This window comes from Nostoc sp. (assembly GCF_036917355.1).
Taxonomy (GTDB): Bacteria; Cyanobacteriota; Cyanobacteriia; order Cyanobacteriales; family Nostocaceae; genus Nostoc.
The window spans coordinates 57,672-102,241 of record NZ_JBALDP010000023.1 but is presented as its reverse complement, the minus strand read 5'-3'; the positions used below and the strand labels follow the sequence as shown (position 1 = coordinate 102,241).

At 42.0% G+C, this 44,570-nt stretch carries 31 protein-coding genes and 1 pseudogene; 13 read left to right on the top strand and 19 right to left on the bottom strand.

The genetic code is table 11. The features are described from left to right. Positions 1–2,906 (bottom strand): sister chromatid cohesion protein PDS5 (locus V7K53_RS06675; RefSeq protein ID WP_335196823.1); only part of this gene is annotated, 2,906 nt, incomplete at its 3' end. Positions 2,907–3,274: 368 nt separating this feature from the next. On the opposite strand from V7K53_RS06675, the gene V7K53_RS06670 reads away from it, so the two are divergent. Continuing rightward, positions 3,275–3,409, top strand: a complete 135-nt coding sequence (locus tag V7K53_RS06670) for a hypothetical protein (RefSeq protein ID WP_335196822.1) — start codon at positions 3,275–3,277, stop codon at positions 3,407–3,409. Here the strand turns inward: V7K53_RS06670 and V7K53_RS06665 are convergent. Continuing rightward, positions 3,377–3,952, bottom strand: a complete 576-nt coding sequence (locus V7K53_RS06665) for a TIGR04376 family protein (RefSeq protein WP_335196821.1) — start codon at positions 3,950–3,952, stop codon at positions 3,377–3,379. The two genes, V7K53_RS06670 and V7K53_RS06665, sit on opposite strands and share 33 nt — an antisense overlap. A gap of 175 nt (positions 3,953–4,127) precedes the next feature. Between V7K53_RS06665 and V7K53_RS06660 the strand changes: the two genes are divergently transcribed. After that, positions 4,128–5,633, top strand: coding sequence for a DUF3131 domain-containing protein (locus tag V7K53_RS06660; protein WP_335196820.1), 1,506 nt, complete (start codon positions 4,128–4,130; stop codon positions 5,631–5,633). Positions 5,634–6,017: 384 nt separating this feature from the next. Here V7K53_RS06660 and V7K53_RS06655 read toward each other — a convergent pair whose 3' ends face one another. Then, on the bottom strand, positions 6,018–8,471 hold the full coding sequence (locus tag V7K53_RS06655; protein ID WP_335196824.1) for an ATP-dependent Clp protease ATP-binding subunit: 2,454 nt from the start codon (positions 8,469–8,471) through the stop codon (positions 6,018–6,020). A 308-nt stretch (positions 8,472–8,779) separates the two neighbouring features. Between V7K53_RS06655 and V7K53_RS06650 the strand changes: the two genes are divergently transcribed. Next, positions 8,780–9,076, top strand: a complete 297-nt coding sequence (locus tag V7K53_RS06650) for a DUF3288 family protein (RefSeq protein ID WP_335196819.1) — start codon at positions 8,780–8,782, stop codon at positions 9,074–9,076. A gap of 242 nt (positions 9,077–9,318) precedes the next feature. Here V7K53_RS06650 and V7K53_RS06645 read toward each other — a convergent pair whose 3' ends face one another. Both V7K53_RS06645 and ypfJ read right to left on the bottom strand, forming a co-directional pair. Then, positions 9,319–9,477 (bottom strand): hypothetical protein, encoded by a 159-nt coding sequence (locus tag V7K53_RS06645; RefSeq protein WP_335196818.1) that lies wholly within the window; start codon positions 9,475–9,477, stop codon positions 9,319–9,321. 99 nt (positions 9,478–9,576) lie between these two features. Then, a complete protein-coding gene (ypfJ, locus tag V7K53_RS06640; RefSeq protein ID WP_335196817.1) occupies positions 9,577–10,434 on the bottom strand; it encodes a KPN_02809 family neutral zinc metallopeptidase in 858 nt (285 codons plus the stop codon). 766 nt (positions 10,435–11,200) lie between these two features. On the opposite strand from ypfJ, the gene V7K53_RS06635 reads away from it, so the two are divergent. Beyond that, on the top strand, positions 11,201–12,163 hold the full coding sequence (locus V7K53_RS06635; RefSeq protein ID WP_335196816.1) for a hypothetical protein: 963 nt from the start codon (positions 11,201–11,203) through the stop codon (positions 12,161–12,163). Positions 12,164–12,353: 190 nt separating this feature from the next. Here the strand turns inward: V7K53_RS06635 and V7K53_RS06630 are convergent, their stop codons facing one another. Next, entirely contained in the window at positions 12,354–13,868 is a 1,515-nt protein-coding gene (locus V7K53_RS06630) for an MlaD family protein (RefSeq protein ID WP_335196814.1), read from the bottom strand. A 94-nt stretch (positions 13,869–13,962) separates the two neighbouring features. Continuing rightward, a complete protein-coding gene (locus tag V7K53_RS06625; protein WP_335196813.1) occupies positions 13,963–14,745 on the bottom strand; it encodes an ABC transporter ATP-binding protein in 783 nt (260 codons plus the stop codon). Between the two features lie 676 nt (positions 14,746–15,421). On the opposite strand from V7K53_RS06625, the gene V7K53_RS06620 reads away from it, so the two are divergent. Next, positions 15,422–16,462 (top strand): threonine aldolase family protein, encoded by a 1,041-nt coding sequence (locus V7K53_RS06620; protein ID WP_335196812.1) that lies wholly within the window; start codon positions 15,422–15,424, stop codon positions 16,460–16,462. Between the two features lie 167 nt (positions 16,463–16,629). On the opposite strand, the gene V7K53_RS06615 is transcribed toward V7K53_RS06620, so the two are convergent. Then, positions 16,630–17,070 carry a thermonuclease family protein gene (locus V7K53_RS06615; RefSeq protein WP_335196811.1) on the bottom strand — a complete coding sequence of 147 codons (441 nt, stop codon included), beginning with the start codon at positions 17,068–17,070 and terminating at the stop codon, positions 16,630–16,632. Positions 17,071–17,397: 327 nt separating this feature from the next. Between V7K53_RS06615 and recJ the strand changes: the two genes are divergently transcribed. Further along, a complete protein-coding gene (recJ, locus tag V7K53_RS06610) occupies positions 17,398–19,785 on the top strand; it encodes a single-stranded-DNA-specific exonuclease RecJ (RefSeq protein WP_335196810.1) in 2,388 nt (795 codons plus the stop codon). A gap of 138 nt (positions 19,786–19,923) precedes the next feature. Here recJ and V7K53_RS06605 read toward each other — a convergent pair whose 3' ends face one another. The 9 genes and pseudogenes from V7K53_RS06605 to V7K53_RS06565 all read right to left on the bottom strand — a co-directional run. Further along, positions 19,924–21,270: an NAD(P)/FAD-dependent oxidoreductase gene (locus V7K53_RS06605; RefSeq protein ID WP_335196809.1), complete on the bottom strand. Its 1,347-nt coding sequence runs from the start codon at positions 21,268–21,270 to the stop codon at positions 19,924–19,926. A 313-nt stretch (positions 21,271–21,583) separates the two neighbouring features. Then, positions 21,584–22,372, bottom strand: coding sequence for an SDR family oxidoreductase (locus tag V7K53_RS06600; RefSeq protein WP_335196808.1), 789 nt, complete (start codon positions 22,370–22,372; stop codon positions 21,584–21,586). Positions 22,373–22,390: 18 nt separating this feature from the next. Next, positions 22,391–23,212: an NADPH-dependent oxidoreductase gene (locus V7K53_RS06595; protein ID WP_335196807.1), complete on the bottom strand. Its 822-nt coding sequence runs from the start codon at positions 23,210–23,212 to the stop codon at positions 22,391–22,393. A 101-nt stretch (positions 23,213–23,313) separates the two neighbouring features. Beyond that, positions 23,314–24,432 (bottom strand): sulfonate ABC transporter substrate-binding protein, encoded by a 1,119-nt coding sequence (locus V7K53_RS06590; protein WP_335196806.1) that lies wholly within the window; start codon positions 24,430–24,432, stop codon positions 23,314–23,316. A gap of 152 nt (positions 24,433–24,584) precedes the next feature. Then, positions 24,585–25,346 (bottom strand): class II aldolase/adducin family protein, encoded by a 762-nt coding sequence (locus V7K53_RS06585; protein ID WP_335007183.1) that lies wholly within the window; start codon positions 25,344–25,346, stop codon positions 24,585–24,587. Then, positions 25,330–26,004: a hypothetical protein gene (locus V7K53_RS06580; RefSeq protein ID WP_335196805.1), complete on the bottom strand. Its 675-nt coding sequence runs from the start codon at positions 26,002–26,004 to the stop codon at positions 25,330–25,332. Before V7K53_RS06580 ends, V7K53_RS06585 begins: the two co-directional genes overlap by 17 nt. Before the next feature lie 181 nt (positions 26,005–26,185). After that, on the bottom strand, positions 26,186–26,392 hold the full coding sequence (locus V7K53_RS06575) for an RRXRR domain-containing protein (RefSeq protein ID WP_322666382.1): 207 nt from the start codon (positions 26,390–26,392) through the stop codon (positions 26,186–26,188). Positions 26,393–26,507: 115 nt separating this feature from the next. Next, on the bottom strand, positions 26,508–27,560 hold the full coding sequence (locus V7K53_RS06570; protein ID WP_335196804.1) for an aliphatic sulfonate ABC transporter substrate-binding protein: 1,053 nt from the start codon (positions 27,558–27,560) through the stop codon (positions 26,508–26,510). A 417-nt stretch (positions 27,561–27,977) separates the two neighbouring features. Continuing rightward, positions 27,978–28,160: pseudogene (locus V7K53_RS06565) on the bottom strand (pseudouridine synthase); the annotation flags it as partial. A 522-nt stretch (positions 28,161–28,682) separates the two neighbouring features. Here V7K53_RS06565 and V7K53_RS06560 point away from each other — a divergent pair. Continuing rightward, positions 28,683–30,182, top strand: a complete 1,500-nt coding sequence (locus V7K53_RS06560) for a multicopper oxidase family protein (protein WP_335196803.1) — start codon at positions 28,683–28,685, stop codon at positions 30,180–30,182. Between the two features lie 145 nt (positions 30,183–30,327). Here the strand turns inward: V7K53_RS06560 and V7K53_RS06555 are convergent, their stop codons facing one another. Together V7K53_RS06555 and V7K53_RS06550 are read right to left on the bottom strand one after the other, a co-directional pair. Further along, a complete protein-coding gene (locus V7K53_RS06555; protein WP_335196802.1) occupies positions 30,328–32,034 on the bottom strand; it encodes an RluA family pseudouridine synthase in 1,707 nt (568 codons plus the stop codon). Between the two features lie 493 nt (positions 32,035–32,527). Next, positions 32,528–32,914 carry a hypothetical protein gene (locus V7K53_RS06550; RefSeq protein ID WP_335196801.1) on the bottom strand — a complete coding sequence of 129 codons (387 nt, stop codon included), beginning with the start codon at positions 32,912–32,914 and terminating at the stop codon, positions 32,528–32,530. A gap of 293 nt (positions 32,915–33,207) precedes the next feature. Between V7K53_RS06550 and V7K53_RS06545 the strand changes: the two genes are divergently transcribed. From V7K53_RS06545 to V7K53_RS06520, 6 genes are all read left to right on the top strand, one after another. Next, on the top strand, positions 33,208–35,061 hold the full coding sequence (locus V7K53_RS06545) for a response regulator (protein WP_335196800.1): 1,854 nt from the start codon (positions 33,208–33,210) through the stop codon (positions 35,059–35,061). Continuing rightward, positions 35,058–37,613 carry a PAS domain-containing protein gene (locus V7K53_RS06540; RefSeq protein ID WP_335196799.1) on the top strand — a complete coding sequence of 852 codons (2,556 nt, stop codon included), beginning with the start codon at positions 35,058–35,060 and terminating at the stop codon, positions 37,611–37,613. Before V7K53_RS06545 ends, V7K53_RS06540 begins: the two co-directional genes overlap by 4 nt. A 70-nt stretch (positions 37,614–37,683) precedes the next feature. Further along, complete coding sequence (locus V7K53_RS06535) at positions 37,684–38,061, top strand: response regulator (RefSeq protein WP_335196798.1); 378 nt, start codon at positions 37,684–37,686, stop codon at positions 38,059–38,061. 117 nt (positions 38,062–38,178) lie between these two features. After that, positions 38,179–38,586 (top strand): response regulator, encoded by a 408-nt coding sequence (locus V7K53_RS06530; protein ID WP_335196797.1) that lies wholly within the window; start codon positions 38,179–38,181, stop codon positions 38,584–38,586. Positions 38,587–38,985: 399 nt separating this feature from the next. After that, positions 38,986–42,702, top strand: a complete 3,717-nt coding sequence (locus tag V7K53_RS06525) for a diguanylate cyclase domain-containing protein (protein ID WP_335196795.1) — start codon at positions 38,986–38,988, stop codon at positions 42,700–42,702. Between the two features lie 1,128 nt (positions 42,703–43,830). Next, a complete protein-coding gene (locus V7K53_RS06520; RefSeq protein WP_335196794.1) occupies positions 43,831–44,553 on the top strand; it encodes a carbonic anhydrase in 723 nt (240 codons plus the stop codon). The last annotated feature ends 17 nt before the right edge of the window (positions 44,554–44,570 follow it).

The window sequence follows — 44,570 nt, the reverse complement described above, 5'->3', positions numbered from 1 at the left end:
AGTGCTTCAAATACCTGTGGCGAGGTGTTGCTCAAGTTGCCCAATGCTTCAGCAGCAGAGTAACGCACTCTCTCATTCTGATCTTTGAGTAAATCTAGCAGTGCTTCAAATACCTGTGGCGAGGTGTTGCTCAAGTTGCCCAATGCTTCAGCAGCAGAGTAACGCACTCTCTCATTCTGATCTTTGAGTAAATCCAGCAGTGCTTCAAGTACCTGTGGCGAGGTGTTGCCCAAGTTGCCCAATGCTTCAGCAGCATAGTAACGCACTCTCCAACTTTCATCTTTGAGTAAATCCAGCAGTGCTTCAACTACTTGTGGCGAGGCGTTGCCCAAGTTGCCCAATGCAAAAGTAGCAGAATCACGCACACTCTCACTCTTATCTTTGAGTAAACCCAGCAGTGCTTCAACTACTTGTGGCGAGGCGTTGCCCAAGTTGCCCAATGCTTGAGCAGCATAGTAACGCACACTCTCATCTTTGAGTAAACCCAGCAGTGCTTTAACTACCTGTGACGAGGCGTTGCCCAAGTTGCCCAATGCTTTAGCAGCATAGTAATGCACACTCTCACTTTCATCTTTGAGTAAACCCAGCAGTGCTTCAACTACCTGTGGCGAGGCGTTGCCCATGTTGCCCAATGCAGAAGCAGCAGAGTAACGCACACTCTCACTTTCATCTTTGAGTAAACCCAGCAGTTCTGCCAATACTTCCTGTTGTTCACCTAAAGCTGCCCGATATTCTCGCAGTCGCTCTTCATGTATCAAATCTGCTGATGCTTTCAACAGTTGTAGTGCTTGAACTTGAAACTGGGTTTCATTTAAATTGCAAAGAATTTGAAAAACTTGTGATTTAACTTTATCACCTACTAAGCGATAATTGCTAACTTCAAGCTCAACTAATCTCTGCAAAATATCTGTAATCAATTTGCCATCAGATAATTTTAAATCTTCTGCTAAACAAGTCCCTGCAAATAAAAGATTGCGGTGCAGCCATTCTTCATAAGGAGTCTCTTGTTGCAGAATTTCATCAATAATTTTTTTCGAGTTCTTTGGATTTTGTTGAGCTATTAACAGCAACAACACCTCTCGCCAGTGGGAATTGTGTAGATAATCTCGAATGTGATTTAGTACTTCGTTAAAGTCTCCTGATTGGCGATCGCGTATTTCTTCACCCGCCAAATATTCCTGAAATGTCTTATGCACAAACGCATATCTATCTTGACCTTGTTCGTTTAATAAACCACAGCGTTCTGTAATATGGTCAACTAAGCGTTTGGCTTCGGCTTCAGCTTGATGTTTCTGAACTTGATAATTACATTCACGAATATATTTGTTTAATTGCGTAATTAGCTCATCTCTATCAATCAGCGTACCACCTTCTTTATCGCCAGTTTCACCTTGAGAGTGAATCCAGTAAGCAAGGTGTTGCATCAATATTTTGATATCGTCTAATTTAATATACTCCAGATTCCAAGACTCAATACCCTTGTTGACATCCCAGTTAATCAATAGCGTATCAACTGCCTGTTTATAGAGTTCATATCGGTATCTCGGTAAACGTGCCTCATAGCGATGAATCAAAGCAATAATTGTCAGTAGTAAAGGATTGCGTGCTAATAATTTGATGCGTTCTTGTGCTGCTAATGCTTTTTTTAAACTTTCTTGAAGCTGTTGTGCTTTGTCTGAGTTGTTTGGCAGCCTGCTGTTGTACCACTGCTGAATAAATAAATCAATTTGACTATCATCAAATTTTTCTAGATGATAATGAGGAAATTCATCTGTACCAAAAAACTCTCGACTATAACCTGCCGGACGCGAAGTTATAATTGCCCGATTTTGAGAATATTGTCCGAGAAAGCTGTGAATTATCTTGACAAATTCATGGCGATCGCTTGGTTTAGCGATTTCATCTAAGCCATCAAGTAAAATTAACGCTCTCCCATCTTCTAACCAATGTTCAAAGAAACCTTTGGGCAATTCTTTAACATGAATACTATTGGCAAAATTGCGTACATATTCTAAAATATTCTTCGTTGGAGCTTTGCCTAAGTCTCTAATTCTAATCAAAATTGGCAGTAACTCTAAGTCTGCTGATAAACCGAGTTTCTCAGTCTGCTGTTCAGCCAGCATCACAGCAAAGTAACTCATCAAAGTTGTTTTACCAATTCCTGGTTCTCCCAACACAACAAATTTATTGCGTGTATTTTCTTTCAACAGTTCTTTAGCTGAGAATTTCTTGCCACTACTTTGTTGTGCCCAAAGTAAATTTTGCTGGGGTTGCTGGTTGGCTGTCTCTTCTAAAGCCAAATCTAGATTCAATTTTAAACCTATGCTTTCTCTAACTTCCACCTGCTCAACTACATTAGGCATCACAAAAATTTGTGGTAGTTTAGCAAATTTTTCTTCTTCTTTTGTTTTTACCTTTATGCCGACAAATTCAACACCATCAAAATAGCGTGACAGTTGTCTAAGATAATCGGATTTAGCAATTTTAAATTTTAAATATGTATTGGTGTGTTCAAAATAAGCATCTGCAAACTTTTTCAGCCAATGCTCAATACTTTCATCGCGAAACTTTAAGTTTGGCTTTTCTGATTTAAGTTTGTGGAATATTTGAATTAAAACTTGTAGATTTGGGGTTGTTTTCTCTGTAAAAGGCTTTTGTAGTTCTTCTTGAACTCCTGTATCTTTGAAAAATTGCTCTAGAAGTTCTCTAGCTTGTTTGTCATCACAATGATAGAATAAATGCTGTTCATAAGGTTGCTTATTATCCCATTCATCAGCAGATTTGACACCTGCTTTCAAAGCTTTTTCTAAGTCTGTAGGATTTAATGCACTATTGATTTTCTTAACAATTTCTGGAGCTACTACTTTTATTACTGGGGCGACAATAGTTAATAACTCTACACTCATATTGCTTGGGATATATAGTTTATATACATACTACACGCCTAGAAGCCTGTCATTGCGTTCGCGTAGCGTCTCGTAGAGAGGAGGAAGGACAAAGCCATCGGAAAAACTACGAGATTATGCGATTACTTCGCTCCGCTCGTAATGACAATTTATTGGGTCTAGAAAGCTTGAAACCCTTGCAGATACGACTTGTGTATACACCGTAGCCTTTTCAAGGGGAGGGTTAGGGTGGGGTAAAACTCAATACAGTTCAGATAAGACCAAAACTACTTGTAGAGACGGCGATTTATCGCGTCTCGAAAACCCAAAATTTTTGCCAGTAGAGCTTAATTGAACCGTATTGGGGCAAAACTGACGCGAAAAACCAAGTGAGTAAGCTATTTCTGGCGATCGCATTTGTTAATTTGGCGATCGCATTTGTTACTTTTGCGATCGCATTTGTTAATTCGGCGTATTTTAGCCAATACGCGCTACTTCTGCATATTCCGCTTCATTTGCTCTAATTCATCCTGAGTTTCCCAGCTACGAAACTTCTCTTCTAAGTCATCAAACCCACCAGAAAAATTGCTAGTTTGATTCGACCAGCCAATGCTTTCCGATCGCTGCTGGGTTTGCGCTTTCGCACGGGCTGTCTGTGCTTCGGCGGCTTTAGCTTGCACTTCCTGTCGCCGTTGTTGAATTTTTTTCAGTAATTCTTGAGATTGGTTAATGCGTTCTTTCAACCCTTGCATGTGTCCCCAGCGCTGATTTCCTTCGCGCAACAGGGCTGCTTCTCGCTCACCCGCAGCCGCCGCCAAATCCTCTCTATTGGCGTTTTTGGCTTTTTGAATGCGGATATGCCAACGCTGAATTTCTTGAGCGGTGGAGAGAATTTCTTCTTCCGATCGCTTCTCTTGTAATCTTAAATCTGCGATTAGCTTTAATGTGTCTTCTTCTTGCTCACGCAGCTGTTCTAGCAGCGCCTCTAACTCCAAATGTGGATTATTACGCAAGAATTCTTCTAAACGGTTTTCTAGAAACCGACTCAAATCATCAAATAAGCCCACTGCTAGAACTCCAGAGATCGGGTGCGTGACTATTTTATTGTAGTGGGCGGAATGTAAATTTTAATAGTTCCCATCGGGTGAACTCTGGGTGTTAGTTAGATTTCAAAGTTGGGAAGAATGTATTTAGTGAAAATACGCAAGTAACACTGACTAACAACATAAGGCTTTAATCAGCATGAGTTCTGACTTTCAACCACCACCTAAGAGCTTGTCCATACTAGCTTCTGTAGGAGGAGTGCTTACTGCTGCGATCGCGATCGCACTTTTAAATGGTTGGTCTAAGCAACTTTCCAATACTTCTATAAAAAAACCTGAAATATCAACATCCCCAATTGCTTTACAACCAGAGAAACCCCAACCTCCTGTCTCTGGTGCAAAAGATGCTGAAATAGTTGCCAGCCTTGATGCTAAATCCGTAGTTTTGCCAGGTCAAGCGATTCCTAAGAACCAATTAACAGTAGCCATAATTCCATACGTTGCTCCTGGAGTTGGAAAACTGACTCCAGAAGAAATGACAACGGCCCGTCAGGCTTGGTCATACTTCCAACGCAACTGGAACGATGAAACTGGCTTGATCAATTCTGTTGATGGCTTTGCCTCGATAAGTATGTGGGATCAGACAGCAGCGATCGCAGCCTTAGTCAGTGCTAAAGAACTGAATATCGTGCCTGCGGCTGAATTTGAAGCCAAAATGAGCAAAATGTTGAATACACTGGCGTCAATGCCCTTGTATAAAGGAGAACTACCCAACAAAGTTTACAATGCGAAAACTCTTGTACCTGTTAATTATGGTCAACTAGAAAAACGGGAAGAAATTGGCTGGTCAGCCATTGATTTGGGAAGAATGGCAATCTGGTTAAAGATTGTTGAGGCAAAGTATCCAGAAATGCGATCGCAAACAGCAGCAGTTTGGAAACACTGGCAAGTCAAGCGTCTGACCACAAACGGTCAAATGTATGGTACTGCTGTCATCAAAGGCAAAGAACAATACAACCAAGAGGGTCGCTTGGGCTATGAGAATTATGCTGCTTATGGTTTGAAGCTTTGGGGTTTGGATGTTAATAAAGCTTTAGATTATCAGTCCCATACTGCCTTTGTCGATCTTTACGGACAGGGAATTCCTTACGACAAACGTGACTATAAAAACTCTGGAGCCAATAACTACGTTCTTAGCGAACCCTATATTTTAGATGGTATCGAAACTGGTTTTCAAGCTTTGCCTAAAGCTTATGCCGATCGGATTTTAGCTGCTCAAGCCGCGCGTTATGAAGCCACAAAACAATTAACTGCTGTCACCGAAGATAACTTAGATCGCGCGCCATACTTTGTTTACAGCAGCCTATTTGTCAACGGAGAACCTTGGGCAACCATCGCAGATACCAGAGAACAGCACAACGATTTGCGATTTCTCAGTGCCAAAGCTGCGATCGGCTGGCACGTGCTTTATAATACTGCTTATACCCGTCAGTTATTTGATTTCGTTCAAGGCAATCTTAAGTCTCAAGATGGCTGGTACAACGGCTTTTATGAGTCTCTGCGTCAGCCGAATAAAACTCTCACCGCTAACAATAATGGTGTAATTATGGAAAGCTTACTGTATAAGCAAGTTGGACAGCCACTTACTGTTTGGGCAGGAGTCAAGAGCCATAAGTCAACCGAGAAGACTATAAAAAGACCGTAAGTTATTTCATATCCGCGATCGTATCCCTCCTCAATCCTCTATTTGCTACAGTAGACTTCTTGCAAAAGTCGGGGTAAAGGGGAAGGTGGGGCCCCCTCTGGGGATAAGGGGCGGGGGAAAAGGGTAAATAAACTTAAAATTCTTTCCCTTTAACCTTTTCCCTAAGTGTGCAAAAATGTCTTTTTGCAAGAGGTCTAGTGTGTAGACAGGTATTGCCCACTCAAAATAAATCGCATAAAAAAACCCCTAGCATTTCTACTAGGGGTGAGAAATAATACCATTTCACTTGATGTTTGTCTGAGATGACCCTGTTTGTGCCTCTGCTCTACGCAAGAGGCTGGAGTGTTTCTCAAATATTACAGTAAAAAGCGATCGGGTATAAAATTAGCCAACATTTGCCAATAGCAATTCTCGTTTTTCTGATTTTTGTACTCTCACTTTAGAGTCATCATCAACATCGATAAGGGCTGTGTCTCCATCTGTAATTTCACCAGACAGCATTGCTTCGGCGAGAGAATCTTCTAGGAGGCGCATAATTGCCCGACGTAATGGCCTAGCGCCGTAGCTGGGGTTATAACCTTCTTGTACCACAAGCTCTTTGAAGCGATCGCTAACTTCTAGGATAATTCCCTTTTCTGTCAAGCGGCTAGCAACATCGCGAAGCATAATTTCGGCGATTTGCTTAACTTCATCCTTGGAAAGCTGGGTGAAGACGATAATCTCATCAAGACGGTTGAGGAACTCAGGACGGAAGTAAGCTTTCAATTCCTCATTTACCAAGGTGCGAATCCGGTTATAACTAGCGTCGGCTTGAGTGTCGAAGTCAAAGCCTAAGCCACTACCACCTTTTTCAATTACCTTGGAACCGATGTTGGAAGTCAATATGATCAGCGTGTTCTTGAAGTCCACTTTCCGACCTTTGGCATCGGTAAGATGACCGTCATCCAAGATTTGCAGCAGCATATTGAATACATCGGGGTGCGCTTTTTCGATTTCGTCGAATAGCAGCACTGTGTAAGGTTTTCGGCGCACGGCTTCTGTTAGTTGTCCGCCTTCGTCGTATCCTACATAACCAGGAGGCGAACCAATTAGCTTGGCGACGGTGTGGCTTTCCATGTATTCGGACATATCTAGCCGAATCATCGAGTCTTCTGCACCGAAGAAGTAAGAAGCTAGTGCTTTCGCCAATTCTGTTTTACCAACTCCAGTCGGCCCAGAGAAGATAAAGCTAGCAATAGGACGATTGGGATTTTTCAAACCGACACGGGCGCGACGGATACCGCGAGATACAGCCGTGACTGCTTGCTCTTGTCCGATGAGGCGCTGATGCAGAGTATCTTCTAGGTGTAAAAGCAACTCTGACTCAGATTCAGTCAGCTTATTAACTGGTACGCCAGTCCAAGAGGCAACGATTTGAGCGATGTCTTCTTCGTCAACTACAGTCGAGTTGACAGGTTGCTCGTTTGGTGTAAAGGTTGCTTGCAGTTGTTCTGCGAGTTTTAACTCTTGGTCGCGCAGTTGTGTCGCTTTGTCAAAATCTTGGACTCTGACTGCTGCTTCTTTTTCTTTGGTAACGCCAGCGAGTTCCCGCTTCAGTTCTTTATTAGGAGAACTTTGGGAGTTCCGCAAACGAACGCGAGAACCAGCTTCATCAATCAAGTCTATTGCCTTATCTGGCAAGAAGCGATCGCTAATATAGCGGTCTGATAATTCTGCTGCTGCCACAAGTGCTGAATCCAAAATTGTGACTTTGTGGTGTTGTTCATAAGCACCGCGCAAGCCGTAGAGAATTTGTACGGTTTCCTCTACCGATGGTTCCCCAACCTGAATCGGTTGGAAACGACGCTCTAGGGCAGCATCACGCTCAATATGCTTACGATACTCATCGAGGGTAGTTGCGCCGATGCACTGGAGTTCACCCCGTGCTAAGGCAGGTTTGAGGATGTTGGCTGCATCCAAGCCACCTTCTGTACCACCAGCGCCAACCAAGGTGTGAATTTCGTCAATCACCAGGATGATATTGCCGACAGTGCGGACTTCTTCCACGACTTTTTTGATACGTTCTTCAAAATCGCCCCGGAAGCGAGTTCCAGCTACCAATGACCCCATATCGAGGCTGATAACTTGCTTGTCTTGCAAACTTTCGGGAACATCCTGATTGATAATCCGTTGAGCTAGACCTTCGGCGATCGCAGTTTTGCCAACTCCTGGTTCCCCAATCAACACTGGGTTATTCTTGGTGCGGCGACCGAGAATTTGGATCGCCCGCTCAATTTCCTTCTGGCGACCAACTACAGGGTCGAGTCTGCCTTCTTGGGCTAACTTGGTCAAATTTCTGCCAAACTCTTCCATTGTTAGCGGTTGGGTGCGCTTTTGATTACCACTACCAGCAAAAGCCGGTGCATTTTCACCCAAACGGCGAACTATGGCACTACGGACACTCTTGAAGTCAACCCCTAGATTTTGCAGTACTTTGGCGGCGACACCTTCACCAGCCTCGGTTAATCCTAAGAGTAAGTGTTCAGTGTTAATGTAATTCTGTCCCAAACTATGAGCTTCTTTAAACGATTGCTCGAAGAGGCTTTTTACTTTAGGAGTAAAAGGAATTTCTGGCGGTACAAAGCCAGAACCCCTACCAATAATTTTTTCTACCTCGCGACGTGCATCTTTGAGGGTAACGCCTAATTCGGCCAGCACTTTAGCAGCAACCCCAGTTCCTTCTCCCATCAAACCCAGGAGAATTTGTTCAGTTCCTACAAAATTGTGTCCCAGGCGACGTGCTTCCTCCTGAGCTAACATAATTACTCTAATGGCTTCGGAAGTGAAGTGTTCAAACATAATGGGTTCTTGCTCCCTCGCTGCTTGGACTTTGGGTGAGATAAAATTCACCCTCATCTAAAGTTTTTTGTATTTTCTTAAGGACTAATGTAACTTTATTTAAAGTTAAGTGGCAGTGGTGAGAGCCGTAAGACATCAGGTGTACTTGCCGTCTACTAGGAGTGCTGAGTGGAGTACGGGGATAGTCAAGAGTTTCAATGTTGACAGTTAAGCTTTCGGTATTTAACAATTTTCTTTTGTTTGTTCTGTTTTCCACTGTCAGCTAAACTTAAAATTCAGGACTTAGCACTCTAAACTCAGGACTGACAATGACTGAAGCAACGGCCGGTAAAGATCAACAACATCCACTTTATAACCGCGATCGCCCCCTTATTGATATTTTACTCGCTCAAGAGGCGACAGACTATAACTTAGCAGAATTGGCTAGACTGCGAATGCGCTATCAAGGGTTTCCAGGGGCGAGAGACATCCAAAAAGACCTAGATAAAGTCTTGCAACAGTGGGGTTTGACTGAATCTGAGCTTTTTGAGAAAACTCGTCAAATTCACGATTTGGGTGGAATTTACAAAAGCCGTGGCAAGAAAGATGAGCAGGATTGGAATTAATTATGGGGAATTGGGCATTGGGCGTTGGGTATTCTTTTCCATTCCTAACTCAGCGCTGGAATCGCGTTGGCAAAGCCCGCCGTAGGCATCGCTAATTCTGTGCCTCTGCCTAATGTCAGATGTCACTGTGAATTGTACACCATGTTTTTCTTTTATAATCTACCCGAAAATGGCTAATTATAAGGGAGTATTTTTACTTACTGGGTTGGTGGTAAATAAATAGCCAAATAGTTTTTGGAATATTAAAATAAACCTTGCTTGCGATCGCTACCTCGTTTCCAGAACGAGATGAGTTTAGACAAGTCTTTTTGGAAATAGTCTAAATCGATTGTGGCGATCGCTTCCTCAATTTCTGCTTTGCGATCGGGAAAGTTTTGCCAATAAAGCTCGATAGTTGCCAAAGAATCGTAAAACTTGAAATACAGCAGATTTCAAGTTTGTTTGCCCAAATATAAAGCGTATTTTACTCCTGAATTCTGGATTCTGGATTCTGCTGTATCTTAGGAATTTGTCTTGGCAAAAGTATTACATTTCTGAGGATCGCCCGTTTGGATACCTTGTTTAAACCAACGAACCCTTTGGGCTGAACTACCATGTGTAAAAGATTCTGGCACAGCATAGCCTTTAGCTTGTTTTTGCAAGCGATCATCTCCAATACTGCTAGCTGCGTTCAATGCTTCTTCAATATCACCTGTTTCCAGAATTTGCCGTGAGCGTTGAGCATGATTTGCCCAAACGCCTGCAAAACAGTCTGCTTGTAATTCTAATCGCACAGAAAGCTGATTTGCTTGTGTCTGACTCACTTGGTTCTGCAAGGTTTGAACTTGCTGCGAAATTCCAAGTAAATTTTGGACATGATGCCCAATTTCATGAGCAATCACGTATGCTTGAGCAAAATCTCCCGGTGCCTGATATCGAGTCTTCAAATCGCGGTAAAAACTCAAGTCAATATACACCTTTTGATCGCGCGGACAATAAAACGGCCCAACTGCTGAACGTGCAAATCCACAAGCAGACTCCACCGCTCCTGAGTAAAGAACTAACTTTGGTTCTACATAAGTTTCTCCGTCTTGCCGAAACTGCTCACTCCATGTATCTTCTGTATCAGCCAGTACAACAGATACAAAATCCGCCATTTGATCTTTAGTTTGAGATCCTGTTGTTTGAGGTGACTCAGCTATCGGGCTATCACTTGGTGAGGAATCTTGTTGCCAAAGGGCACTGGGATCGCCACCCAATAGGAAAACCAGTAGCGATATGAGTGCTGCTCCTACGCCTCCACCCACGACAGGAGCGGAAATCTTCATCCCACGCCGATCTTCAACATTTGTACTCCGACGACCTATTTGCCAACGCATAATTACTGCTTACCAAACTCATAAAAAAATACGGCTTGAACTAGGTAGGATGAAATCTACACAAGCCTTTTAGCTATACAAATGAATATTACTTATTCTATGTATCGATCTCTTCTGCCTACGGACAAACTATAAATAAAGGACAGTCAGCCTTTAGGAAGGTTTTGCAGGTTGTCCATCAAATCACACAGCATTCCCGGACTACTTATAGGGAAAACCACAGTAAGGACAGAAGCGAAATTTCAAACACGTAATTTGCACCCCATGACACAGAAGCGAAATTTCAAACACGTAATTTGCACCCCATGACCAAGCTCTGAGGATTTGGGATATCAACACAAGGGAATGTCGTGATGTCTGCATTGGATATACACATTTTAGTTGAAGCTGTCCCGTGTCACTCAATACGGTTCGGTTAAAGGTGAAAGGGGAAAGGGGAAAGGGGAAAGGTTTTTAATACATCTTTTCCCCTTTACCCCTTACCCTTTCCCCAGACCACACTCGATTGTGAAAAATGCTTATCCGAACCGTATTGCCGTGTTACTCACTAATAATGATTCCCCATCAGTTAGGGATCTTTCCGCCTTGGTTGTATTCACTTTTTAACTTGCACCGTTGAGGCTGTTCCTGCCTACCTTATGAGCGAAAGAATATATTTTATTACTAAGGATAGTTTTGAGTTGAACCAACTCGTATTTAATATAACAAGTACTGAAGAATCAACTTTGTCAGTGATTAATCTTTCCGGTGCGACCAAGGAGTAATAATGGTTTTAATTCAATATCAACGTGCTGTAGGCGTATTTACTCATCGGATAGATGCAGAGCGGGCAATACATGAGTTGAGAGATTCTGGCTTGGCGATGGAGAAAGTATCTATACTTGTACAAAATTCAGATCGCAATCATGAGATTGTCGGTAATGAAGTTAAAGAGGACACTAATGATAAAGCTGACGAAGGTGCAACAGTAGGAGGACTTTCAGGGGGCGCTGTTGGTGGCTTAACTGGTTTATTAGTGGGTCTTGGGACTTTAGCAATCCCTGGAGTTGGCCCAATAATGCTGGCTGGGGCAGCGGCAACTGCTTTGGTTACAACCCTTGTTGGGGCAAGTATTGGTGCTGCCACTGGGACTTTTGCTGGTGCATTAGTTGGTTGGGGAATGTCGTCAGAGCAAGCTAGAGCATATAACGAGCGAGTAGAGGAGGGACACTATTTAATAATCGTGGATTGTACATCTTTTGAAATTGCTAAAGTACAAGAAATACTACAGCGTTGGGGTATTGAAGAGTTTGGCATTTACGAGCATCTCAACAGTGAATCTGAAACTACAAATTCTCTGACCACAACGACTTCTGCTACTGCAATTCCTAATAAAAGTGGGATGATGTCTAAGTATAGTGTGAGTTGCTTTAATAGCATAGATAATGCTGAAGCGGCAATTAAAGATATGTGTATCGCAGGTTTTTCAGTAAACCAGATTTCCTTAATTTGCAAAGAATTTTCTCAATTGGTTGGGTCAACAGGCATTAATTTAAGTGAACGCTTTGACGCTATGAGGTTAGGAATAGCAGATGAGTGGGCACGCTTTTATAATGAGCAAATAGAGCAAGGCAATTACATACTTATCGTTAGTGGCACAGATCGCGAGCAAGATATAGCTAGGTCTATTCTGTGTAATTATGGGGTTCAAGAGTTTCAAATTTATGACCCAATGTTAATTCGCTCTTAAAAGCGGGTGCTGTCATGAATGGGAGCAAACTTATTTAAGTTTTGGAAGATACAGCAGGATTTAGGATTAAAACACGCTTTATATCTGGGTAACAGAATTAGCTTGTGTACCTCACTTTCTCTGAAATCTGCTGTATCAATAAGTAATGGGTTTTGCAGCCTCAAAACTCTACTATTAACAGTAAAATATTTTACTTAAAATTATCAGCATTTCTGCTACGCTCAGGGTCAGCAGTGAGCGAAGCTGAAGGGTCAACCTGTATAGGCTCTTTCTCCGTCTCCAGTTGCCCCCGTTGCTTGCCATACTCCCGCAACTGCTTCAAAAGATTTTCTTGGGATGAGTTTGGGATAGACGGACTGGGACTTGGTTGAAGGTCGGTGTCGGTACTTGCAAAATTAGCCGCTGAGGGATTCATTTCGTAGACTCGTAGCGACTTGTCATTAAACATCGCCTGTTGGGTTGGCGCTGGGGTAGGAATTAGATTCTTTGGTTTGCTCACAGCAGCTTTTACCGAATCTAGAGTAGTAGCAACCTGCACTTGTTGTTGCATCTGTTGTGTAGAAGATACTAAACCACTTAAACCATTCACCAATTGCCGCAGATTTTTACGGAAATTAGGATCGCCTGTCAATTCATCTAAATCAGATGTAATTTTTTGGGTATTTTCAAAGGTTACTCGTGCTGAATCTAAAGTTTGTTGCAGCAACACGGCATTCTTTGGATCGTTTAAGGTTTTAGAAGCATCACGTAAATTAGCTGAAGCTTGGGCTGCATTTGCTGAAAGCGTTTCTAAATTGTTGAGTAATTCTCCTTGAGTCAATCGATTGACTGATGGTGATAAGCTACTGACTGTAACACGCAGTTGGTTGCTGGTTTCGGTGATATTGTTCAACGCACCAACCAGTGTCGAACGATTTGTTGTCACCAAATTATCCAGGTTGTTCAGCAATCGATTTGCTTGAGTTGCAGTTGCACCGAATTTATTTACTGTTTGATTTGCGGATGCATTAAGTTGGTTTGTCGCCCGTTGCACTGAATTAGCCGTAGCAGAAAAGGTAGTAAGTTGTAGTTGTAAGCTTTTGGTCAAACCTTGTAAATCCTGACTTAACTCAGTAAAACTGGATGCTGCGCCTGTGGTAGTTTCTAGAACCCTATTAACATTTCTATAAAATTTTGGATCGTTGTATGCACCGGCTAGCTCAGTTGAACTGCGAATTAATGCATCAACACTGATGCCAACCTGACCTTTTAACCGAGAGCCATTACAGACGATGAGGCTGGTATCACAACTTTTATCTAGGGGTTTAGCAGCCACAACCCCAGGAGGTAGGGTTGTTTTTGGTGTGATGTCGATAATACTTTCGCTAATTAATCCGCTTTGATTAGCTTCTACCACTACATTACGGGGAATAATTAGGTCAGTTTGGGCAATTTCAATCACTACATCAATGGCATTTGCCCCTGGTCGAACCTGGGAAATAGTTCCTACCTTAACGCCACGATAGCGAACTGCTGCTCCCTTTTGCATTCCGCCAGCGTTGGCAAATTCTACAATAATTTTGTATGAACGACCAGCAGCAGTGAATCTGTTTAACCACAGAAAGAGTAATCCAAATACCCCTAGTCCTAGCAGGAGTAATAACCCCACAGAACCTTCTCTAAATGTTCGCCCAGACGCGAAGCGACTTGTCATAAGACCTCGCATTTTTTTGCCTCCACCAACAACCAATAACCAATTAGGAGTTAAAAGTTAGGAGTTAGTAGTTAAATTTAACTCTTTACTCCTGGCTTTTAAGTTTCTAGCCGGCGACTTTAATCGGGCCTTGAACACTTCCACTAATAAATTGTCTGATCAAGGGATGTTCTGTGTTGTATATTTCACTAACTGTACCTTGCCACTGCACTTTACCTTCATAGAGAAATATAAGTCTATCAGATGTACGGCGGATAGTGCTGTCCTGGTGGGTAACAACAGCATAAGTACTACAAACTCCGTGTAAACATTGCAAGTGGCGGATTAAATCTTCGATGACTGTCGAGGCAATGGGATCGAGTCCGGCCGTTGGTTCGTCGTATAGTAGAACTTCTGGCCCTTCATTGGGATTATCAGGGTTAGACATAATCGCACGGGCAAAACTTACCCGTTTGCGCATTCCCCCGGAAAGTTCGGCTGGGTAAAGGTGGGCTATTGCTGGTAAACCTACCATCTCCAATTTTTCTTCTACCAAATCTCGGATGCGCGATCGCGACAGCTTTGAATTTTGATAAAGTAAAAATCCCACATTTTCCTCCACTGTCAGCGAATCAAATAGCGCCGCCTGCTGAAACACCATACCAATGCCAACCTGCTGGCCGCCATCCTCAATCAAACCCTCTCGCCGCACTCCTTGCACATAAATTTCTCCTTCATCGGGACTAAGTAACCCCGCCATGACTCGTAAGATGGTTGATTTCCCCGTCCCTGATGGCCCAATAATCCCCAGTGCTTCTCCCCGGTAAATGGTCAAGTCTACATTATCTAGAACTTTATTGCTACCAAAGGACTTAGAAACACCTTTCAGTTCAATCAATGGTTCAGTCATTAGTTATTAGTCACTTGTACTGAGCGCAGCCGTTGGCGTAGCCTCTCGTAGAGAAGTATTGGTCATCGATCGTTGGTCATTAGTCAGTAGAAAATAAACAAATGACTACTGAGAACTAACAAAAGACAAATATGCCCAATAGTGATTTGATGGTGATTGGTACGACATTGTATAGTGTATTATAAGTACATAATTAGCATTCTGATTAGCAAACTTTATTTTTTTAGCATAATATTTTAGTTACTGGCGATGTTTATCGTCTCAAAATACCCTCAATGCAAGGCTGACGAAGACACCGTAGTAATTAAACATCTCAGTGATGTGAAAATAAGATTTCAGTTTTTTGTAGACATCAGCAAAGGCATTTATATATTATTAATATCCTGCTTAACTTTATAACGATTCAGGTTGATACAAAATAGAAAAATCAAATTTAAGTTGTGAAAATCAAAAGGTTCAGACCCACTCTTTTTTAGATAAGTCAAAAACCTTGTTTTTCATTAATTATTAACTATGGCTCTAAAAAAATAGCTTCCTGCTCTCCAAAGTTCTTGTACTTAGCAGAATTATTAAATAATTGGAAAGGTTAATAGCATTACTCGCCAATGGATTTGGCAAAGTCAAAAATTATTTACTAAAATCGTAACAATTACTGTTAAAAATCAAAATAGAAATTATGAGTAGCCAATTAGAACAGTTTGCAAGTGATAATTCCTCTGGTATTTGTCCTGAAGCACTGGAATATATGATTAGGGCAAATCAAGGTAGTGTTCCAGCTTATGGAAATGATGAATGGACTCAAAAAGCAACAGATTATTTTCGGGAACTCTTTGAAATTGATTGTGAAGTATTTTTTACCTTTAACGGCACAGCTGCAAATTCTTTATCTTTAGCTGCTCTTTGCCAGTCATATCACAGCGTCATTTGCCATGAGACATCTCACATAGAAACAGATGAATGTGGCGCACCGGAATTTGCATCTAATGGTTCTAAATTGCTACTTGCTCACGGTAAGAATGGCAAATTAACATCAGAGTCTATAGAGTCAATTGTCACCAAACGTACTGATATTCATTATCCCAAACCTAAAGTTATTAGCATTACGCAATCAACTGAATTAGGAACTTTATATTCTATTGAAGAACTTTTAAGTATTAGAGAAGTTGCAAACAAATATAACTTAAAGATTCACATGGATGGCGCTCGGTTTGCAAATGCAGTTGCCGCTATGAATAAAAGCCCTGCTGAAATTACTTGGAAAACTGGAGTGGATGTATTGTGTTTTTGTGGTACCAAGAATGGAATGGCATTAGGTGAAGCCATTCTTTTCTTCAATAAAGCGCTAGCAGAAGATTTTGATTATCGATGCAAGCAAGCAGGCCAGCTAGCTTCAAAAATGCGATTTATTTCGGCTCCTTGGTTGGGTTTATTAGAAACTGGTGCTTGGCTAAAAAATGCTAGACACGCTAATCAATGTGCTGAATACTTAGAAAATCAACTATTAAACATAGAAGGTGTTGACTTGATGTTTCCTAGAGAAGCCAACGCCGTATTTGTAAAATTACCTGAAGAAGTCATTCACAGCTTAAAAGCCAAGAACTGGCAGTTTTATACATTTATTGGTGTGGGAGGAGTACGTTTTATGTGTTCTTGGAACACTACTCAATCAAGGATTGATGAGTTGATTTATGATATTAAAAACGCAACAATAAAATAAGTGCAGCAATCCTAAAATTTAATACGATTCAGTTAAGGATTATTGGTGTAGATAATTGGTCTTTAAAGACGCGATAAATCGCGTCTCTACATGAGGGTTTTATTGCTCATTCTCAACTGTATTATCTTAAAATTGCTTCAGCTTATTATAGCTGATAATGTCAGCGCTTACTTGGTATGTAACTTCAACTGCAATTTTGATTGTTGCCACAAACCTAAATGCTTATTTTTAGCATTAGCTTCTGCAATTAAAAATTGGGTTTTGCTCTCATAGCAATTTTGTAAAGATTCTTGGTCAACGACGGCATTACCTGACTCTACCAAAAGTAGATTTACTGACCGATTATCTACAAACACTTCACCCGCTGGACGACCACTTTTAATTTGTTCTGTGCTTCTAATCACAACAGGAGTTTGAAGTGGTAATAGCTGTTTGAGCCTTTGTGTTGCTGCTAAACCATAGCGCTTGTCAGTTAACTCTGGTGCATTAATACACGCTAATTTGACTATAGTTGTTTGTCCTGTATTATCTTTAACCAAAATAGTGTTCCCATCTGTAACACCAACTACTGTACCTAACACCAACATTAGTTGAAGTAATTCCATCATTTTATATGTAATATTTTATGCACAAATAGAATTTTATTTCGGTACTTAGGTTACTAGTGTGATTTAGCTCACAAGTTGCAAATAAAAGTAAAAGTACAAGTAAAAGTAATAAATATTATTGTTGCCAAAACCTAACGTTTATATCAATCAAAACTTTATTTAATAACTACAGGTAATTGAACACTCACAGTAGTTCCGGTCAAGAGATTAGAAGAGATTAACAGTTGCCCATTGTGAGCATTGACTCTTCTAAAAGTCAACTCCACAGATTTACAAATTATCATTGTATTTTAATAGTTTTAACTTCTAAATCCTAACTTTGTTTATATGCCAGAACAACAGCAGTGGACTATAACAGCAACTGAACAACCACCAGAGTGGTTTATCCAAGCAGTGAAACAGTATACACCTGCATCAAGTGGACTGTACGCAGCGCAGTTGTTGTGGCAACGGGGTATTAAAGATCGTCAACAATTAACAGCTTTTATCAACTATAAAGCTTATCAACCAGCAAGTCCCTTTGAGTTTGGGCAAGAAATGCATCTGGCGATCGCACGGTTGCAACAAGCATATAATACTAAAGAAAAAATTGCCATTTGGGGAGACTTCGATGCCGATGGGATTACCGCTACATCGGTACTTTGGGATGGATTGGGGCAGTTTTTCGCTCAAAATACTCAGTTAGTTTACTATATTCCCAATCGCCTGAAAGAATCCCACGGACTTAATAATCACGGAATTGATAACTTAGCAAAAGAAGCTTGCAAATTAATTGTTACTTGCGATACAGGTAGCACAAATGTTGAAGAAATTATATATGCTAAACAGTTAGGCATAGATGTAATAGTTACAGACCATCACACCTTACCAGCCGAACGCCCACCCGTCGCAGCGATTATCAATCCCCGCTATTTTCCAAAAGAGCATCAGTTATTTAATCTTTCTGGGGTGGCGGTAGCTTATAAGTTGGTGGAAGCACTATATCAGAGCCTGCCCAATGTTGCCAAATATCCCTTAGAAGATTTATTAGATTTAGTTGCAGTTGGATTAATTGCCGATTTGGTGCAGTTAAGTGGAGATTGCCGTTACTTAGCACAGATGGGAATTCAACGACTTCAAGAAGATTTTAAACAGCCAGCAGCAGCGCGGCGGCGACCAGGGGTAGGGCGATTATTAGAATTGTGCCAGAAAAGTGGCGATCGCCCCACAGATATTTCTTTTGGTTTGGGGCCAAGAATTAACGCCGTTAGTCGCATCCAAGGCGATGCCAGTTTTTGCGTGGAATTATTAACTAGTCGCGATGTCAAACGTTGTAACGAACTCGCCGAAGTTACAGAACTCGCCAACGCCCGCCGCAAATCTTTACAAAAAGATGTGCAAGCACAAGTGGCGCAAAAACTTACTCAACTAGATTTATCAACCACCAGCGTTATTGTCTTAGAAGATGCCCAATGGCCTGCGGGTGTATTGGGCTTAGTTGCGGGACAGGTAGCACAAGAAACAGGACGCCCGACGATTTTGTTGAGTACGGAAGGAGCAGAGGAGCAGGGGAGCAATTCTTCTTTTCTGCCCCTCCGCCCCTCTGCCCCTATGCTTGCAAGGGGTTCCGCTCGTTCGGTGAATTCTGTCGATTTATACCAGCTGGTGAAAGAGCAAGCACATTTGTTACACCGCTTTGGGGGACATCCCTTTGCAGCAGGTTTGAGTTTGTTGATGGAGAATATTCCTTTATTTACAGCGGCGATTAATCAGCAGTTGCGGCAATCTTTAGGTAGTACAACTCTAACGCCAACTGTACAAGCAGACTTGACGGTAACAGTAGCCGACTTGGGGAAAGAGTTATTTTTGGAACTGAAACTGCTAGAACCTTGTGGAATGGGTAATCCTGTTCCGAAATTGCTAATTCAAAACTGCTGGTTTGAAAATTCTTGGCATCGCAATCAGCAGGATTGGCAAGGGAAAAAGGTACAGTACATTAAAGCTGAGTTTGATATTCGGGATGATTCTAGCAGAAGTGCTTTTCCTGGCTTATGGTGGGGACACTACAAAGATGAATTGCCCATAGGAAGGTGTGATTGCATAGCAGAACTAGACTACAACACCTTCAAAAAACGTTATGAAATCAGATTAATTGCCGTGCGTTCTTCTGCTAACTCAGCACTCAACGCCCCGCTATCGCTAACACCCTTCATCTTAGACTTACGGAATCAGGAACACTCAGCAATTCAACATTCAGGACTAATTATTGAAGATTGTCCCACGAATTGGGATGATTTACGTATGTGGTTGCGGCGATGTTTGGCGATCAGCCGCTCTACGTCTGGACTTGAGAATCAGCAACAATTAGCGATCGCTTGGTCTAAACCTAAGCACCAACCACCCAGTCAAATTTGGCTGACTCTTGTCGGAATTGCCAAATATCTCAGTCGCACAAATCAACTAGTTACCCGCGGACAACTTTTGGAGAAAATCGGCATCAGCGACCAAACCTTACTTGTCGGCATCAAAGCTTTAAAATACTTAGGGTTCACAGTTCAACGACAAGACCGTTCTTTACAATTTACCTGGAATCCAAACGATAGTGTAGAAAACCTTGCTGACGAAGCAGTTGCGCGATTTTTAGCTGCTGTTCGAGAAGAGCAATTTCAGCAACAGTATTTTGCGGAAGTTCCCTTATCTACGATTGTTGCGATCGCCAGCTACGACAGTAAATAATTTAAAGGATTTATAGCGTTCGCTACCCAACAAAATAGGGATTTTCAACCAAGTCCCATCTTGCGTAGTGCGATCGCGATCGCACTAAATTACAGCAGTTTGCAAGTATAGGAATTACCTAGCTTGTGAGTCCTAAAGTTACAGAGGTGTGCCAGAAGGCTGTTGCACCCTCTTGTTAACAGTTTTTGTTTCTACAAAACCATCTCGACCTGTAATCAATCTAGAGCGACGATTACGAGTGATATAATTCCATCCCCACTGAATTGCTACTACTACTTTAGTGTCAAACTCGATTAAGAAGTAGATGTGAATTACTAGCCAAAACAGCCAAGCAATGAAACCTTTGAGTTTGACTAAGCCTAAATCTACAACAGCTAGATTTTGCCCAATCATCGCTAAAGTACCTACGTCATTGTAACGAAATTGTGGCAAAGTCTCACCTTGCAGCCTGCGTTTAATGAGTTTAGCTACATACTCTCCTTGTTGTTTGGCTACAGGTGCAACACCAGGTAAGGGTTTACCATTTTGATGGGAAAAGTTGCCTAAATCTCCCACTACAAAAATGTTGTTATAACCCTTGATAGACAAGTCCGGTTCTACAATCACACGTCCGTCGCGATCGCACTCTACACCTGCACTTTTTGCTAAGGCTTTCCCCATAGGCGAACCTTGAACACCTGCTGCCCACAAGATAGTTTTTGAGGTAATTTCTGTCAATTCATCGCCTTGTCTGAAAGTAACGATGTTACCTTCAATATTTGTCACTCTGGTGTTGGTATAGACAGCCACACCCAACTTTTGCAAAGATTCTGCTGCTACTTTCGATAATTCTGGTGAAATGTGTGGGAGGATGCGATCGCCACCTTGCAATAGTACAATTCTCGCTTCTGAAGTATTGATGCTGCGGAAATCTTCTGTGAGAGTTTGGTATGCTAATTCTGCGATCGCGCCGGATAATTCTACACCGGTGGGCCCACCCCCGACAATCACAAAAGTCAACAAAGCCCGGCGTTTTTCGGGATCGGTTTCTTTTTCTGCTGCTTCAAATGCCGAGAATATCTGGCGACGCATTTCTATCGCATCTTCAACAGTTTTCAAGCCAGGAGCAAATTCTTTCCAGTTATCTTTACCAAAATAGGAATGGTTAACACCTGTGGCGACAATCAATGTGTCATAAGGTACTACTTCATCACCCAAAATAACTTGTTGCGCTTTTGGATCGATATCATTTACCTCGCCCAACAACACTTTTGTATTCTTGCTTTTGCTGAATACAGATCGTAATGGTGCAGAAATATCAGCAGGTGATAGCGTACCTGTGGCAACTTGATATAAAAGCGGCTGAAATAGGTGAAAGTTACGTTTATCAATGAGAGTAACATTTACATTTGCTTTCTTCAAAGCTTTTGCTGTATACAGTCCACCAAAGCCGCCACCAACGATAACAACCCGATGTGGTGCATTCTTTTCAAGTGAGACTTCCATAAGAAATATTTCCTTGTGTTAAGAAGTTGTAACTATTCTTAACAAAGATGTAACAGCATTATGATAGTGATTGCTGTCTATTTAGAACAATTGAAGAAATGATGAAAGTAGTCAAAGTTAGTTTTTTGAGGAAGGCAGTGTTTCGACTACGCGGCAGTTGAGCGTAGTCGAAACTCAACAACCGGGTAGGAGGGAAACTGTCCGACGCTGGATGACTCACTACCGCTATGCTATACGCCAGTCGTACAGAATTCATTCTGAATTCTGACTCCTGACTCCTGACTCCTGAATTCTGTTCGCTCGCTCAAGCCGCTCAAAATGTGCTTTGAATAATTCCGCCATCTACTTGCAGCATAACTCCGTTCACAAATGAGGCTGCTGGTGAACTCAGAAATACCGCAACATTGGCAAACTCTTCTGGTGTCCCCATACGACTCAAAGGGACTGTTCCATTGATTCTAGCAATTTCTGCTTCTTTCGTTTCACCACTTTTAGCAATGCGGGCATCGATCAATTCTTCTACCCGTTCTGTATATGTCCAGCCTGGTAGAATACTGTTGACGCGAATTTTATCGCTACCCAGTTCTTGGCTGAGAGTTTTTGTTAAACCAATCACTGCTAATCGAATGGAATTAGATAAAACCAGATTTTGGACTGGTTGTTTAGTTGAGGTTGAGGTGATAGTCAGAATTGCTGGTGCGGTAGATTGGCGTAAGTGAGGTAGAGCGTACTTTATCAGACGTACCGCACTCAGCAAAGTCAAGTCGAGCGAAGTTTCCCAAGTTGCCAAATCAATATCGTCAAAAGTGCCAGCAGGTGGGCCTCCGGCATTGGTAACGAGGATATCCAACCCGCCGAATTTTTCCACTGTGGCGTTAATTACCCGTTCAATATCTTCTTGACTAGTAACGTCCGCACGCAGAGGTAGCACTTCTGTACCTGTTTCGCTTTCAATCTCCGCAGCAGTTTTGTCAATTAACTCACTGCGGGCGCAGATGGCAACTTTTGCACCCTCACGGGCAAATTGCCTGGCTGTAGCTTTGCCCAAACCTTTACTAGCAGCTGTCACTAAGGCGATTTTGCCACGGAGTTGCAAATCCATAATCTTGATTCTTCTTGTTTACAACAATTTAAAGCCAAGGTTATTGAGAGCTTCACGCAAGCGATCGCGTCCTCTCAATGATTCTACAGTGGCGATGCGTTGGGCTGAGTGTTCTGACCAATCGCCAGGAACATTCATCTTTTGTTCAGTATAGAATTCTTTGATGATGTCGTTGTAGTGAGCGATCGCTTCTTCTTGTTCTGCCAATTTATAGGTTTCACGGTGCAGTACAGCTGACTGGGGCAACCTTGGCTTAATCGCCGCTTCTACTTCAGGATTTGGATAACCCACACACAGCCCAAATACAGCATACACAGAGGAGGGTAAATTCAATATCTGTGCTACCTCTTGGGGGCGGTTCCTGATTCCACCGATATATACTGTTCCTAAACCAAGTGACTCGGCTGCAACTGCGGCATTTTGTGCCGCCAACGTTGCATCGATTGTTGCCATCACAAACATTTCCAAATATTCCAGCGCATCATGAGATATGCCGCGACTGTCAGCAACGTGACTTAGACGCGCCAAATCTGCTAACCAAACCAAGAATAAAGGAACCTGCTTAATATGTGCTTGGTTTCCCGCTAGCTTGGATAACTCCTCTTTGCGCTGTCGATCTTCGACTGCTACCACACTCCAAGTTTGCAAATTCGAGGAAGTAGATGCAGATTGGGCGGCTGCAATTAGTAATTCCAGAGTTCCCGGTGGTAAAGGATCGCCAAGATAAGACCGAATTGAACGGTGAGATAATAGTGCTGTTAGCGAATCATTCCATGCAATTTCGGGGTTGAAAGGAATTTCACCGTAGCGCGATCGCAGTAGTTCTGTAGGATTAGTCATAATCAATTCCAAGATTTACATTTCCAAATTTGCTACTAATACCAATTTCATCTGTAGGCGCATACATCTCTATGCCCCTACAGCCGATTCATTGTACTAGTTTAAGTTTTTGGTGAAAATGCAGTATATTCTTCTTTTGTCAACATTGCATCTTTCACATTTACCTGTTTGGGAATTAACTTCAATTTGTAATATGTATCTGCAACACCTTGTTGTAGATTTATCAGATTGTCGTCAATTGGTACAAGCCCAAAATTCCGTCTATTAGTTGCTTTTTTCATCGTTTCTAAGTCAATTCCTAACACAGGTGCGAGAGTTTTCGCTACCTCTTCTCGATTCTGTTTAGACCATTCTTCGAGATTTTTGATTTCTTCCAGTATTGCCTTGACAGTTTGGGTATTTTCAGTGACAAATTTGCGGGTCATCAAATAATATCCTCCCTGTTTATTAATTCCTGTGCCATCAATTAGGACTCTGGCTTTAGTCGCCTCTTGAGCCGCTGCATAAAATGGGTCCCAAATTACCCAAGCATCTACACTCCCTTTTACAAATGCAGCACGGGCATCAGCCGGAGCCAAATATTTAGGTTCAATGTCTGTATATTTTAATCCGGCTTTTTCTAAAGCTTGGACTAACAATAAGTGGGCACTAGATCCTTTTTGAAAGGCAACTCTTTTGCCCTTCAAGTCAGAAACTTTTTGAATTTGTGAATTTTGAGGAACAAGAATTGCTGAACTAGCCGGAGTAGCCGCAGTACCAACAACATAAGTTAGTGATGTCCCCGCTGCTTGAGCAAATATTGGCGGTGATTCTCCCACAGGGCCAATGTCAATACTACCCACATTCATGGCTTCTAGTAGTTGTGGCCCAGCTTGAAATTCAGTCCACTGTACAGTGATACCTTCTGGCGCTAAACGCTTTTCTAAAACACCCTTAGCTCTCAGCAAAACGGTCGTTTTTTGATAGCCAAATCTGACTACTGTTGCTTTACTAGAAGCAGAATTACTAACAGATGTGGCACTGGGATTAGGGGCATTAACAGTCGGTGTCGATGAACAAGCAGCAAATAGCAAGCTCAGACAAAGACCTGTAACAAAAGCCCCTACTACTGGTAAAGGAGAAGAAAAGAATAATTTATGCTGATTGTTAAACAGGATATTCCTGAATTCTATCAACGATATCCACTTGGGAATAAAACGGCGAAAGATTTGGTTAATCATCAAAATGATTTCTCTGAACTATAGCAATACTATAAACTTATAGGTTTACCGGAGTATATAAATAAATTTAGGTTTAGTTGACATCAAAATAGCGGGAAGTGAGTTAACTGAATACTTCCCCGCCTATTATGCCAATGCCAAAAAACACAGCACTAATTTAGTAAATCGGGTTCTTCGCGCACAATCCGGTCGTAAAGGGGCTGGAAACTGAACCACCCACTTACATGTGACCCTACTTGAGTTTGTGTTAAACGGGCTGTTTCGTGTTTGATAGTAGTAGGTCTACCCGCAGCTTCTGCCAACAGTTGGCCTTGGCACGATCGCTCCAAGCTAATGTACCAAAAGGCAGCTTCATCGACTGTATGTCCCACAGTTAAAATGCTATGGTTACGTAGGATTATGGCTTTCTTTGGCCCCAAGGTTTGCGCCAATCGCTGACCTTCAGAAGTTTCTAAAACAACACCTGTAAAATCGTCAAACAGGGCATGGTCTTCGTAAAAAGCACAAGAATCTTGAGTCAAAGGGTCAAGGAGACGCCCCAAACTAGACCAGGCTTTACCATAAAGTGAATGGGCGTGAGCCGCTGCGATAACGTCAGGTCGAGCTTCATGAATCTGAGAATGGATGGCGAAAGCAGCTTGGTTTACCTCAGCATCGCCTTTAACGACTTCACCTTCCTTGTTAACCAAGATTAGGTCAGAAACTCGGATATGACCGAAGTATGCCCCGAATGGATTGACCCAAAAATGGTCTGTAAACTCAGGATCGCGAGCCGTAATATGGCCTGCAATTCCCTCACTGAAGCCAAACTTACCAAACAGGCGAAAGGCAGCGGCGAGACGTTGCTTGCGGTGCAGGCGTTCGTCTTCAACTCGCTCGAAAACTGGGGGTTTTGGTCTAATATAATTGGCCATGTTCTTTGTCCTCCTCTTCTTTACAGGGAGCGTTGGAATATCCAGAGCGAAAGGATTTGACGCTGTGAGATTCTGGGATGAACTGGTGACGCAAAATACAACCAGTATCATTACCCAAGATATGGATGGATACAGATGCGCTCTGGGATGTGGTTTTGACGGCGTGGATATCACCATCTGGGGGTAAGAGGCGGTAGATATCACCTGGTTGAAGCGATCGCACTACAGTTACTTGTAATTGTGCGTGTCCTTCGGTATCACCGGTATCTACACGGCGATAGACTGTTTCTTCTTGATTACCTTTGTATAAACCAATCAATCCCCAGGCTAAATGATCGTGGACAGGAGTCGTTGAACCTGGGGGAATTACCAAACTAAATACCGACAGAGAACGGTCTTTAGCGCGATAAAGCAGCCATTGACCAATACCGCCACCCATCTGGCTTTCGGGATTGACTTGGGCAAACTCTTCTGGTAGCCATTCCTGTTGAGCAAGGAGTTCTTGAAAATAGGGTTCTAGTTTAGCGATAGTTTGTAGGCGATCTTCAACAGTGTTAGCGCTAATTTCCCGCACTGTTGCGACAAAGGATCGTAGTTCCTGGCTCTCAATAAACCATTGGTCTTTTGGTAACGGTTCTAAAATAGTGTGGTTCGTCATCTATATTCCTCTGTTTAGGAGGCGACTAAGATTAATTACTAAGTCGTAATACTTCGGCTCCCTTCTCTACGAGAGGCTGCGCCAACGGCTTCTCCTAACGGAGACGCTGCGCGTTAGCGGAGCTTTCGCTTTAGCGATACGCTCAGGGCAGGACGCTCAGTACAAGTTCGTAATTAAGAATTCAATTACGATTTATTTTAATACCAGGATGAATTTTAAAGCCAAGTTGCTCAAGTTTTAGATGAGAAAGGGACTCCTTCAGAATGATAGTAAAAGGATATCGCTGAAAGACAGTAGCTTTTCCTTGTGACAATAGCAGCCTAGCATGGCTGATGCGTACTGGATATAACGGTTGTTTGTTGGCATCGAGAATGAATACTTTAGTCATACAATTTTGAATTTTGAATTTTGAATTTTAGATTGGGGACTGGGAATTGGGAGAATTCTCTTACTGAGTTAGGGAACAAGAAAATTATTCTCCTCTGCTCCTCGCCCCTCTGCTCCTACTTAGCGGTGGGACAAATAGTTGCAGCAACATCCACCCTTTTCGATAGAATCTTTTGCTCTAGCATCCAGTTAGCCGTCTTCTGGATTTTGGCAACATCATCAAAATTAGGTGTGACAAGTAGCTGTGGCCCTTGATTCTCAGTTACTCGCTTGGCTACGGCTGGGGAAATTTTGATGTCTTTAACTAGAAATTCGGCTGATTTTGCGGTATTTTGATTCAACCAATCATATTCCTTGCTTAAACCGTCCAAAGCAGCTTTCACCGCCTCTGGAGATTTAGCCGCAGCCTGATTACGCACAAGCATTACACTGTAGGTTGGTGCTGGATGGGTTGTAGTGATTCTCCTAGCACCATGCTCTAATTCGGCAACTGAGATATATGGTTCCCAAACTGCCCAAGCGTCTACAGTGCCTTGGTAGAGAGCAGGTGCAGCATCAGTTGGAGCTAAGAAAACGCGCTGAACTTTATCTTTAGAAATTTTCTCTTTTTCCAATACTTTTAATAACAGGTACTCACCTGCACCAGCCTGATTTACAGCAACTTTTTTACCTACAAGGTCAGCGGGCTTACGGATAGGAGAACCACTACGGACTACGATCGCACTCGCCAATGATTCCGGTCTGGGACGCTGGACAGCCCCAATGCAAAGCTCCTGACCGGCAGCAATAGCTGACAATCCAGGAATGTCTCCACACCCGCCGATATCGGCTTGATTCGCACTAATTGCTTGGAGTAAAGTAGCACATCGATCAAAAGGGCCAGCCCATTCAACTTTGATATTCTCGGCTGCAAGCTTCTTCTCTAACTCTCCTCTTTGACGTGCAATTGGTACTACACCTCCCTTTTGGTACCCCAGGCGAATCAAACTAGTTTTCTCTTGAGTCTGGTTACTGACATTTTTGGCAGTGGTATGACTATTTGCAGAGTTACTTTGAGCGCAGCTAGAAATCACCAAAACTAGCCAGGAACTATAAACCAATAAGGCACTAAAGGGCTTGGTTGAGCATTGTGGCAATAAAAATAACAATTTTTGGAAATGATTCAACAACTTTTTTATTACTCCTTTTATTAAAGAAAAGATAAGAATGAGAGTCTAGATGTCAACTCCAGCACTCTTGTCTTTACTGCTCATTTAGGAATCTCCAAGGAATAACTCATCCAATTCTGTGGGGTGTCTCGCAATCATTTGTAGTTGGATATTTCTATTGGGAAGCTCTTAGCTATGATATTAAGTTTCATAAGTACGGTAAGTCGGTAGGATAACCGTGCAATTAACTACAAGCAGAAACTATCACATACAAATTTAAAAAGCAATAGGCTAGCTGTTAGGTGAGGAGATTAAAGGAAAGTAAGTAGTGCGTTTCCTGCTTCCCAGACAAGAGTTGAGCGTCAAAAGAGCGTAATTGATTGTAAATACAGGGTTTTTTCTGATTGCGGATGCTCGAAGCGAAGTAATTTTACCTTAGTCAACTGTCACAACACCGGAAAGTATCGCTTTATAAACCTTGTGAACCTGGCGTTGCTGAAACTGCTGGTTAATTTGCCGATGCGTTTGGCGATCGCGTCTCAACAACAAAATCCCAGATGTTTCTCGATCTAGGCGATGCACAGATGCAAGCGCCATCCCATCCAGCAATAGATGACGTAATAGTTATATATAAGTGAAGTAAAAACATGAAACATAATACTTATAGTTAGCAATTAACTGTACTAAATAAAGACATTAAATGGCTCAATATTGTAGATAAATTTGCTCACCATAACCCACTTAATAATTTATAGATAGCGTACAAAAATTTCCCATTGACCTAAAAATTTAGTAAAAAAAGTGTCGGCTTTCCTAAATTTCAAAAGAAGTAGGAATGCAAGCCATGAAGCAGAAATCAAGCCATATTTAAGGTTTTGGGGATTCAATGAAATTAATAACTGGTTGACTTTCTGTGGAAATATTTGTAAATTTAACAAACAAACAGAAATGTACATTCATATAAAGAATGCTATGCAAATGATAAAAAATGATTTGTAAAAAGCTGAGACGACCTATTTACCTTAATACACAAGATGATGTGTTTGTACAGTACGTAAATCTTAGTATTTCAAACTTTTTTAAATCTGCTGATTGCTAGAAACATTCAGGCCAATTTCGCAATACACCAATAAAAAAATAAAAGTGATAAAAATAACTAGACGAGAAGCCCTGAAGCTAGGAGCGCTTACAGGTGGTTCTTTGCTGATTCCTATCGGCTTGCTATCTCGTGGACAAGCAGCTACTGCTGGTAGTCCTCAGCCTCCTCGTTTTAGGATCAAACTTCCCATACCGCCAGTACTTAAACCAGTGCGGAGCAATGCGACCACAGATTACTACCAGATCGTGATGAAAAAAGCTCAGGTCAATATCTTGCCTGGGCTAACAACGCAGATATGGGCGTATAACGGTATTTCTCCTGGCCCCACAATTAAGCAACGTCAAGGGCGACAATCAATTATTCGCTTTATCAATAATAGTGTCGATACACCAACATCAGTTCACTTGCATGGCATGGGATCGTTACCGCAGTACGATGGCTATGCTGAAGATTTGACACGACCGGGTTTCTACAAAGATTACGTCTATCCGAACAGACGAGCGGCTACGTTATGGTATCACGACCACGCCATTCATAATACTGCACGTAATATTTATATGGGTTTAGCAGGCATGTACCTTGTTCAAGATGACTTTGAGCTTGGACTACCCTTACCCAAAGGTAAATACGACGTACCACTGTTTATCCAAGATAAGCAGTTTACTAAGACTGGCAAGTTAGTCTTTAATACCCAAGGTGATATTAGTCAATATGGTGATGTTATTTTGGTCAATGGTGCGCCTTGGCCGCGCATGGAGGTGGATACTTGTAAGTACCGTTTCCGGATTTTGAATGGTTCGATTTCGCGCTCTTATAATCTTGCCCTGAGCAACGGCGATGATTTTATTATGATTGGCACTGATGCCGGATTAATGGGCGCACCAGTTAAAGTCAAAAATTTCCGGTTGGCGCCAGCAGAACGTTACGAATTTGTTATTGACTTTTCTAAATACCCAGTTGGCTCTCAAGTAGTGCTGCGAAATCTCGGACTTCCTAACAACACGAATTACGACGGTACGAATCAAATTATGCGCTTTGATGTTGTGCGGCGTGAACCAGATAATAGCTCTATTCCCTCCAGGTTACGTACAATCCAGCCTATTCCAGAATCTTCAGCAGTGCGAACCAGAGAATTTAAGTATGACCGCTCTAATAATCTGTGGACGATCAATGGCAAAACCTGGAATAACACCCGAATTGATGCTAATCCTAAATTAGGCGATGTTGAAATCTGGAAATTGTCTAACTCATCAGGTCGTGCGTTTCATCCTATCCACCTTCACCTAATTGATTGCCTAATGCTTGACCGTAATGGGAGACCACCTTTCCCTTACGAGCGTGGGTTGAAAGATGTCTTTTATGTTGGGGAAAATGAAACTATACGAGTAATTGGTAAGTTTGGCCCTAATACAGGTAAATATATGTCACACTGCCACAATGCGGTTCACGAAGACCACGATATGATGAATCAGTTTGAAGTGGGACGGGGCGGACGCTCACCTTTAGCAGTTGCAGCAAAGCCACTTCCAGCTCCACCTTTATAGGCATTAACGCTAAGGGTTGTTTAGAGAGAAAGCAGGGGGCAGAGGAAGCAGGGGGGCAAAAAAATTTGTATCAATTCTTTCGTGAAATGGTATAAGTACTTGCAACAAGTCTTTCTCCTTGTCCCCAAGTCCTTTTCGTTGAGCGTCAAAAGGGTGTAATTGCTTGTAAATGCAGGGTTTTTTCTAATTGCGGATGCTCGAAACGAAGTTCCTTAGCGTGCAGATGTAAGCGACTGGTAACTGCACAGCATCCATAAAGGCGATCGCCTAAAATAGTTATCCCAAGTCCTCGCGCATCAGCTGCATGAACCCTCAACTGATGAGTGCGTCCTGTTAGTGGTGTAAATTCTACGCGGGTGTAGTCTCCTTCTCTTGCCATTACCTGGAAGTGTGTCAAGCTGGGTTTACCGTGCTGCCAATCAACTTTTTGATAGGGGCGATTTTCAGGATCTCCCCACAATGGCAGTTCAATTTTACCTTGCTCAACTGTCAAAACACCGGAAAGTATGGCTTCATAAACCTTGTGAATCTGGCGTTGCTGAAACTGTTGGCTGAGTTGGCGATGGGTTTGGTTCGCGCGTGCCAACAACAAAATCCCAGAAGTTTCCCGATCTAAACGATGCACAGATATAAGCGCCATACCATCAGGTAACAAATGACGTAAGCGACTCAAGACACTATCTTGGCGATCGCGATAACGGCCAGGTACTGAAAGTAATCCAGCAGGTTTATTGACAGCAATCAGCCATTCATCTTCATAAATAATCGGTAAAGTGACCTCTCCCCAAATCTCTCCCCTATCAGGGGAGGGGCTTCTTACTCCCCCTTCCCTTGCAGGAAAGGGGGCTGGGGGGTTAGGTCTTAACCCTGAAAGCAAAAATCCCATCAATGGCTGACATCGCTCGGCACAGGCTCCATAAAATTTTCCCGGAATTTTATCCTGATTTACGGAAGACTCACCCCACCAAAATTCTGCCATTGCTAGGGGTTTGAGATTATGTGTTGCCGCATAATGAAGCAGCTTTGGGGCACAACAGTCTCCTGTGCCAGTGGGAGAACCTCCTGGCATCAATTCTTGCAATGATTGCGATCGCCCAGAAAAATTAGTCAGGCTGTAGCTAGCGTGCATTTGAGCTTGCAATTGACGGGAAAGCGCTTTGCGCCGTTGTTTCAGTTCGCTAATTCGCGCATCCGTTGCTGCAATTACCTGTTGTAGGGGCTGTAATACGGCATTTTGCTGGCGTTTAAGTTGTCGTCGCTCAATTCCCTGCTGACGACTCTCTTCGTCAAGTTGTTCAAGGGCAATCGTAAGCGCTTTGGGAGTGAGTGTATTGCAGATTTGCTGACGTTTTTCCTGTCGTTGATGTTTGCAATGGCGATGGCGATCGCTCATTGCTTGTAACTGCTGCTCAAAGTCATTATACAGGATTTCATACTGCTGGCGTTCGGTTAGTTGCTTCAAGGTAATAATTTCTTGCTTAATCGCGTTCAACTCAGCCAAAGTACGGCTTTCCTCAAAAGCAACCTCGTCTCGTCCAGGAATTGGCGGCACCCAGCCCTCAACCACACTGCAACTATTCAAAAGACCAGAAAAAGCTTTTAGTACCCGTTGTTCGCCATTAGGCAGTTCAACCAATAGTATTCCATACATCTTCCCTTCACGAGAATAACAGTCATTCTTGGTAAGATATTGCATTAGTCCGTGGGCGATCGCTTCGGACATTGAGGTGCGGGGTAATTTTAGGCGATTGCCACTTTGCGGACAACGCCCTTCGTACCAATAGCTACAAGATGAGCCAGCGATCGCAAAATCGCAGTTGATGAAATATGAAAGTTCGTGCAGAACTACCATAAAAGGTATGATTGCAAATCTAGCCGATCCTTCTAATATATATAGCGTTTATGTAAGAAGTCTATTAGACTTTGGCGTTTTGGGGAAAAAGGTAAGGGGTAAAGGGTAAAGGTATGGAATTTTTCCCCTTTAACCTTTAACCTTTCCCCAACATCTTGGTATTTGTTACTTTTGTAAGAAGTCTATTGTGTTGAGTGCTTTTGGCAATTTGGCATCCAAAATTTTTCTGTTGCAGTTTTAATTTATATATCAACAGGGTTACAGGGACATTGAGAAAATTCTACAAGGGATTAATTCCCATCTCAAAATCCCACCCAATGGCCAGTTGTTGACGTTTACGCTCTCCCAACCACCTTAAGGTGGATGCAGCACAAGCGTCACCGCTTCACCACAACTGGCTAGAAATCAAACAGAAAATATATAGTACGAATGCACTGACATAGATATAAGTCGGTGATGGCAGTGTTTGAGTCTGTAGTTGTCTGAGTTTATCTCAAGCTAAGTTTTGCGGACAGTAGCCCAATCCACGGATAAAACTTTGTCGGAATGTTTCAATCTCATTAGGCTGCGGTCTACCATGAGAAACTACTGCTACCTTATAGCGTTGCATAACATTAAGTGCTGATTCTCCATCTGCCAAACTGCTCAGAACATTACTAATGAATTCGGGTGGTGAGTAAATAATTCCCACTTCGCTCAAGAAAGCTTTTATATCTTTATCTTTTTGTTCCGGTACAAAAGATTTAATTTTGACGTTGATTATCCAACCATGAAATTGATTAATTACAGTAATAAATTCCACAGAAAAGTCCTTCCTACTAAAATATTCCACAACCCGCAGTGTCAGACTAGCATTGGCCAGATAGTATAGGTATTGCATAATTTATAGAGCAGAATTGAGACTTTCAAAAAATAATCTATAAATCTAAAGATTTAATGAGGATTGTAATTTTTTACAGAAAAAATAATTAGATAAATTTCTCATAATCAAAGTAAAGGGAAATACTACTTTGTCTATTAAGGTTTGCAAATAAATATGTCAGATTGCAAAATCTAAATTAACTTGTTGTGTTGTTTGTAACAATATATTAAAATTATACAAAAGTTTGACCACGCAGAGGGTGTGTCCTGCGATCGCGAAGGTGTCATAAGCATCTTCTTTTGATACAACTTATGAAAATTTTGTTGGTAGAGGATGACGTATTACTGAGTAAAGCACTCTTCGAGTTGTTGAGTGCAAATCGTTATACTATCGACATCGCCAGCAATGGACAAGCGGGATTAGAACTAGCGCTATCGACTGAATATGAGTTGATTTTGCTGGACTGGCTAATTCCGAAACTGGATGGAATTACCTTGTGTCGGCAACTGCGATCGCAAGGCTACTGTAAATCTATTCTGTTGTTAACCGGGAAAAATTCTAATGCAGATATTGTGGCGGGGTTAGATGCCGGAGCAGATGATTACGTCATCAAACCCTTCGACCCAGAAGCATTACTAGCCAGAATTCGCTCTTTATTACGACGCAATGGGGCGATCTCATCATCCACGTTAACCTGGGGAAATCTCTGTTTAGATCCAAGTGCCGGCAGAGTAACCTGTAATGAGCAGGAAATTCTCCTCACAGCCACAGAATACAAACTGCTGGAGTTGTTTTTGCAAAACCCAGACCGGATCTTTAGTCGTGCAGTTATTCTAGATCGGCTTTGGGGATTTGGGGATGCACCGACTGAAAATGCAGTTACAACTCATATTAAAGACTTGCGCAAGAAACTGAAAACAGCAGGTATAGCAGAAGAACTTCTAGAAACGGTATATGGCATGGGCTATCGGATCAAGCCTGCACCTAATCGCTCCATGTCTGTTGGGGAAAAGCATCAAGATGGCAAGAAGAAACCCAACTCCAAAGATATGACTTCTGTAAATCGGGTGCTGGAGCGATTTCGTAATTCCTTTGTTGGACAGGTTGCAGTTCTGGAGCAAGCAAAAACTGCACTCTTGGCAGGAAATTTAAATGAAGATTTACAGCAGAGTGCATTGCGTGAAGCCCATAAGCTAGCAGGTTCAATGGGGTCGTTCGGTTATCCAGAGGGTTCTCGGCTCGGACGGAAAATAGAACATTTGCTGCTTGAAGATTCCTCTCTATCTCCAGAGCAAATCTCTAATTTCTCGCAACTGGTAACAGCATTACAGCAAGAGTTAACTAAGCCTGCTGTCACTTCCACTGCTCCAAGCGTTCCGATGAAGCAAACTCATCGGCTGTTAGTAATCGATGGTGATACTCTGTTGACGGAGCAGTTGCAGGCAGAAGCCGATTCATGGGGATTCAGGATAAAGGTAGCACCAAATTTAGCAACCGCCCGATCGCTTTTTTCCTTAAAAGCTCCTGACGCTGTTTTACTGGATTTGAGTTTTCCAACAACAGAGGAAGACGGATTAATATTATTGAGCGAGATAGTAGAGCGATCGCCAAATATCCCAGTAATTGTTTTTACCGGACGAGATACCCTAGCAGATCGACTGAAAGTATCGCGTTTAGGAGCTAGACAATTTTTGCATAAACCGGCGACAACCGAGGAAATTTTTCAGGCGATCGCTCGTGTCTTACCTCAACCTCAAACTTCCGAAGCCAAAGTTTTAATTGTAGACGATGACCCTGTAATACTGGCTGGATTATCGGCGTTGTTAACTCCTTGGGGGCTGGAAGTAATCACCCTCTCCCAATCACAACAATTTTGGAAGGTACTGATTGCAACATCTCCTGATTTGGTGGTGCTAGATTTAGAAATGCCGATAGTGAACGGATTAGAGTTGTGCAAAGTCGTGCGTCAGGATGCGCAGTGGGGAGATTTACCGATTTTAGTAGTTACAGCCCATACCGAAGCAGAATTTCTTCAGCAAGCTTTTGCTGCCGGAGCCGATGATTTTATCAGTAAGCCAGTGCTAGGGCCAGAACTTGTGACACGGGTACTGAGCCGCATTCAAAGAACGCGTTGGCGCTCTCAGGCAGGGAGAAGTAAAGCATGATGAGAAATTATCAGCAATTATTAGCCTACAGTGTGGCTATTGGTTCAGCTGCGATCGCCCTGCTGCTGTCACTCTGGTTAGAACCGCTTATTTCCCGAACCATTGGTGCTTTTTTCTATATAGCTATTATTGTAAGTACTTGGTATGGTGGCTTTCGACCAGGGATCGTTACACTTGTCCTTTCTACACTGGCAATTGATTATTTATTGATGCCTCCGCGATACCAATTCTGGATCGATCAACCAGAAAAATTATTGCGGCTAAGTATCTTTTTACTGGTTGCCTTGGTGATTAACCTAATCACTAGCAATCTTCAGTGCAGCAGACGGAAGATTCAACAACTCAACCAACAATTGTCTCAAGAAAATGCCGAGCAACTGCGGGTGGCTCTTGACGATCGCAAACAAGCACAAGAAACGCTGCAACAGCAATTTGAGCAACAGCGCTTAGTGATGGAGATGACCCAGCGTATCCGGCGATCGCTAAATTTACAAGATATCTTGCAAACTACTGTCGATGAAGTGCGGCAATTTCTGGAGTGCGATCGCGTCACTATCTTCCAATTTTATCCAGGTTGGGGTGGAACGATTGTGATTGAGTCTGTTGCACCGGAATGGATGGCTCTTTTACCACTCCAAATTCATGACCCTTGCATTGGTGAAGAGAACGTCGAACCTTTTAAACAAGGCTTAGTTACTGCAAAAACTGATATTTATACTGCTGGAATTAGTCCCTGTCACGTTGCATTTTTAGAAAGTCTCCAGGTGAGGGCAAATCTGGTCGTTCCCGTTTCTTTGGGAGATGAATTGTGGGGATTACTGGCAGCTCATCAATGTAGAGCGCCTCGTGAGTGGCAATCTTCAGAAATTTCTCTGTTGCGGCAGTTAGGAGCGCAGGTAAGCATTGCTATTCAGCAAGCAGATTTGTTCAAACAGTTACAGACAGAACTAACAGAGCGCAAACAGGCAGAAATTGACCTACAACAACTGAATACCGAACTTGAGCAACGGGTGCAAGAACGCACTGTACAACTGACAGAGACTAACGATCGCCTACAAAAAACAGTAATACAGCAGCAACAAATCCAACTCACACTTTTAGAACAGTCGCAAATGCTGGAACTTCAGGCTGTAATTACCCGAAATATGGGGGAAGGCATTTGCTTAGTGAGAATTGATAATGCAATCATTGTCTATGCCAATCCGAAATTTGAGCAGATGTTTGGCTATGACTCTGGTGAACTCAACGGTCAACACGTTTCGATTGTGAACTGTGTCACCAAATCGGTAACTACTCAAAATGTAAATCAAGCCAGTCTGTCTGCCATCTTACAAAATACTGAAGCCACCTACGAAGTCCAGAATCTTAAAAAAGATGGTACGCCATTTTGGTGTAGTGTGACGGCTTCTGTATTCAGGCATCCCGACTACGGCGACGTTCTGGTTGCGGTTCACCAAGATATCACTGAGCGCAAAGGCATCGAAGAAGCTTTACGCGAGAGCCAAGAAAAGTTTCGTCAGATGGCAGAAAACATCCAAGCAATATTTTGGATCAAAGATATTCGCAATCAACAAGTTCTATATGTGAGCAATGCTTATGAAACCATCTGGCAAAGAAGTTGTGAGGACTTGTATCATAACCATTCAAATTGGTTAGATGCAATTCACCCAGAAGATCGTCAGCGCGTCGAAATTGAATTCATTGAAAAGTTCAGAACAGGGCACTATGATAACAAATATCGCATTATTCGCGCTGATGGTTCAATCCGTTGGATTCGCGATCGCGCATTTCCGATCAAAAACGAACTAGGCGAGTTAGTTCGGATTGCTGGGATTGCCGAAGATATCACTGAATTAGAACAGATTAATTTGATCAAGAGTGAGTTTATTGGCATTGTGAGTCACGAACTCCGCACTCCCTTAACTGCAATTCGCGCAGCATTGGGTTTACTACAAACTGGTATCTACGACAAAAAACCAGACAAATTCAAGCGGATGATTGAGATTGCAGCCATCGACAGCGATCGCTTAGTGCGTCTTGTTAACGATATTCTCGATTTAGAACGCTTAGAATCGGATCGAGCTGTCTTAGAAAAAACCACCTGCAATGCGGCTGATTTAATTCAACAAGCAGTGGCCGTAGTGCAAGCGATCGCCAATCAGCAAAATATTACTTTTAAGATCCACTCTACCAATGCTCAAGTTTGGGCGGCTGCTGATGCTATTGTGCAAACACTCACCAATTTGTTAGGTAATGCGATTAAATTCTCACCTGCCGATTCTACTATTACTCTCAGTGTCCAACAGCAAACAGACCGCGTACTATTCCAAATAACGGATCGAGGACGAGGTATCCCCGCAGATAAGTTAGAAGCAATCTTTGGAAGATTTCAGCAAGTAGATGCCTCTGATTCTCGCACCAAAGGCGGCACAGGCTTGGGATTGGCAATCTGTCGTAGTATTATTGATCGGCATGGTGGGCAAATCTGGGCTGAAAGTACTCTTGGTGTTGGCAGCACGTTTTTCTTCACTCTACCATTGCCGGGAAATTAGGCAGAGGGGCAGAGGGGCAGGGGAGCAGGGGAGCAGGGGAGAATAACCAATGACAAATGACAAATGACAAATGACTAAAAAATTGTTAATTGTGGATGATGAAGAACGAATCCGCGAATTAGTACAAGCTTGTTTAGAAGACTTGGGAGGATGGGACACCCTGACTGCTGGATCGGGGTCAGAAGGACTAAAAATCGCCCAGACAGAACCTATTGACGCAATTCTACTTGATGTCTCTATGCCTGACATGGATGGCTTTGCAGTCTACGAAAAACTTCAGGCAAATTCCGCAACCCAAGGGATTCCAGTGATTCTGTTAACAGCGAAAGTCCAAGGGAGCGATCGCGCCCGTTTCGCCCAGATGGGAATTGCGGGGATTATCACCAAACCTTTTGAACCCACCTCTATCTGCAACGAAGTTAGTGAGATTCTGGGGTGGAACGATTAATAGTTAATTTTTGTAAAAAAATCTATATCTTTATTAGTTTTTTATTTTTGTAATTTATCTTTCTTGATTACAGATAAAAGATTTTTATCTGTAACTAAGAAAGGTATATGAAATAAAATGAACATGCTAGAGGAGGTAAATATAATCGGCAAAACGATATTGCTCATTGATGATGAACTACATGTCCGTGAGATAGTAAAATTTTGCCTCCAAGATTTAGCTGGTTGGAATGTGGTGACAGCAGATTCTCCATTAGAAGGATTGCATAATGCAGTACATCATACTCCTGATGCGATTGTATTAGATATCTCAATCCGCGATCTGGCTAGTTTTGAGTTTATGAATAAACTAAGAAATCATCCAGAAACTCAAGCTATTCCTGTAGTGTTGCTCAGTGCGAAAGCGCGATGGTTGGATTCGCAAATTTTGCGACAGTATCAAGTTGCAGGTGTAATTCTCAAACCCTTTAATCCAGTTACCCTCCCGGCTCAGGTTGCTCAATTGCTGGGTTGGGATTTTACTTGATTAAAAGATTAAACAAGAATGGGTAAAACATCCAATATATAACAGGATTTGCAATTACTTGGAGTACAAAAAATTCCTAGAGACGCATAACTACTAGCTGTGCGTCCCTAGCGTGTATCTCATGCAAATGAAAATTCCTATAAATTGCAGTCCGAATATCAAGGTTTAGCCTTTAGTTATTACCAATAATAGCAATCCTAAATCATTAGTAAGAAAGAAAATCGCTGAAACACTTATAGATACTTACTTTTTCACTATACATTTTCTCACGTTTCAATTCGGATTACTATATCAAGTTTAAGCTTAAATTTAACTTAACGTTTTAGGTAATTTGGAATAAAATTAAATACTAGAGGTGAATTTTACATTCACCTAAGTGCATATACATAGATTATTACTATGCTCTTCAATCGTCTATCGGGTTCTGAAATTGATTTAAAGCAAATCCTCGATCGAATTAGGATGCTGGCCGATCAAATTCATCAGTCACTTGAAGTGAGTGAAATTCTCAAGATTATTGTCAGCGAAGTTAGAACAACATTAGAAAGCGATCGCGCCATTATCTATCGCTTTTTTTCCGATGGAGATGGAGTTATCGCAGAAGAGTCTGTAAGTAATGGATGGAAACCGATTCTAGGGCAATTAATTTACGATCCTTGCTTCAATGCGACATGGGTAGAGCGATATCAAGATGGAAGCGTTAGTGTCATTGAAGACATTCATACTATAAACCTTGACCCTTGTTACAAAAAACTATTAACGGACTTGCAGATTCGAGCTAATTTAGTAGTACCAATTTTAGTAAACAATCAAGAACTTGATGGAGTTTCTAGTACATATCCTCATTTATGGGGCTTAGTAATTGCTCACCAGTGCAGTGGCTCGCGTCAATGGAGTTCTTTAGAAATTGAGTATTTCCAACTGATAGCCGCAGAGCTAGGAATCGCTCTTGGGGAAGCAGAACGCCATCAGCAAAGGGCTACATCCTGCCAAAAACTAACGCTGCAACTCAATCAAAACCTGAAAAATTTGACAGTTCAGCCAAAGTTGAAGTCAATTAAAAGAACTCTGTATCAGAATTTTAGAGGTTCCATTATCACAAGAACAGCATTGCCAAAGAATATATCAGTTGCAGACTTGATTGCATTTGACCGATTACAAACTCCAGTTTGGATTTATGATATTCAAAACTTGCAGATGTGGTGGGCGAATCAATCCGCTCTGCATATTTGGAATGCTGAAAGTCGAGAAGAATTGCTCAATCGCAACTTCAGTGATGTTTCTGAGTCTACTCACACTCGAATGCAAAGTTATTTGCAAGAATTTCAGCAAGGGAAAACCATTACTGAAAACTGGACATTTTACCCAGAAGGAAAACCTATTTCTCTGCGCTGCATCTTTTCTGGAATTCAAATTGAAGAAGGGCGAATGGCGATGCTGGTTGAAGGATCGACAGAAATTATCAATCAGATCGATCGAGAAACACTCAGATCGATTGAAGCCCTACGTCACACCACAGTAATGATCTCGCTTTACACAATGGATGGTGTACCTTTGATGCAAAACCCGGCAGCCCTGCGCTGTTATCGGGATACCCTGTACCCTAACTCGTCAGCTGAGAATATTTTCCTGAGTCACTTTGTTGATAAGAGTGTTGGACAACAAGCTATGAAAGCGATTAATTTCGGTGAGGCGTTCAGCATAGAGGCTCAGGTGTTTACTACTGAGGGAATTCAATGGCATGGGATCGATATACGATGCACCCGCGATCCGGTAACGGGTAACTCCATCATCCTCGTCAACGAAAAGAATATTACCAAGCAACAAGCTGCACTACAAGAACACCAGCGTACAGAATCAGAATTGCGCTGGCGGGAAGCTTTGCTGCGTTCTATGACTGAAACTTCTTTGCTGGGATTTTTTGTTGTTGACAATCGTACCGATGAAATCCTTTATTTCAATCACCACTTCTGTAAAATTTGGGGCATCGAACATCTACAAGACCAAATGCGTTTGGGTGCTTTAAAAAATAATGACATAATTCCTGATTGTATATCTTCAATTGTCGATGTATCGGCATTTGTCGAATCCTATAAACCGTTGCAGTCTGAAGAAAATCGTTGCACGATTGAGGATGAAATTTTATTTGTCGATGGGCGAACGATTCGCCGCTTTTCCAGTCAAATTCGGGATATTCAGGATCGATACTTTGGGCGGTTATACATTTTTGAAGACATCACCCCTCGTAAACAAATCGAAGCCGCACTCAAAACTAGTGAAGAAAGATGGCAGTATGCCTTGGAAGGAAATGGCGACGGAGTTTGGGATTTGAATGCTGAAACTAACGAAGTCTTTTTTTCCCGACGATGGAAAGAAATGTTAGGGTTTGCAGAGCATGAAATTGGAAATACCCTCAGTGAATGGGAACAGCGGGTTCACTCCGATGATAAAGCGAGGGTTTACGAGGAGATTAGCAAGCATTTGTCTGGTGAAACCCAACAATATGTCAGTGAATATCGGATTAAGTGCAAGGATGGAACCTACAAGTGGATTTTAGATCGGGGTCAAGTTTCGAGTCGCGCCAAGAATGGTTTTCCCCTACGGATGCTAGGAACTCATACTGATATTACTGAACGCAAGCGTATGGAAGAAGCGTTGCGAGAAAGCGAACAACGCTATCGTTCGGTAATTACAGCGATGGCAGAAGGTATTGTCCTACAGCAATCCGATGGACGCATTACCACCTGTAATGACAGTGCCGAAAGAATTTTAGGGTTAACAGCCGATCAAATGATGGGACGAACTTCCATCGCTTTGCTATGGCGAGCTATTCATGAAGATGGTACTTCTTTTCCAGGCGAAACTCACCCCGCCATTGTCACCTTACGCACTGGAAAACCTCAATTTAATGTGATTATGGGAGTTCATAAACCTGATGACAGCTTGACTTGGATTTCAATCAATTCTCAGCCACTGTTTGAATCCGATGAATCAAAACCATCTGCGGTGGTGACATCATTTACAGATATCACAGACCGCAAACAGGCACAAATTGCCTTGCAACAGCAAACAGAACGGGAACGCATGGTTTATGCGATCGCTCAACATATCCGTAAATCTTTAGACTTGGATGAAATCTTAAACACAACTGTTGCTGAAGTTCGACATTTTCTGCAAACCGATCGCGTCATCATCTATCGTTTTAACCGTGATTGGAGTGGTGTGATTGTCACGGAGTCTATAGCAGCAGGTTGGCAATCGATTTTGAATATGGAAATTACAGACAGCTATTTTGTTAAAATACAGGGACAGTCTTATCAAGAAAGTACGCTCAGAGTTACTCCAGACATCTACACCGCCGGATTTGCCCCTTGTCATGTAGAGTTATTGGAGCAGTTGCAAGTCAGAGCCAAACTAGTTGTACCAATTTTACAAGGCGATCGCCTTTGGGGTCTTTTGATTGCTCATCATTGCAACGCCCCGCGTCAGTGGCAACCTTGGGCAAGCGAACTGCTTCAGCAATTGGCAACACAGGTAGCGATCGCTATTCAGCAATCAGAACTTTATCAACAATTGCAGCGTGCCAACCAGCAGCTTGAAAATATGGTAATGGTGGATGAATTAACTCAAATCGCCAATCGCCGATGTTTTGATATTAAGCTTAATTCTGTCTGGCAATATCTTTTACGAGAACAAGGTTTTGTCTCACTACTTTTATGCGACATTGATTATTTTAAACAATATAACGATACTTATGGTCATGCGACCGGAGATGATTGTTTGCGCTTTATTGCCCAAGCTTTCAAACAAAGTGTCAAACGTTCTAGAGATTTAGCTGCTCGGTATGGCGGAGAAGAGTTTGTTGTCATCTTGCCTAACACTTCTAGTGATGGGGCTTTTCACGTTGCCCAAGAAATTCATAAAGCTATAGAACAGCTAAATATTCCCCACGCGGCATCGCCTGTGAGGCACCACGTCACCTTGAGTATCGGAATTGCCACAGTGATTCCGACATCTAATATGGTTCCTTTGGATTTGATTCAGGCAGCGGATCAAGCCCTTTATCAAGCCAAAGCAAACGGGCGTAATCGTTCTTGTATAAATAGACTGTCTTAGAGAGTGAGCGATACCTGCGGTTCTTGCTACCCGACGTTAATCAAGTAATTGTTAATATTTTCTAAAGTTTTTTAACTACTGTCATTTCTTTATTAGTTCTTTATTTTCTGTTTATAAATTAAAGCTGTTGGTAGTTAAGCCAAGAGCAAACTACTTATTTGTGTTTAACTTTTTTAATAAAACAACAATACTATGACAAACTGCCCTTGCTGTTCCAACCAAATGCTTCGTCACATTCGTTTACAAGAAACCTACTGGTTCTGTCGCCACTGCTGGCAAGAGATGCCTAACCTGAGTTTAGATAAAAGTACTTTAAATTTGACTAGAAAAAACACATTATTAGCCAGAGAACCAATTTCAGTCAACCACAAACTTTTGAAAATGAACGTCAGAACAGAGCTTTGTGCCTGAGTGAATCAGGAAACAAACACCAAACGAGCTACGCTTACGCTTTTAGAGGTTGTTTGAAAAGTCTAATTTATTACTAACTGGCAATTGGAAATCTCGGCTACACAGGCAAAACCCTTTTTTTGTATTAGTCTACGGAAGTGGAAGAGAGTTTGTGTATTACCGAGTCCTATTCGCCCAAGACTTTTCAAACATCCTCTTAAATAGCTAAGAGTATCGTCTGAATACTGACTAATAGGTGAAAAGATAATATCTCTATATCTTCAAAAGATTTCAACTGAGTTAAGTACACAATCTAAATCTCGAAGCCAGGTATGAAGACTTTTAAAAAACTGACGAATTTATTTATTGATTATTATAATTTATAAAAAGAGTTATAAAGCCACTTTAATGATTATCTTTTATCGCTAACGCAGACTGGATTATAACCCAATACAATTGTGGGTTGGGTTAAGCAAAGCGCAACCCAACAAAGCCCAGGAAATATTTGGTTTTGTTCCTCAAACGCCACTTGCTTTAAGTCGATAAACTGCAAAGGCGAAGTAGCTCCCCAACTTATACAGTTTAAGATTTTTGGCGCTAACTGAACTGTATTGAATTTGAATCACTCTAAACCATGCGAATATTAAATAACTCTTAAACCGTGTAATCAGGTACTCTTGCATCTTACTTAAGCCTGATATCTTCTTGGGAACAGCTTTGTTGTTGTCAGGTAGATTGATGAGTCGAATTAATGGATTTGTCGGGCGACGTAATTTTTTGAAATTCGCCAGTGCCGTAGGTATTGCAGCTACTACTTTTGGTGATAGCTTTTGGAATACAGAGCAAACTGCTGTTGCTGATATTCACCCAGTTAACCCTAATTCAATCAGTCCGAATGAAGCCATCAAACGCTTGCTTGATGGTAATCAAAGATTTATCCATCAAAAACGTCAATATCCCGATCAATCACTAGAACACCTACGATTAGTTGCTAAAGCTCAGTATCCCTTTGCCGCCATATTGGGCTGTGCAGATTCTAGAGTACCTGCGGAAATTGTCTTCGATCGAGGACTTGGAGATTTATTTGTCGTGCGAGTTGCTGGTAATGTTGTCAGTGACACGGTTATAGGTAGTCTGGAATATTCTACAGCAGTATTAGGCTCGCAGTTGATTATGGTTTTGGGTCATAGGAGATGTGGTGCAGTAGCAGAAGCAATCAAAAACGAACCACTTCCTGGCAGAATTGGTTTGATTATTGAGGGCATCAAACCATCTGTAGAAAGGATAAAGTTCCGAACTGGTGATAATATGCAAGATGCAGTTATAGCCAACATTCAGTATCAGACTGAAAAATTGCAGGAAAGCTCAACTATTTTAGCTAAATTGCTCAGTGAAGGTAAACTAAAAATTGTTGGTGCTTGTTACGATATTGACACTGGTAAAGTCAACATTATTACTTGAATATCTCACACTTTTTA

What these genes read in the sequence shown, in the direction of transcription:
- V7K53_RS06605 (WP_335196809.1), bottom strand. Translation starts at nt 21,270, where the DNA reads ATGGAAGTCTCACTTGAAAAGAATGCACCACATCGGGTTGTTATCGTT.
- V7K53_RS06540 (WP_335196799.1), top strand. Translation starts at nt 35,058, where the DNA reads ATGATGAGAAATTATCAGCAATTATTAGCCTACAGTGTGGCTATTGGT.
- V7K53_RS06585 (WP_335007183.1), bottom strand. Translation starts at nt 25,346, where the DNA reads ATGGCCAATTATATTAGACCAAAACCCCCAGTTTTCGAGCGAGTTGAA.
- V7K53_RS06600 (WP_335196808.1), bottom strand. Translation starts at nt 22,372, where the DNA reads ATGGATTTGCAACTCCGTGGCAAAATCGCCTTAGTGACAGCTGCTAGT.
- V7K53_RS06525 (WP_335196795.1), top strand. Translation starts at nt 38,986, where the DNA reads ATGCTCTTCAATCGTCTATCGGGTTCTGAAATTGATTTAAAGCAAATC.
- V7K53_RS06550 (WP_335196801.1), bottom strand. Translation starts at nt 32,914, where the DNA reads ATGCAATACCTATACTATCTGGCCAATGCTAGTCTGACACTGCGGGTT.
- ypfJ (WP_335196817.1), bottom strand. Translation starts at nt 10,434, where the DNA reads ATGCGTTGGCAAATAGGTCGTCGGAGTACAAATGTTGAAGATCGGCGT.
- V7K53_RS06650 (WP_335196819.1), top strand. Translation starts at nt 8,780, where the DNA reads ATGACTGAAGCAACGGCCGGTAAAGATCAACAACATCCACTTTATAAC.
- V7K53_RS06535 (WP_335196798.1), top strand. Translation starts at nt 37,684, where the DNA reads ATGACTAAAAAATTGTTAATTGTGGATGATGAAGAACGAATCCGCGAA.
- V7K53_RS06580 (WP_335196805.1), bottom strand. Translation starts at nt 26,004, where the DNA reads ATGACGAACCACACTATTTTAGAACCGTTACCAAAAGACCAATGGTTT.
- V7K53_RS06520 (WP_335196794.1), top strand. Translation starts at nt 43,831, where the DNA reads ATGAGTCGAATTAATGGATTTGTCGGGCGACGTAATTTTTTGAAATTC.
- V7K53_RS06615 (WP_335196811.1), bottom strand. Translation starts at nt 17,070, where the DNA reads ATGATGGAATTACTTCAACTAATGTTGGTGTTAGGTACAGTAGTTGGT.
- V7K53_RS06530 (WP_335196797.1), top strand. Translation starts at nt 38,179, where the DNA reads ATGAACATGCTAGAGGAGGTAAATATAATCGGCAAAACGATATTGCTC.
- V7K53_RS06660 (WP_335196820.1), top strand. Translation starts at nt 4,128, where the DNA reads ATGAGTTCTGACTTTCAACCACCACCTAAGAGCTTGTCCATACTAGCT.
- V7K53_RS06655 (WP_335196824.1), bottom strand. Translation starts at nt 8,471, where the DNA reads ATGTTTGAACACTTCACTTCCGAAGCCATTAGAGTAATTATGTTAGCT.
- V7K53_RS06555 (WP_335196802.1), bottom strand. Translation starts at nt 32,034, where the DNA reads ATGGTAGTTCTGCACGAACTTTCATATTTCATCAACTGCGATTTTGCG.
- V7K53_RS06595 (WP_335196807.1), bottom strand. Translation starts at nt 23,212, where the DNA reads ATGACTAATCCTACAGAACTACTGCGATCGCGCTACGGTGAAATTCCT.
- V7K53_RS06625 (WP_335196813.1), bottom strand. Translation starts at nt 14,745, where the DNA reads ATGACTGAACCATTGATTGAACTGAAAGGTGTTTCTAAGTCCTTTGGT.
- V7K53_RS06635 (WP_335196816.1), top strand. Translation starts at nt 11,201, where the DNA reads ATGGTTTTAATTCAATATCAACGTGCTGTAGGCGTATTTACTCATCGG.
- V7K53_RS06575 (WP_322666382.1), bottom strand. Translation starts at nt 26,392, where the DNA reads ATGACTAAAGTATTCATTCTCGATGCCAACAAACAACCGTTATATCCA.
- V7K53_RS06590 (WP_335196806.1), bottom strand. Translation starts at nt 24,432, where the DNA reads ATGATTAACCAAATCTTTCGCCGTTTTATTCCCAAGTGGATATCGTTG.
- V7K53_RS06545 (WP_335196800.1), top strand. Translation starts at nt 33,208, where the DNA reads ATGAAAATTTTGTTGGTAGAGGATGACGTATTACTGAGTAAAGCACTC.
- recJ (WP_335196810.1), top strand. Translation starts at nt 17,398, where the DNA reads ATGCCAGAACAACAGCAGTGGACTATAACAGCAACTGAACAACCACCA.
- V7K53_RS06620 (WP_335196812.1), top strand. Translation starts at nt 15,422, where the DNA reads ATGAGTAGCCAATTAGAACAGTTTGCAAGTGATAATTCCTCTGGTATT.
- V7K53_RS06630 (WP_335196814.1), bottom strand. Translation starts at nt 13,868, where the DNA reads ATGCGAGGTCTTATGACAAGTCGCTTCGCGTCTGGGCGAACATTTAGA.